This is a genomic window from Oceanotoga sp., assembly GCF_030445905.1.
In the GTDB taxonomy this organism is placed as follows: Bacteria; Thermotogota; Thermotogae; order Petrotogales; family Petrotogaceae; genus Oceanotoga; species Oceanotoga teriensis.
The window spans coordinates 1-50,902 of sequence record NZ_JASUSU010000017.1 but is presented as its reverse complement, the minus strand read 5'-3'; the positions used below and the strand labels follow the sequence as shown (position 1 = coordinate 50,902).

Annotated in this window: 49 protein-coding genes, 2 tRNA genes, 1 other RNA gene and 1 pseudogene; 30 read left to right on the top strand and 23 right to left on the bottom strand. The window is 26.2% G+C overall.

What is annotated here, in order from left to right:
• The 4 genes and pseudogenes from PWP28_RS06835 to PWP28_RS06820 all read right to left on the bottom strand — a co-directional run.
• A pseudogene (locus PWP28_RS06835) lies at nucleotides 1-403 on the bottom strand (hypothetical protein); the annotation flags it as partial.
• 10 nt (nucleotides 404-413) lie between these two features.
• The gene (locus PWP28_RS06830; protein ID WP_109603767.1) at nucleotides 414-1,451 is read right to left on the bottom strand and encodes an ABC transporter permease; all 1,038 of its coding nucleotides are present in this window, start codon (nucleotides 1,449-1,451) and stop codon (nucleotides 414-416) included.
• Nucleotides 1,452-1,524: 73 nt separating this feature from the next.
• Nucleotides 1,525-3,390, bottom strand: coding sequence for an ABC transporter substrate-binding protein (locus tag PWP28_RS06825; protein WP_264149880.1), 1,866 nt, complete (start codon nucleotides 3,388-3,390; stop codon nucleotides 1,525-1,527).
• A 327-nt stretch (nucleotides 3,391-3,717) separates the two neighbouring features.
• On the bottom strand, nucleotides 3,718-4,416 hold the full coding sequence (locus PWP28_RS06820; RefSeq protein ID WP_109603765.1) for a hypothetical protein: 699 nt from the start codon (nucleotides 4,414-4,416) through the stop codon (nucleotides 3,718-3,720).
• Nucleotides 4,417-4,497: 81 nt separating this feature from the next.
• Between PWP28_RS06820 and PWP28_RS06815 the strand changes: the two genes are divergently transcribed.
• The 3 genes from PWP28_RS06815 to PWP28_RS06805 are packed head-to-tail and all read left to right on the top strand — an operon-like array spanning nucleotide 4,498 to nucleotide 7,096.
• A complete protein-coding gene (locus PWP28_RS06815) occupies nucleotides 4,498-5,400 on the top strand; it encodes an RluA family pseudouridine synthase (protein ID WP_109603764.1) in 903 nt (300 codons plus the stop codon).
• A 26-nt stretch (nucleotides 5,401-5,426) separates the two neighbouring features.
• Nucleotides 5,427-6,683 carry a DUF5693 family protein gene (locus PWP28_RS06810; protein WP_308644453.1) on the top strand — a complete coding sequence of 419 codons (1,257 nt, stop codon included), beginning with the start codon at nucleotides 5,427-5,429 and terminating at the stop codon, nucleotides 6,681-6,683.
• Nucleotides 6,684-6,697: 14 nt separating this feature from the next.
• Nucleotides 6,698-7,096, top strand: a complete 399-nt coding sequence (locus tag PWP28_RS06805) for an ATP-binding protein (protein ID WP_109603762.1) — start codon at nucleotides 6,698-6,700, stop codon at nucleotides 7,094-7,096.
• A 25-nt stretch (nucleotides 7,097-7,121) separates the two neighbouring features.
• On the opposite strand, the gene PWP28_RS06800 is transcribed toward PWP28_RS06805, so the two are convergent.
• A complete protein-coding gene (locus tag PWP28_RS06800; protein WP_308644452.1) occupies nucleotides 7,122-8,327 on the bottom strand; it encodes a pyridoxal phosphate-dependent aminotransferase in 1,206 nt (401 codons plus the stop codon).
• Nucleotides 8,328-8,821: 494 nt separating this feature from the next.
• Between PWP28_RS06800 and PWP28_RS06795 the strand changes: the two genes are divergently transcribed.
• From PWP28_RS06795 to PWP28_RS06740, 12 genes are all read left to right on the top strand, one after another.
• The gene (locus tag PWP28_RS06795; RefSeq protein ID WP_264149877.1) at nucleotides 8,822-10,105 is read left to right on the top strand and encodes a PhoH family protein; all 1,284 of its coding nucleotides are present in this window, start codon (nucleotides 8,822-8,824) and stop codon (nucleotides 10,103-10,105) included.
• An 89-nt stretch (nucleotides 10,106-10,194) separates the two neighbouring features.
• Nucleotides 10,195-10,461, top strand: a complete 267-nt coding sequence (locus PWP28_RS06790) for a DUF4911 domain-containing protein (protein ID WP_109603759.1) — start codon at nucleotides 10,195-10,197, stop codon at nucleotides 10,459-10,461.
• Complete coding sequence (locus PWP28_RS06785; RefSeq protein ID WP_305081150.1) at nucleotides 10,436-11,509, top strand: YqeG family HAD IIIA-type phosphatase; 1,074 nt, start codon at nucleotides 10,436-10,438, stop codon at nucleotides 11,507-11,509. The genes PWP28_RS06790 and PWP28_RS06785 overlap by 26 nt, the downstream gene beginning before the upstream one ends.
• Nucleotides 11,506-12,612: a ribosome biogenesis GTPase YqeH gene (gene yqeH, locus PWP28_RS06780; protein ID WP_109603757.1), complete on the top strand. Its 1,107-nt coding sequence runs from the start codon at nucleotides 11,506-11,508 to the stop codon at nucleotides 12,610-12,612. The genes PWP28_RS06785 and yqeH overlap by 4 nt, the downstream gene beginning before the upstream one ends.
• Nucleotides 12,613-12,634: 22 nt before the next feature.
• Complete coding sequence (pduL, locus tag PWP28_RS06775; RefSeq protein ID WP_109603756.1) at nucleotides 12,635-13,225, top strand: phosphate propanoyltransferase; 591 nt, start codon at nucleotides 12,635-12,637, stop codon at nucleotides 13,223-13,225.
• A 94-nt stretch (nucleotides 13,226-13,319) separates the two neighbouring features.
• Nucleotides 13,320-13,396 (top strand) — tRNA-Thr (locus PWP28_RS06770).
• Between the two features lie 3 nt (nucleotides 13,397-13,399).
• A tRNA-Gly gene (locus tag PWP28_RS06765) sits at nucleotides 13,400-13,474 on the top strand.
• 118 nt (nucleotides 13,475-13,592) lie between these two features.
• Nucleotides 13,593-14,225, top strand: coding sequence for a sigma-70 family RNA polymerase sigma factor (locus PWP28_RS06760; RefSeq protein WP_109603755.1), 633 nt, complete (start codon nucleotides 13,593-13,595; stop codon nucleotides 14,223-14,225).
• Nucleotides 14,222-14,833: a hypothetical protein gene (locus PWP28_RS06755; protein WP_109603754.1), complete on the top strand. Its 612-nt coding sequence runs from the start codon at nucleotides 14,222-14,224 to the stop codon at nucleotides 14,831-14,833. The genes PWP28_RS06760 and PWP28_RS06755 overlap by 4 nt, the downstream gene beginning before the upstream one ends.
• A gap of 65 nt (nucleotides 14,834-14,898) precedes the next feature.
• Nucleotides 14,899-17,376 (top strand): leucine--tRNA ligase, encoded by a 2,478-nt coding sequence (gene leuS / locus PWP28_RS06750; RefSeq protein ID WP_308644451.1) that lies wholly within the window; start codon nucleotides 14,899-14,901, stop codon nucleotides 17,374-17,376.
• A gap of 4 nt (nucleotides 17,377-17,380) precedes the next feature.
• The gene (locus PWP28_RS06745) at nucleotides 17,381-18,022 is read left to right on the top strand and encodes a redox-sensing transcriptional repressor Rex (protein WP_109603752.1); all 642 of its coding nucleotides are present in this window, start codon (nucleotides 17,381-17,383) and stop codon (nucleotides 18,020-18,022) included.
• 57 nt (nucleotides 18,023-18,079) lie between these two features.
• The gene (locus PWP28_RS06740; RefSeq protein ID WP_308644450.1) at nucleotides 18,080-18,646 is read left to right on the top strand and encodes a metal-dependent hydrolase; all 567 of its coding nucleotides are present in this window, start codon (nucleotides 18,080-18,082) and stop codon (nucleotides 18,644-18,646) included.
• A gap of 19 nt (nucleotides 18,647-18,665) precedes the next feature.
• Here the strand turns inward: PWP28_RS06740 and PWP28_RS06735 are convergent, their stop codons facing one another.
• The 5 genes from PWP28_RS06735 to PWP28_RS06715 are packed head-to-tail and all read right to left on the bottom strand — an operon-like array spanning nucleotide 18,666 to nucleotide 23,223.
• Complete coding sequence (locus tag PWP28_RS06735) at nucleotides 18,666-19,130, bottom strand: ECF transporter S component (protein ID WP_109603750.1); 465 nt, start codon at nucleotides 19,128-19,130, stop codon at nucleotides 18,666-18,668.
• 24 nt (nucleotides 19,131-19,154) lie between these two features.
• On the bottom strand, nucleotides 19,155-19,829 hold the full coding sequence (locus tag PWP28_RS06730; protein ID WP_308644449.1) for a hypothetical protein: 675 nt from the start codon (nucleotides 19,827-19,829) through the stop codon (nucleotides 19,155-19,157).
• Nucleotides 19,822-21,213 (bottom strand): M48 family metallopeptidase, encoded by a 1,392-nt coding sequence (locus PWP28_RS06725; protein ID WP_264149872.1) that lies wholly within the window; start codon nucleotides 21,211-21,213, stop codon nucleotides 19,822-19,824. Before PWP28_RS06725 ends, PWP28_RS06730 begins: the two co-directional genes overlap by 8 nt.
• Nucleotides 21,214-21,220: 7 nt before the next feature.
• Nucleotides 21,221-22,231, bottom strand: a complete 1,011-nt coding sequence (locus PWP28_RS06720; protein ID WP_308644448.1) for an AI-2E family transporter — start codon at nucleotides 22,229-22,231, stop codon at nucleotides 21,221-21,223.
• 11 nt (nucleotides 22,232-22,242) lie between these two features.
• On the bottom strand, nucleotides 22,243-23,223 hold the full coding sequence (locus PWP28_RS06715; RefSeq protein WP_109603746.1) for an asparaginase: 981 nt from the start codon (nucleotides 23,221-23,223) through the stop codon (nucleotides 22,243-22,245).
• 213 nt (nucleotides 23,224-23,436) lie between these two features.
• Here PWP28_RS06715 and recJ point away from each other — a divergent pair, with 213 nt between their 5' ends.
• The 10 genes from recJ to PWP28_RS06665 are packed head-to-tail and all read left to right on the top strand — an operon-like array spanning nucleotide 23,437 to nucleotide 32,852.
• On the top strand, nucleotides 23,437-26,556 hold the full coding sequence (recJ, locus tag PWP28_RS06710; protein ID WP_308644447.1) for a single-stranded-DNA-specific exonuclease RecJ: 3,120 nt from the start codon (nucleotides 23,437-23,439) through the stop codon (nucleotides 26,554-26,556).
• A gap of 1 nt (nucleotide 26,557) precedes the next feature.
• Nucleotides 26,558-26,827 carry a putative Se/S carrier-like protein gene (locus PWP28_RS06705; RefSeq protein WP_109603744.1) on the top strand — a complete coding sequence of 90 codons (270 nt, stop codon included), beginning with the start codon at nucleotides 26,558-26,560 and terminating at the stop codon, nucleotides 26,825-26,827.
• Nucleotides 26,824-27,483, top strand: a complete 660-nt coding sequence (locus tag PWP28_RS06700; protein ID WP_158274742.1) for a RuvX/YqgF family protein — start codon at nucleotides 26,824-26,826, stop codon at nucleotides 27,481-27,483. The genes PWP28_RS06705 and PWP28_RS06700 overlap by 4 nt, the downstream gene beginning before the upstream one ends.
• Nucleotides 27,484-27,496: 13 nt before the next feature.
• Nucleotides 27,497-28,498 carry a rod shape-determining protein gene (locus PWP28_RS06695; protein ID WP_109603742.1) on the top strand — a complete coding sequence of 334 codons (1,002 nt, stop codon included), beginning with the start codon at nucleotides 27,497-27,499 and terminating at the stop codon, nucleotides 28,496-28,498.
• A 16-nt stretch (nucleotides 28,499-28,514) separates the two neighbouring features.
• On the top strand, nucleotides 28,515-29,228 hold the full coding sequence (locus PWP28_RS06690; RefSeq protein WP_109603741.1) for a flagellar hook-basal body protein: 714 nt from the start codon (nucleotides 28,515-28,517) through the stop codon (nucleotides 29,226-29,228).
• A gap of 15 nt (nucleotides 29,229-29,243) precedes the next feature.
• The gene (gene flgG / locus PWP28_RS06685; RefSeq protein WP_109603740.1) at nucleotides 29,244-30,029 is read left to right on the top strand and encodes a flagellar basal-body rod protein FlgG; all 786 of its coding nucleotides are present in this window, start codon (nucleotides 29,244-29,246) and stop codon (nucleotides 30,027-30,029) included.
• A gap of 12 nt (nucleotides 30,030-30,041) precedes the next feature.
• The gene (flgA, locus tag PWP28_RS06680) at nucleotides 30,042-30,971 is read left to right on the top strand and encodes a flagellar basal body P-ring formation chaperone FlgA (protein ID WP_305081155.1); all 930 of its coding nucleotides are present in this window, start codon (nucleotides 30,042-30,044) and stop codon (nucleotides 30,969-30,971) included.
• Nucleotides 30,968-31,573: a flagellar basal body L-ring protein FlgH gene (locus PWP28_RS06675; RefSeq protein ID WP_109603738.1), complete on the top strand. Its 606-nt coding sequence runs from the start codon at nucleotides 30,968-30,970 to the stop codon at nucleotides 31,571-31,573. The genes flgA and PWP28_RS06675 overlap by 4 nt, the downstream gene beginning before the upstream one ends.
• Nucleotides 31,574-31,587: 14 nt before the next feature.
• Nucleotides 31,588-32,577, top strand: a complete 990-nt coding sequence (locus PWP28_RS06670; protein ID WP_109603737.1) for a flagellar basal body P-ring protein FlgI — start codon at nucleotides 31,588-31,590, stop codon at nucleotides 32,575-32,577.
• Nucleotides 32,578-32,579: 2 nt separating this feature from the next.
• Nucleotides 32,580-32,852 carry a rod-binding protein gene (locus PWP28_RS06665; RefSeq protein ID WP_109603736.1) on the top strand — a complete coding sequence of 91 codons (273 nt, stop codon included), beginning with the start codon at nucleotides 32,580-32,582 and terminating at the stop codon, nucleotides 32,850-32,852.
• Between the two features lie 32 nt (nucleotides 32,853-32,884).
• Here the strand turns inward: PWP28_RS06665 and PWP28_RS06660 are convergent, their stop codons facing one another.
• The 8 genes from PWP28_RS06660 to PWP28_RS06625 form a co-directional block, all read right to left on the bottom strand.
• Entirely contained in the window at nucleotides 32,885-33,607 is a 723-nt protein-coding gene (locus PWP28_RS06660) for a M48 family metallopeptidase (protein WP_305081156.1), read from the bottom strand.
• A gap of 1 nt (nucleotide 33,608) precedes the next feature.
• The gene (miaB, locus tag PWP28_RS06655) at nucleotides 33,609-34,970 is read right to left on the bottom strand and encodes a tRNA (N6-isopentenyl adenosine(37)-C2)-methylthiotransferase MiaB (protein WP_109603734.1); all 1,362 of its coding nucleotides are present in this window, start codon (nucleotides 34,968-34,970) and stop codon (nucleotides 33,609-33,611) included.
• 83 nt (nucleotides 34,971-35,053) lie between these two features.
• A complete protein-coding gene (gene rpsB / locus PWP28_RS06650; RefSeq protein WP_308644446.1) occupies nucleotides 35,054-35,869 on the bottom strand; it encodes a 30S ribosomal protein S2 in 816 nt (271 codons plus the stop codon).
• Between the two features lie 105 nt (nucleotides 35,870-35,974).
• Nucleotides 35,975-36,316 (bottom strand): ribosome silencing factor, encoded by a 342-nt coding sequence (gene rsfS, locus PWP28_RS06645; protein WP_109603732.1) that lies wholly within the window; start codon nucleotides 36,314-36,316, stop codon nucleotides 35,975-35,977.
• Between the two features lie 17 nt (nucleotides 36,317-36,333).
• Nucleotides 36,334-38,160, bottom strand: coding sequence for a glutamine--fructose-6-phosphate transaminase (isomerizing) (glmS, locus tag PWP28_RS06640; protein WP_308644445.1), 1,827 nt, complete (start codon nucleotides 38,158-38,160; stop codon nucleotides 36,334-36,336).
• 18 nt (nucleotides 38,161-38,178) lie between these two features.
• A complete protein-coding gene (gene plsX, locus PWP28_RS06635) occupies nucleotides 38,179-39,159 on the bottom strand; it encodes a phosphate acyltransferase PlsX (RefSeq protein ID WP_109603730.1) in 981 nt (326 codons plus the stop codon).
• A 4-nt stretch (nucleotides 39,160-39,163) separates the two neighbouring features.
• The gene (gene rpmF, locus PWP28_RS06630) at nucleotides 39,164-39,346 is read right to left on the bottom strand and encodes a 50S ribosomal protein L32 (RefSeq protein WP_109603729.1); all 183 of its coding nucleotides are present in this window, start codon (nucleotides 39,344-39,346) and stop codon (nucleotides 39,164-39,166) included.
• 36 nt (nucleotides 39,347-39,382) lie between these two features.
• Complete coding sequence (locus PWP28_RS06625) at nucleotides 39,383-39,949, bottom strand: DUF177 domain-containing protein (RefSeq protein ID WP_308644444.1); 567 nt, start codon at nucleotides 39,947-39,949, stop codon at nucleotides 39,383-39,385.
• A 334-nt stretch (nucleotides 39,950-40,283) separates the two neighbouring features.
• Here PWP28_RS06625 and PWP28_RS06620 point away from each other — a divergent pair, with 334 nt between their 5' ends.
• The 5 genes from PWP28_RS06620 (at nucleotide 40,284) to PWP28_RS06600 (ending at nucleotide 46,128) form a co-directional block, all read left to right on the top strand.
• The gene (locus tag PWP28_RS06620) at nucleotides 40,284-41,615 is read left to right on the top strand and encodes an FAD-dependent oxidoreductase (protein ID WP_109603728.1); all 1,332 of its coding nucleotides are present in this window, start codon (nucleotides 40,284-40,286) and stop codon (nucleotides 41,613-41,615) included.
• Between the two features lie 276 nt (nucleotides 41,616-41,891).
• Nucleotides 41,892-42,962: a peptide chain release factor 1 gene (gene prfA, locus PWP28_RS06615; protein WP_264149860.1), complete on the top strand. Its 1,071-nt coding sequence runs from the start codon at nucleotides 41,892-41,894 to the stop codon at nucleotides 42,960-42,962.
• Nucleotides 42,963-42,978: 16 nt separating this feature from the next.
• Complete coding sequence (locus PWP28_RS06610; protein ID WP_109603726.1) at nucleotides 42,979-43,422, top strand: hypothetical protein; 444 nt, start codon at nucleotides 42,979-42,981, stop codon at nucleotides 43,420-43,422.
• A 1-nt stretch (nucleotide 43,423) separates the two neighbouring features.
• Nucleotides 43,424-45,337 (top strand): threonine--tRNA ligase, encoded by a 1,914-nt coding sequence (gene thrS / locus PWP28_RS06605; protein WP_109603725.1) that lies wholly within the window; start codon nucleotides 43,424-43,426, stop codon nucleotides 45,335-45,337.
• A gap of 233 nt (nucleotides 45,338-45,570) precedes the next feature.
• Entirely contained in the window at nucleotides 45,571-46,128 is a 558-nt protein-coding gene (locus tag PWP28_RS06600) for a manganese efflux pump MntP family protein (RefSeq protein ID WP_109603724.1), read from the top strand.
• Nucleotides 46,129-46,148: 20 nt separating this feature from the next.
• Here the strand turns inward: PWP28_RS06600 and rnpB are convergent.
• The 5 genes from rnpB to PWP28_RS06575 form a co-directional block, all read right to left on the bottom strand.
• An RNA gene (rnpB, locus tag PWP28_RS06595) (RNase P RNA component class A) lies at nucleotides 46,149-46,479 on the bottom strand.
• 12 nt (nucleotides 46,480-46,491) lie between these two features.
• Nucleotides 46,492-47,394, bottom strand: a complete 903-nt coding sequence (locus PWP28_RS06590; protein ID WP_308644443.1) for a TIGR01212 family radical SAM protein — start codon at nucleotides 47,392-47,394, stop codon at nucleotides 46,492-46,494.
• A 16-nt stretch (nucleotides 47,395-47,410) separates the two neighbouring features.
• The gene (locus tag PWP28_RS06585; RefSeq protein WP_109603722.1) at nucleotides 47,411-47,905 is read right to left on the bottom strand and encodes a hypothetical protein; all 495 of its coding nucleotides are present in this window, start codon (nucleotides 47,903-47,905) and stop codon (nucleotides 47,411-47,413) included.
• Nucleotides 47,835-49,133, bottom strand: a complete 1,299-nt coding sequence (locus PWP28_RS06580; protein ID WP_109603721.1) for an amidohydrolase — start codon at nucleotides 49,131-49,133, stop codon at nucleotides 47,835-47,837. Before PWP28_RS06580 ends, PWP28_RS06585 begins: the two co-directional genes overlap by 71 nt.
• Nucleotides 49,134-49,216: 83 nt before the next feature.
• Nucleotides 49,217-50,806, bottom strand: coding sequence for a hypothetical protein (locus PWP28_RS06575; protein ID WP_308644442.1), 1,590 nt, complete (start codon nucleotides 50,804-50,806; stop codon nucleotides 49,217-49,219).
• Nucleotides 50,807-50,902: the final 96 nt, after the last annotated feature.

The window sequence follows — 50,902 nt, the reverse complement described above, 5'->3', positions numbered from 1 at the left end:
TATTTTCTTCTATTAAAGTTGAATAAGAAATATCTATTATATACAAATCTGTTAAATCATTTATTGTACCTTTCAATTCTTCAAAAGAAAGATCACCTTTTTTATATGAATCCATATCATTTTTTAATGATTTTATAGTATCGAAATCCATCATATAAAATCCAAAATAAAGATCTTGAAATCCCTTAAAATTTCCTATTATAGTTTCTCTATTATTTAAATCCCCTTCATCTATTAATTGTTTTATATTGCTTAGATCTGAATCCTGAGGGATATCAGGTGGCTGTATTATTGGAGCTAATATAGCAATAACAATAAAAAATGATACTAATATAAATCCAACTATTGCACCTGTATTGCTAAATAGTTTTTTTAATGTTCTCTTAACTTCTTCTTTATTCACCATCTTCACCTCACTCGAGTCTAATTCTTGGATCTATAACGGCATATAATATATCTATTATAAGATTTCCAACTACAAGAATTAAAGAATAAAATAATAGACTTCCCATTATAGATGAATAATCTAATTGGGTAGCCGCATCGGCAACAAACTTTCCAAGACCTGTTCTGTTAAAAATGGTTTCAACAAACACTGTACCTATAAATAATCCTATTACCATCGACCCAGCTACTGTTGTAACTGGAATTAATGCATTTCTTTTAGCATGTTTGTTTATAACAACCTTCTCAGATAACCCTTTTGCCCTTGCAGTTCTTATATAATCTTTTTTTAGAACTTCAAGCATAGCAGATCTAGTTATTCTAAGTAAAAATGCCCACCAAAGATATGCAAGAGTTATAACAGGAGCAATTATATGTCTTAAAGCATCAACAAATATATCAAATCTTCCATTTATTAATGCATCTATAGATATTAAATTTGTTACATTTTTAAATGAGTCTGATTTTATAACTTCATCAGCCCATTGACTTAGATTTCCTGGTGGAAACCAACCCAATACCCCATAAAATACCATCAATATTATGAGTCCAAATACAAAATCTGGTAATGACCATCCAACTAATGCAAATATTCTTATAAAATTATCTGTAAAAGAATTATGTTTTACAGCAGCTTTAACTCCAAGCCATATTCCTACAAAAATTATAGGTATAATTGCATATAAAGCTAATTCAATTGTATAAGGAATTCTTGATAATATAGCACTTCTAGTTGGTTGTTTACCAACAATAGACCATCCAAGATCTCCTTTTAAAGTATTTCCAAGCCATTTTACATATCTTATTGCTAAAGGATCATTTAGACCATATTTTTCTTTTATATTATCAATTTGTTCATCATTTAATCTATCAAGTTGGGATTGAGGTATATATGCTGCAACTAATTTATCCTCTCCCAATAATTGCATCATAGAAAAAACAATCAAAGTTACCCCCAACATTATTATAGGAAGCATCAAAATTCTTCTTATGATATAGGATGTCAAAAAATTCACCTCCAAAAATAGATTGAGGGGAGAAACGCCAATGCGCCCTCCCCTCTTTTTATTTAATTTTTAATTATTCAGCTTTGTACATTGGGTAGAAGTATTCATTATTTCCTTGCATTGGATTTCTTGACCATCCCTTAAGCCATGTTCTCATAGCTTTTCTGGAATATACTTGATAAGTTGGAATATTTATAGCATTGTCTACAACAAAGTCTGTTATTTTTTCATACATAGCCTGTCTCTTTTCTGTATTTGCTTCTTTTAAAGCCATATCTATATAGTCATTAAGAGATATTCCTCCAAATGCTGCCTGTGGTGTTTTTGCAAATTTGGCATAATCTTCGCCCATAAATGCTCCATAATATCCAGCATCAGAATTATAATATGTTGCAATAAAATTATGTGGATCTGGATAATCTGCTTGCCATGAGAAGAAGTTTATTGGCGCTGTTTTTGATCTTCTTTGTGCAACATAATCAGCCCATTGTACAGCTCTAACTTCTACTTGGAATTTTGGATTTATTTTAGCTAGGTTATCTCTTAAAATTTCCATTGCTGTTTTTCTTGTATCATTACCTGAATTATATGTAAGAGTCATTTTAAATCCTCTGTTCCATAACTGACCTCTATAAGCTCTCTTAAAATAAGATGTTGCTTTATCAAGGTTAAATTCAGGTTTATCAGAATTTTCTGAATATCCTAATAACCCTTTAGGTAATGCAGATGGTATTTGTAAACCCTGTCCTTCAAGAGTCATTTTTATAAAGTTCAAATAATCAAATGATGCTTGAAATCCCTTTCTTACATTAGGTTCAGCAAAGAAATTTATAGGTATTCCTTGTCCATCGAGTTTTCCTGATCCTATATATTTAGAATCTGGATTTATGGTCCATAAAACACCTATTACATCACTCGAAATTGTAGTTAAACCTTCTACTGTAGTTATACCCTCTTTTTCTCTTCCTCTTAATTGAGACATATACTGTTGATCTGGAGTTAATATATCAACATCTCCTGCTTCAAGTGCTGCTTTTGAAGTTGACCATTCTTCCATAACTTGAATGATAACTTTTTCAACCTTTGCAGGTTCTCTCCAATAATTATTAAATCTTTCTAAAACAACTTTTCTTTGTGTTCTATCCCATTCAACGAGTTTGAATGGTCCTGTTCCCATATAATTTGCATAGAAAGTAGCATCTTCTGTTCTTAAATTATGCCATTTCCACCATCCATCAGCTTTACCATCCCATGCACCTTGTTCTTTAGCCCATTTTGCATTGGTTATAGTACTCCAATTTGAATTCTGAGCTAAAACATTTAAAAAAGGACCATAAGGCATAGCTAATTTAAATGTAATCATATCTCCATTAACTTCTACTACTGGATCTATGACTTCTTCATAAAATTTTATGAGCTTATCTTTGTACATAGCTTTTGGTTCATTATTTTCATCAAAAATATCTGCCCAATCAGCTGCACCAACATATGAAGGAACTAAATCTTCTAAGTATTGAACTCCTGTTAATGGTTCAAGTAACATCCACATTGGTCCTCCAAATTGAGAAGCTAAAAGATTTCTTTCAAAAGAATATTCAACATCTTCTGGAGTTAAAGTTTCACCATTGTGGAACTTTACTCCTTTTCTAATTTTGAAAGAATAAGTTAATCCGTCTTCACTCATTAATCCATTTTCAACTGAAGGAACAACAGTTGACAACATAGGAATAAATTTAGTTAAATGTTCACCATCATAAGCTATTAGATTTTCACTTATATTATTTATAACTTCTCCACTTGCATTATCATATGCATATGCTGGATCTAATGTTTCAGGTTCTCCAATAACACTCTTTACTATAACATTAGGATTTTTAACAGCTGCAAAAGATAACACAAGAGCTGTTAGCATTAAAAAAACCAAAAATGTTTTTCTCATTCTTTTCCCCCCTTGAATTGGCTATAAGTTAATATTATATTCTTCTTTATTAATTTTATGCATTTAATTATTAAATATATTTAAACTTTGCTCATATTTATTTTACCATACTATTTCTTAAAATGCAAATATGTTAAAAATAATAGAACATTATTTCTTTTCGATGTACAAAAATATGAAAATATGAACATTGCAAAAAAATTCAATGATATAAACGTTAATGAAAAATAATTCATTTTTAATTATGTTTTTTAATAATAAATTAAATAGTATGTTGATACACTTATGAATAAAAGAATAAAAAAAATGATTATATTTTTAATATAATCATTTTTGTGTATTATTTTTTAAAATATTAAATATAATATCTCTATATTTTTCATTTATTTTGATATATTTTTCATCTTTAAATATTATCTTTTCTTTGCTTAACGGCGAATTTCTTATGCAGGCACTAACCAACGCTGAAACAGATTTAGGACCTTTTAATTTCAATTCTTTTATAATTTCTTTGCTTTCCATACTCCCTTTTTTTGATAAAAGTTTCATAAATTCTATAGTCAAAGGTTTTAATCTTTTTAAATATGCCCTTATTTCATGTTCTTTCCATATTTCTCTTGAATTATCTTTCATAAGATCTTTAATTACTTTTATTCTCTTTTTTATATTTTCATTCAAAATATAAAATAATATTTTAGAATTTATATTAGAATTTTCTATAAAATCTATCATTTCATCGAAATCTTCATAACCTATATTTAGTTTTGTTTTTTCTTCTGCATACTTTAAAATTCCATCTTTATAAGAAAGACTGAACAAAAAAAAGTATCTTTGAAGCATTTTTTCAAAAATATATTCTTTTATTTCTATTTCTTTTAAAGTTATTACATAATTATTAAGTTCTCTGAATTCATCTTTAGTTTTTATGCCTTTTATAACTAACTCATTAAGTTTATCTTTATTTTCTTGAGTTAATATATCTTGTCCTATAAAACTCAAAAGAGTTTCAAGCGTTTTTTTTATCATAAAATTTTCCTCCTGTATAATTTGTTCTGGTATAATTGTACAAGAATATATACAATTATAACATCATATGGAGGAATTCGAATGAAAAAACAAATTATTGTCGATGAAAATAATTACTATAAGAGATTAGATAAGCTGTTAAGGTTTAATTTTCCAAAAATAAAATTAGGTTCAATTTTCAAATCTATAAGAAAAGGTCATGTTTATGTAAATGGTAAGAAAATTAAAAAAAATGATTTTAACATTTCCATAGGAGATTCTGTTGAAATAGAAATTATTGATGATAAAAATATGATCAGACCTTTAAAACCTTCAATGAAAGCAAGACCTTTAGATTTTGAAATAATATATGAAAATGACGATTTTTTAGTTATAAATAAACCTTCTAAAGTTTCAATGCATCCTGGACAAGGAGAACAAATGGTTACAATAATAGAAGGAGTCAAATATCATGCAAACGATTCTTATGATCCTCATTTAGTTCATAGATTAGATAAATTAACTTCTGGAGTCTTAATAATAGCTAAAAATAAAAATACTTCAAGATTATTATCTGAAATAATTCAATCAAGGAAAGCTAAAAAATATTATTTAACTCTTTTAAAAGGCACTTTAAAAAATAAATCAGGAGAATTAAAAAGTTTAGTTGATTCCAAAGAAGCTCATTCAGAATACTCTGTTTTAAAAGAATATGAAACAAATTTAGGATTTTTTTCTCTTGTAAAAGTTTTAATACATACGGGTCGAAAGCATCAAATAAGAGTTCAATTTTCTGAAATAGGTAATCCAGTACTTGGAGATGATCATTATGGAGATAGAGCTTTAAATAGAGAAGTTAAAAACAATTATGGATTAAGAAGATTTTTTCTACATGCCTATAATTTAAAATTCAATTTTAAAAATAAAGATTATGATTTAACAGCAGAACTTGATAAAGATTTAAAAAAGGTTTTATCCAGAATCGAAGAAAATTCTATAAAATAATTTTGTAGATTTATAAAGGTGATTTTATGAATAAAAAATTTAAACGCTATGTTTTTATATTTACATCTTTTATTGTTTCATGGTTTGTAATTTATTCTACTTATTTTGATATGAAAAATATATCAAAATATACTTTTCTGCCCAATCTAAACGAACTTGAACAAATTACAATAGAAGATTATAATTTTTATGAATTCAAAAATACTGCTATTCTTAAAAATGCGTCTAAAAATCCTATAAAAACACTAGAAAAAATTTCAAATTCATTTCAAAAAATTCTTATAATAGAATTTTCTGATTTTGATAAACAATTTACAAATATAAAAGATGATGTAAAAAAAACAAATTTAGATAAAATTAATTATTCTCATTTTATAAAATATGATGAAATAGAAAAATATGATGATGGAATAATTATTCAAAGATTTATAAGAGCTTTAAAAGAAAGAAAAATTAATTATTTTATTTTTCCAAATCATCCTCGAACAGAAACTATAAAAAAAGAATTAATAAGCAAATTAGGCGAGCCATCGAATATCACCTCTATTAAAACTTATACACCTAATAAATATTTTAAATTTTTATCTTTTGGAACTATCATAATCATAATGAGCCTTTATTTACCATTATCAACACCTATATATATAATATTGTACATTTTTTTTCATAATTGGTCTTTTGCATTTGCTGGAATTATATTTTCTATAATCATATATTACAAAATATCTAATAAAAACTTAATAAAAATCCTACCTTATTCTGTTGTTTGGGGAATATTGATCTATATGAGTGGCTATGATCCTTACTTTATTTTTAAATTGAATAATATAAGAGGCATTAAATTATTATTGTTAACACTACCTTTTCTAATTTTTATAAAAAATATAAAAAATATTTCATTTGATAAATTAAAAAAAAGTGATATAATTTTATTGTTATTAATATTTTTTTCTGGAATAATATATTTATTAAGAAGTTCTAATTTTGGTTTTGTGATGAATACTGAAAGAAAGATAAGAGATTTTTTAGAAAAAACGTTGATTGCAAGGCCAAGAACTAAAGAGTTCATATCTTATTTTTTCTTTTTTGCTCCTTCAATAAAAGGAAGAGAAATAGTCTGGGAACTATCAAGATCTTTATTGATTGTTTCTGTCATAGACACTTTTTTGCATATTCATACTCCAGTATATCTAGGAATAATAAGAACTTTTAATGGTTTTTTTATTTCTGTATTAATCTTAACCATATTCAATGCATTAAACCAGGCTAAAAAGAAAATTTAGCGGGGGATAATATTATGGATTTATCATTAGATTTTAAATCAAAGCAAGATATCAATATTAATTTGAAAAAATTAAAAAAAAACATATCAAATATTTCTCATAATGTTTATTTTATATTAGATTTAACTCTTAATGAACTCGGAAGTAATACCTTCAAACATGGTTTTGATGGTAAAGCACGATTAGTATGTGAGGGAAATAGATATTTGCTTGAGTTTGAAAATGTTGGAGAAAAAATTCCAGATAATTTTTTAAAATTTGAAGATGGCGATTTTCAAATAAACAATTGTTTAAAAAATGGTAATGGTTTAGGGTTATTTATAATAAAAAATTTAGTGGATAATTTTGAATATGAACATAAAGATGGTAAAAATTATATAAGAGTATTAATAAAAGAAGAATCATATAAATAAAAAATTGGAGTTAAACTCCAATTTTTTATTTTGCATATATTTTATTATATTCATTTACTCCTTCTTTTAATATATAACATGCTTTTTTTAACTTTTCTTTTTCAAGAACATATGCTATTCTTATTTCTTTTTTTCCTGCTCCTTCAGTATTATAAAATCCATCTAAAGGAGCAACCATAACAGTTTCTCCATCTATATCAAAATCTTTTAACATCCATTTTATAAATTTTTCAGAATCGTCTATAGGTAATTCAACTGATACATAAAAAGAACCATGAGGTTTCTTAAAAACTGCACCTTCTATTTTTGAGAGTTCTTCATAAACTATATCTCTTCTTTGCGTATATTCATTTATCATATCTTCCATATATTTATCATTTACATTTTTTAATAATCCTATTGTACCATACTGAGCAATTAAAGGTGAACATAACCTAGATTGTGCAAATTTCATAGCTTGTGAATAAAGTTTTTTATTTTTAGTTGCAAAAACACCTATTCTTGCACCACAAGCAGAATATCTTTTTGATATGCTATCTACAATTATATATTTGTCATAATCATCAAAATTCATTATAGAAATATGTTTTTTTCCATCAAATGTAAATTCTTTATAAACTTCATCAGATATTATATATAAATCATGTTCCTTTGCAATTTCATTAATAATAGAAATCTCTTCTTCAGTATAAACAGCTCCAGTTGGATTTGATGGATTTGAAAATATTATAGCTTTAGTATTTTTAGTTATTACATTTTCAAACATTTCTTTATTAGGAACAGCATATCCCGTTTCTGGAGTTGCCCTTACTGGCACAAGTTTAAGATTTAACATTTCTGAAAAACCTCTATAATTTGCATAAAAAGGTTCTATTACTATTATTTCATCTCCAGGGTCTGCAACACTTCCAAGTGCAAAAATTATTGCTTCACTTCCACCCGTAGTTATTATTATTTCTTCTTTTTCTAAAGGTATATTCCATTTCTTGTAATAATCAGAAAAAGCTTCTCTTAGCTCCATTAAACCTGCTGAATGAGAATATGAAACAATATCATTTTTTTCAGTTTTATCTTTTATTGCATCAAAAAAAGCCTCAGGTGTTTTTAAATCAGGTTGACCTATATTGAGATGATAAACTTTTTTTCCTTTTTGTTTTGCTTCATCTGAATACGGTATTAATTTTCTAATTGGAGATTCCTGCATATTTAATACTCTCTTTGAAAAATTCATAAAACCACTCCTCAAACTGTGAAATTTTTTTCATATAAATATTACAACAAAAAAACTTTAATTTCAATTGTGTGAATTAAACTAATATTATCAAAAATTGAAGATAATTTTTGATTAAGTTGAAAAATTATCTTCTTTTACATAATTAATAATAAATAATATTGTTAATATTTGCACATTCATAATTACTAATTACTATTTGTATTAATATTGACAAAAATACTTTTAATCTTCATTTAATTATATATATGATATAATTTTATAAACCCTTATCATAAATTAAACAACAAATAAAATCAAATATCACTTTATTAATAAATAATTTTTAAAAACTTAAATTCAAATTATTGTTTGAAACATTAAAACAACATTATCCAAATTAATTATATTTTTTTATAATTTATATTTTTTTATATTATAATAATTTTACAATTATTAAATATTGTATTTCTAATCAAATACTATAAAATCACATTATGGATGGAGGGAATAATATGAAAAAGAACTATGTATTAGATACTAATGTTTTAATTCATGATCCAGAATCTATTTACAAGTTTGAAGATAATAATGTTATAATTCCTTTTCCTGTACTCGAAGAAATCGATGGATTAAAAAATCGAAATGATAAAGTAGCAAAATCTGCAAGAGAGGTTAATAGAATCTTAGATAATATTAGAAAAAAAGGCAATTTACAAAAAGGTATTAAACTAAAAAATGGTGGAATTTTAAAGATTCTGGCTCTCACTTCTAAAGAGTTAAAAGCAAATATACCTGATTTTTTAGGAAATTCAAAAGATGATTTTATAATATATTATGCTTTAAATTTAAAAAATTCTATTAAAGATATTGAAACTATTTTTGTGAGTAAAGATTTAAATTTAAGAATTAAATCAGAATCCATTGGAATAAAAAGCGAAGATTATTTAAATGATAAAATTGATATGAAATTTATGTATGATGGATATATTTCTAAGAAAGATTTGGATTTAAATTCTGATACATTTAATTTATCTCAAGCATCTTTGAACAAAGATGAAATATATCCCAATATTTATTTAGAAACTCAAAATAATAATTACAAATTAAATGCTGAAAAAAGTAATTTCGAAAAAATAAATATAACTTTTAATACCGAAATTTTAAACATTAAACCAAGAAATATAGAACAGTTATTTGCTTTAGATGCTTTATTAGATGATTCTATTCCTTTTGTAACATTAATAGGCATGGCTGGTACTGGAAAAACACTTCTGGCACTTGCTGCAGGAATCTTTATGACTTTAGAATTAAAAAAATATAGCAAATTATTGATCTCAAAACCTGTAATACCCATGGGGAAAGATATAGGTTATTTACCTGGAAGCATAGAAGAAAAAATGAAACCTTGGTTACAACCAATTTATGATAATATGGATTATCTTTTTTCTGGAAAAGGAAAATCTCCAGAAGAATATTTAACAAAAAAACAGCTAATAGAAATAGAAGTTTTGTCATATATAAGAGGTCGTTCTATACCAAATCAATATATCATAATAGACGAAGCTCAAAATTTAACTCCAGCAGAAGTAAAAACCATTTTAACGAGAGTCGGCGAAAATACAAAAATAGTTCTTACAGGAGACCCTTATCAAATAGATAATCCTTATCTTGATGAATCTTCTAATGGATTAGTTTATGCAGCTTCTAAATTTAAATATATCGATATTTCAAGTAATATAATAATGAAAAAAGGAGAAAGATCTAAATTAGCTTCTTATTCTGCAAAAATTTTATAATTATTAACTTGATATTGTAAATCTTTATTTTAAGTATTTTAAAGTTTTTCATTTATAATTAAATAAAGTAATGTAATTGGGAGGAAATAATGCATAAAAATATTAATGAAGATGATAATTTTCAAGAATATGATATATTTATAGATGTGGATAAAAATGATATCCATTTAATAACTTATCTTCTTGAAGCGGAACCACATATGATGAATATAAGGAATAGGCAAGAAAATGGATATTTAAAAATAATAGTTCCTTCATATTTTTTGAACGATTCTTTAACCCTTATAGACTCTCTTAAAACTCAAGCCTTTCACATGGAGGTTGTTAAAGTTGAGCCACACAACGGGGTTGTTTAAATATATACCAATACCTCGAGAGCATAAACCAGATATATATTCAATAGATTATAAAAAAATGAAAAAATGGGGTATAACTACTATTTTATTCGATTATGATTTTACAGTAACTGTATGGAAAGAAAAAAAAATCACGAATAAGACGCTCGAACTTTTCGAGCGTCTTTTAGATGATGGTTTTAAAGTAGCAATTGTTACAAATGCAAAAAGAGAACGGGCTATACATATTGAAGAAAGAACAAAAGGTAAAGTTAGAGTTTTTTCAAATATGAAAAAACCCGGCATAAAAAAACTCAAAGATGTTCTAAATATTTTAAATTCACAAAACTCCAAAACAATGATGATCGGAGATCTATTTATAACTGATGTCTTCGCTGGTAATAAACTTGGTTTATATACTATTCTTATAAATCCATATACTTACCAGATAGACAGTAAATTTAAAAAATTCATGGCAAATTTTTCAAAATTTGTATATTTCATATTCTTTTATACGATAGGGTGGTTTTTTAGATTGATGGATTTAGCTGTACCTAATGAATTTAAAGATAATATTTTTGGAATCGATTATGATCATTTAAAAAAGACAAATCATAAACTTATAATTTTTGATTTTGATAACACTTTAGTTGCTTGGCATTCAAAAAACTTAAATTCAAAATCAAAAGATTTATTTGCTAAACTAAAAGGAATGGGGTTTGAAATCCTTATAGCTACAAATGGAAGGGATAGTAGATTTGATTCTGTTAAATCTGAAATATCTGAATTTGATATAAAAATTCAAACCCTTTCTTTAAAGCCTTTTAATTTTAAACTCAAAAAAAAGGTTAAATTACTTGGATATAAACCAAGAGAATGTGTTTTGATTGGAGACCAACTTTTTACTGATATTACAGCAGGTAATTCATCAGGATTTTATACCATAAAAGTAAATCCAATAAGTAAAAAAGAAGGTAAATGGACAAAATTTATAAGAAATTTTGAAAAATTGAGTATAAAAATGATGCGAAAAAAACCAACTCTTTTTAAAGGAGAGGATGAAATATGAAATGTGAAGGTTGTGGCATAAAAATTCAATCTATAGATGAAAATAAAAGTGGTTATTTGCCACAAAATGTACTAGACGAAAAAATAATAAATAATGAAAAAATACTATGTCAAAGATGTTTCAAATTAAAAAATTATAATCAATTAATGCCTTTAGATATAAATTCTGATTTCTATCCACAACTCGACAAAGTTTTAAAAGACTTCAAAACTGTTATATGGGTAATTGATATAATAGATTTTGATGGTACTTTTAGAAAAGATTTAGCTGAAAAGTTAAAAAATAAAAATGTTATTTTAATTGTAAATAAAATAGATTTACTTCCAAAAAGTTCTGCACTTTCAGAAATTAAAGAATGGTTATTTAAAAAAGTTAGAAAATATCTAAATATTAAAAAAGATAATATCAGAATGGTTTCTTCTAAAAAAGGTTTTGGTTTACAACGTGTTAGAAAATTAATAACTATGACAGAAAAAGAAAAAGTTTTAATTATGGGTGTCACTAATGTTGGAAAATCTTCTTTATTGAATAAACTTATAAATAAAGATATAACTGTAAGTTCTTATCCTGGAACAACATTAAATGTAATTAAAACTAAATTAGATCAAAGTAACATTGAAATATATGATACTCCTGGAATTGAACCAAATGATAGATTTTGTGATATTTTAGATATACATTCACAAGTTAAAATGATTCCAAATAAAGAAATAACTATACAAACATTAAAAGCAGATCCTGATAAATATGTTTTTTTAAGTGGATTGGCTTATTTTAAAATACTTGAACATGGAGATTATGATTTAAGACCTATATTTTCTATATTTATGTCTCAAAATATAGGTATTCATATAACAAAAGAAGAAAAAGTTGAAGATATTTTAAAAAATAGGAAAGTCGCCTTCCCACCATATAATGAAGAATTTGATTATAAAAAACTCAAATTTAATGAATATGAATTAAATATAAAAGAAGGTTATGATCTTTCATTACCCGGATTGGGATGGGTTTCTGTAAAAAGAGGGCCATTAAATATTAAACTATTTATACCAGAAAAAATGAGCTATATTATAAGAAAATCTATGATAAAACCAAAAATATAATTTTTTTACGGAGGTGTAAAAATTGAAATTAAAAGAAAAAGGTATAAAAGTTGGAGTATCAAATAAACATATTCATTTGTCAAGAAAAGACTTAGATATTTTATTTGGTGATGGTTATGAATTAACCCCAATTAAAGACTTAGGTCAACCTGGACAATATGCCGCAGATGAAGTAGTAGATATAGTAGGTCCAAAAGGAACTATTCCAAGAGTGAGAGTTTTAGGACCTGTTAGAAAAGATACTCAATTAGAAGTATCAAAAACAGATGCGTTTAAATTGGGTGTTAATCCTCCAGTAAGAGATTCAGGAGATATTTCTGGATCTGAAGGTATAAAAATAGTAGGACCTAAAGGCGAAGTAGAAATTAAAGAAGGTGTAATATTAGCAAAAAGACATATACATATGCATACTGATGATGCAGCTTTCTATAACTTAAAAGATAAAGATATTGTATCTGTTTTATCAAAAACAGATGGAAGAAATTTAATATTTCAAGATGTTTTAATAAGAGTAAGTGATAAATATGCTTTAGAATTTCATGTCGACACCGATGAAGCAAATGCCGCATTGTTAAGAAATAATGATTTAATATATATTATTGAAGAATTTTAATGTGAGTCGATAGACTCACATTTTAAAATTTTATGATACTTTATTTAAAATCTTGACTAAAGATAAAACTTATAGTATAATATCTTTGGTTTAAGCAGGAGTAGCTACAGTCGGTAGAGCGCCGCCTTGGTAAGGCGGAGGTCGTGAGTTCAAGTCTCATCTCCTGCTCCATATGCGGAAATAGCTCAGCGGTAGAGCACTTGCTTGCCAAGCAAGGGGTCGCGGGTTCAAATCCCGTTTTCCGCTCCATAATCCCCTTTTATAGGGGATTTTTTCTTATATTTATGTTTTAATATTTAATTTTATAATAAAAAAATGATAAAATATTATTAATTTAAATTAAATTATTATTAGGGGCTTGAAAATCATGAATAGAAATATTTATATTCTCAGAAGATTGAATACTAATCGTCTTGTGAAATTATCTCAAGTAGGAGATAAAGAAGCGATGGGGATAATTTTGGAAAAATTCGAACCAATGATTAAATCTGTTGTTTCTAAGTATTATGGCGCATGGGCTGATTTTGAAGATTTTGTACAAATTGGTTTTGTAGGATTAATGCAAGCTGTATTTAATTATGATGAAAATTCAAATTCTAAATTTTCAACTTTTGCTTATTTAAATATATCCTCTGAAGTTAAATCTTTTGTTACTTATTTAAATAGACAAAAAAACAAAGTGCTTACAGAAGCTATAAGCATAGAAAATACTTATGATGATTTTAATGAAGGATTTGAATATTATTTAAAAGATCCAGAGAATCAAACTAAAAATCTCTTATTAAATTATGTAATAGACAGTGCTTTAATAGAATTAAACGAAGATGAAACAGATATAGTAAATTTATGGTTTGATGGTTTTTCTTATAAAGAAATTTCAAAAAAATTAATTGTAAAACAAAAAAAAGTTGATAATACTATACAAAAATTAAAAAAAATTTTGCAAACAAAAAAAGATTTGTATCAAAATTTGATGTTTTTTATTGGAGGTGAAGAATGAAATCAAAAATAATTCTTATTTTTATAAGTGTTTTAGCATTAATCTTGTCTATAATTACGGAAATAAGAATGGTTAATTTTAAAAATTACTCTCAAAAACAAATAAACAGATTATCAAATGAATTAAATCAAAAAAATTCTCAATTAGAAAAAGATATAAATCAAATGAACTCTTATTTTAAACCCAATGGTTTAGTAGAAAAATATATAGTTTCTAATAGTCTTTTAAAAAAACAAATGGATGATTTAGATAAAATATTGACTCAATTGCAATCAGAAGATAGAACTGGATATATTCAAATATATATAATAGGTTCAAAAGATGTTTGGAGTTCTTTCAAAGATAATAATGGAAAATATTTGTTTCAAGGTAATTTAACACCAGGTTTAAACCCTTATAAATTTTATTTTTTTAAATCTCCAAATATAAAAACAGATTATACCTATATAATCCCTTATAATAGCTCATTTAAAAGCGGAGACCCATCAAAAGTATTTTTTTTAATACAAGAACCTGGACAATCAAGACTTTTAAAACATCCAGATATAAATATTCAAAACATATCTAAAGATCTTAACTTATATATACCCACAATAACAGGTAATTAGTAATTGTGAAAAAGTGCTTATATGTGGTATAATTAACAATATAAAAATAAATGGAGGTTATATAAATGGAAAGAGAGTATAATCCTGTTGAATTTGAAAAAAAATGGCAAAAAGTTTGGGAAGAAAAAAAAGCTTTTCAAACTCCTCAGAATTCAGAAAAACCAAAATTCTATAATCTAATAATGTTTCCATATCCCTCAGGAACTCTCCATGTAGGACATGTTAAAAATTATACTATTGGAGATGTTGTAGCAAGATATAGAAAAATGACAGGTTATAATGTTTTACATCCATTTGGATATGATTCTTTTGGTTTACCTGCTGAAAATGCGGCAATAAAACAAGGTAACATACATCCGGAAAAATGGACTTTAAAAAATATAGATATAATAAGAAATCAAATAAAAAAAATGGGTATTTCTTATGATTGGAGTAGAGAAATAATGACTTCTTCAGAAGAATACTATAAATGGACTCAATGGATATTTATAAAAATGTATGAAAAAGGACTTGTTTATAAGAAAAAAGCAGCAGTTAATTGGTGTGATGATTGTAAAACAGTTCTTGCAAATGAACAAGTTGTAAATGGCTCTTGTGAAAGATGTGGTCATGAAGTTGAAATAAAACATTTAGAACAATGGTATTTCAAAATAACTGATTATGCAGAAAGACTTTTAAATGATATAGACAAACTTGATGAATGGCCTGAAAATGTTAAAATAATGCAAAAAAATTGGATAGGTAAAAGTGTTGGTGCTGAAGTTGAATTTAAAATTGATGGTAAAGATGAAACTATAAATGTTTTTACTACAAGACCTGATACATTATGGGGAGTAACTTTTATGGCTTTAGCTCCAGAATCTCCATTAGTTGACATTTTGACTACTGATGAAAATAAAAAAGATGTATCTGATTTTCTAAAAAAGGTTGGATTAGAAGATAGATTTAAAAGAACAGCAGAAGGAGCAAAGAAAGATGGGGCTTTCACTGGAAGTTATGCTATTAATCCTGTAAACAATGAAAAGATCCCAATATATGTTGCAAATTATATTCTTTATGAATATGGAACTGGTGCTATCATGGCTGTTCCAGCTCATGATCAAAGAGATTATGAATTTGCAAAGGTTTTCGATTTAAATATCAGACAAGTAATAGATGGTGAAAATGCTGATATATCTGAAAAAGCTTTTACAGAAGACGGAGTTATGATAAATTCAGAAAATTTTAATGGTAAGAAAAATAGAATAGCTTTAAAAGAAATTTTAAATTGGCTTGAAGAAGAAAAAATTGGAAAACAAAAAACACAATATAAATTAAGAGATTGGTTAATATCAAGGCAAAGATATTGGGGCGCACCTATTCCTATAATTTATTGTGATAAATGTGGTACAGTTCCTGTACCAGAAAAAGATCTACCAGTAAAATTACCAAGAGATGTAAAATTCGAAACAACTGGAAAGAGCCCTCTTGTTGATAATAACGATTTCAAAGAAACTAAATGTCCAATATGTGGTGGAACAGCACATAGAGAAGTTGATACTATGGATACCTTTGTTGATTCATCATGGTATTATTTGAGATATGTAAACCCACATAAAAATGATATAATATTTGACTCAGAAGATGTAAACAATTGGTTACCTGTAGATCAATATATAGGCGGAGTAGAACATGCTATACTTCATCTTTTATATTCAAGATTTATAACCAAAGTACTTCATGATATGAATTTAATAAATTTTGAAGAACCTTTTAAAAATCTTTATACTCAAGGAATGATCTATAAAGATGGAGCTAAAATGTCTAAATCAAAAGGAAATGTAGTATCTCCAGAAGATATTATAAATAAGTTTGGAACTGATTCGTTGAGAACTTATATATTATTTATGGGACCACCAGAAAAAGATACGGAATGGAATGATTCTGGTGTGGAAGGTGTTTATAGATTTTTAAATAAAGTTTGGAACTCATATATGAAATTTATTGATGAAGTAAAAGATATAAAATTTGATAAATCTAAATTAAATTTAAAAAACAAAGAAGAAAAAGCATTGAGAAGAAAATTACATCAAATAATTAAAAAAGCCACTAACGATATAGAAGGTAATTTTCAATTTAATACCGCTATAAGTGCTATGATGGAACTTTCTAATGAATTAAATAATTATTTAAAAAACAGTGAAAATAATTTAAATTACATGCTTTTAAGAGAAATTGCTGATAATTTTGCTTTGATGTTATCACCAATTGCACCTCATATATCTGAAGAGTTATGGCATCTTTTAAATCATGAATCATTAGTAATTGATTCTAATTGGCCAACTGTAGACGAAGAAGCATTGAAAGTAGATGAATTAACAATAGTTATTCAAGTAAATGGTAAATTAAGATCTCAATTAAATGTATCAGTAGAAGAAGATTCTGAAATAATTAAAAAATTAGCTTTAGAAGATGAAAAAATATTAAAACATATAGAAGGTAAAAGTATTGTAAAAGTCATATATGTACCGAAAAAATTAGTTAATATTGTTGTGAAGGGGTGAGAAAATGAGAGCTCCTAAAATACCAAAACCAACGGTAAGGAGACTGGCAATCTATTATAGATGTCTTAATAAATTGAAAGAAAATGGTATCGAAAAAACCTCTTCCAAAGAAATGGCCGATTTATTGGGAATAAAGGCTTCTCAAGTTAGGAAAGATCTATCTTATTTCGGTGAATTTGGAAAAAGAGGAGTAGGTTATAATGTTGACAAACTTTCTTTTAAATTAAAAGAAATCCTTGGATTGAAGAAAAACTGGAATGTTGCAATAGTTGGTGCAGGTAATCTTGGTTATGCTATAGCTAATTATTCAGGTTTAGAAAAAAATGGGTTCAAAGTTGTTACCGCTTTTGATAATGATGAAAAAAAGATTGGTAATATGATAGTCCCTGGTGTAAAAATAGAAAGAATACAGGATATCGAAAAAATAATAAAAACATATAATGTGGAAATAGCAGTTCTTTCCGTTCCTGTAAATGCAGCTCAAGAAGTTGTAGATATACTTCTTGAAGCAGGAATTAAAGGTATTCTAAATTTCACTCCTACATCTTTATCTGTTCCAGAAAATATATCTGTAGAAGATGTAGACTTTGTAATATCTTTAAAATCATTAACCTTTGAAATAGCTTCGGCCGAAAATGAATTATAACATTAGTGGGGAAAATCCCCACTTTCTTTTACAAAAAATATATAATAAGGTGATTAAATGCCAAATTTTAGAACTCATATAATCTCAGGAATAATAGGATTTCCTATTTTTTTCTTTGTATTCAATATAATAAGTTATTTATTTACTAAAAATTTTTATTCTTTTTCAGCTTCTGAAATAACAATATCTTATGCTCTTTTTATACTTGGGAGTGATTTCCCAGATGTAGATCATCAAAAATCTTTAATAAATAGATTTTTCAGAATATTATTAATACTTGTTTCTGTATATTATTTTTTTGAATATGACTATATTTTTAAGCATTATATCCCATTTAAAGGACCTTTTTATTATCTTTTGATAATTTTTGTAGGAATATCTGTTGGAACTTTGTTTGGCATAATTTTCAATAATACTACTAAACATAGAGGTGCATGGCATTCTATTTTAACAGCTGTTCTATTATCTGTAATACTATTTTTACTAAATACTAAATATTACATATTAATAAAAATTTTTTATAGTTTTAGTTTATTCATAGGTTATATAACTCATTTATCTTTAGATACAATAAACACAAATCTTAAAAAAAAGAAAAGAATCAAAATAAAAAATAAAAAATAAAAAACTTCGATGAAGTTTTTTATTTTTTTATTATATTATATTTTTTTAGCATTGAGTATATAATAACTGCTAATAAAATATTCACAATACTTGCTACTATCAACATAGGCATTATTCCCAAAACCCCTTTAAAAGTAATAATTTTTACAACTATAAAAGGAGATACAATACCATTTAAAATTACACCTATTAAAATAGATATAATCTTATTTTTTTGATATAATTTACCAAAAATATAAGTTATCGCAAACATTGCTAAAGCAAGAGGTATATGATAAAGTTGAAAATAAAAACCAGAATTCCATGATGTAAAAAAATGTCCCAGTAAAGATGCAATTCCTCCGTATAAAGGATTTATAATACTCAACAAAAATCCTGGCATAGAATCAAGTGCTATACTTCCAACTGGTGATGGAAATTTTAAAAATGATAATATAAAAGCTAAAGCAGTAAAAATACCTATTAATGAAATTTTTTTTGACATGTTTAAACTCCTTTGAATATTTATTTAATCCCAATTTTTTTTATCTAATGTTTTACCTGTAATCTTTTCAAAATTTTCCACAGCTAAAGGTTTTTGAAGATATAAAGGTTTTAGATTGTTAATATCAACACTTTTAGAGATTTTTTCTATATCAATAAAAACATCCCTATCAAAAAATATTTCTCTATGATCATTTTTTAAATCATATTTATTCTTAAAATACAAAGCCTCTTCACCTAAAAGAGTATATCCATTCAAATAACTTTTAAAATCTGAAAAATTAACCATTTCAGGTTCATTTATACGCATTTCATTTTCATATAAAGCTATATAAGCAGCATCTTCTCTCGCCCTTTTCAATACAGCTCTTTTAACAACTTTTTTATCTTTTAAACAGAGATTAACAATATCAGTAAAATAAAATTTTCTAATTGAAAAATCTTCAAAAGGCATTAATAAACCTTGCAAGGTAACGATTGATATTCTAATCCCTGTAAAAGAACCAGGACCTATATCTATAAAATAATTTTTTATATCTTTTAATTTGAGTTTATTTTCTTTTAAAAGTTGATCTATTTTTATTATTATTTGAGATCCAGAATTTCTACCAGTTGCTGTTTTTATCAAAATATTATTTTCATTTTTGAGACCAATATAAACTTCTTTCGAAGATGATGATATTATCAAAGAATTATTCATTAAAATCTCCTCTTTCTTTAATTTTCATAGCATGTTTATAAGTACTTATAGATTCATTATATTTATCCATTTTTTCATAAACTTTAGCAAGAAATATATAATATTTAAAATTGTTTGGCTCTTTTAAAAGAAGTTTATTAATTATCCTAAAAGAGAAAATGGGTAATCCCATTTTAACAAAGAATTCTGCTATACGTATATTTGGAAATACCTCTATTATCATTACAAAAAGTATAAAAATAATTAATATTGGAATTATTATGAATAAATAATTATATTTTTTATCTTTGTCTGATGATTCATTTTTATTTTGTTCTAAATTTTTTATCGTCTCAGTGCTAGAATTTGTTTTTTTATCAATATCTAAAATTTTCATTTTATTTATACTTTCAATTTGATCATATAAAATATCTATTTCTTTATTTATTTCAGCATTTATATTCAATTTATCTCTTGAAAAATCTAATACCATTTTTTCTTTTAAATTTCCAACTTTTATATTTAAAGTTTTTAATAAACTTAAAATTAAATCATCTATCAAATCGTGTTTTATACTCAAACCTTGAGACTTATATATATAACTCAAAGAATCTTCTATAAAATCATTTAAATCTGTTTTCTCTACAAAATAAACACTGTTATTTAAAGATGTAAGTTTTTGTTTTATATCAAAATAAGAATTTAAGAGTATATAAGTTTCAAGATTTTTTTCATTTATAGAATTAATATCTTTCATAAATCCCAATAATTTATATGCCCCTATATAATCCTTTTCTTCAATAGAAAAAGATTCATTTGAAATTATATCATCAATTTTTTTCAAATACACAACAGGAACATACTTTACTATGAATGCTTTTTGACTTTCATCTAAAAATGTAGAATTATTTATAGATTTTTTTATTAAATAATTAATATATATATCATACTGGGTTATATTTATTCTTTTTTCAAATTTTTCAATTCTATATAGATATTTGACATAATTTTTAGATTCATCTGGATTTATCAAATAATCTTCAACCCTTTCAACCATGTTTGGAAAAACTATTATTAATTTTTCAATATCATCTTCAGAAAAATTGAAATTTGGAGGTATTAAACTCAAATTAGTTGCAAATGCTCTAAAATCTTCTGTAATTATACTTTTAACAAAATTATATTTTGAATATTTTTCATATAAAAAACGTTTTGCAGATATTATTCTTCCTGCATTTTCTATTTCTTCACTATATCCAAACTCACTTAAATATTTTAAAAATTCATCCCATGAAAGTTCTAAAGTATTTTCATTCTTAGATAAATTTAGTATATCTTCTACACTAATAGCAAAAGAAGTTAAAAATGATAGCAAAATCATTAATATTATTATATATCTTTTCAAAAATATTTCAGCTCCTTTCAAAAGTAGGAGATATAAAATGTTTCCAAAAAACTTTAATCGATATTCCTATTGGAACAGCTATTATAGGACCTACAAATCCAAATATATATCCAAATATCAAAATTGAAATTATTACTGCCACTGGATTTATTCTGGCACTACCTTTCATGACATACAAGAAGAATATAAAAGCAGATGTATGTAATATGATCATTATTAAAAGCAATATTAGCATTTTAGTCAATCCACTTGATATACCAACTAATATTAAAGGAATAAACTCAAAAATAACTCCAACGATGGGAATAAAATTTGTTAATGCCGCCCAAAAACTCATCAATAAAGAATATTTAACTCCTAATATATTCATTATTATAAAAGCTCCAATCCCAACAAAAAGAGCCGCAAATAAAGTAGAGATAACAAAACTTTTTAAGTTAACATATAAATCTTTTAGAAATGATATAGATGTGTTTCTTATAGATTTAGGAAATAAATTTCCTGCTTTTAATTTAAAAGAATCAAAGTAAAAACTTCCATATATAGTTATTAAAACTAAGTAAAAGATAAAAGAACCTATTTTCCCACCTAAATTCGGCATTTGTATTAAAGCATCGTTTATGAAGGATATTATTTTAGGTCTCAAAGTTATCAAAAATTCAGTTACATTTTTTTCTATATCATCAAATTTTTCTGGGAATAATTCTCTCCATTCTTGCTTTTCAAAGATTCCATTTAAAAAATTTATAAAATTAGAAACCTCACCAATCACGGTAGGTATTAAAAAAACCAATAAAAATATAAGACTTATAAATATTATTAATATAGATATTAAAATTGCAAATTTTTTAGGCATTTTTAAAAATTTTATAAAAAATTTAGAAAATAATTCTACAACAAATATAACCCCAAGAGAAAAAACCAGAATAGAAAAAACCTGCATAGAAAGCGCTGCTATAGAAAAAAATATTATTAAATATATTGAATTAAATATAGCCGCTTTTTGGTTTTTAGTCACAAAATTCCACCTCATTTATTTTGATATTCAAAATAAGATCTTATAATCTCCATATCATTAGTTTTTCCAAGAACTACCATCAATTTTATTCTTGCTTTAGGACCAGAAACTTCTTGACCCATTATAATTCCTCTATTTTTGAGGTCTGCTCCTCCTCCCTTATATCCATACACTCCAAGAACTCTACCTTTAAAGCATCTCGATACTAATACCACTGGTATTTTTTTATTTATTAATTCTTCAATAGCATCAGCTACGGGTTCTGGAACATTTCCTCTTCCAAATCCCTCGATAACAACACCTTTATATCCAAGATCTGGAAGTTCTTTTATTATTCTTCCATCATCTCCAGTATAAGTTTTTATTAAAGCCACTTTATCTTCTATTTTATCGGTATTTATATGCATTCTTAATAAAGATCTTCTAAAAAAAATAACAGTATCTTCATCAACCATACCAAGTGGACCATATCCAAGTGAATCAAAAGTCGCTACATTACTTGTATAAGTTTTTGTAACTTCTCTCGCAGCATGTATCTCATCATTTAAACAAACTAAAACTCCTTCTTCTATTGAATGTAATGCACAAGCTACTCTTACTGAAGCTATTAAATTTCTTGGTCCATCTGTAGCTGGTTCATTCCAATCTCTCATCGCAGCTGTCATAACTACAGGTTTTACAGTATCAAGCAATAAATCTAAAAAATATGCCGTTTCTTCAAGTGTATCTGTTCCATGGGTTATAACTATACCATCTATATCTTTCCTATTCAATATTTTTCTCACAAATTTAGAAAGATCAAACATTTTATCAGGAGTCATGTGTGGACTTGGTATATTTGAAAATTCAAAAAGTTCTGTTTCTGCCATATCTCTCAAATAAGGAATATCATTCAAAGATTTGTTTAGTTCATCAGATGGAATAACTCCGAGAATTGGATCATGTCTCATTGCAATAGTTCCACCAGTAGTTATTATAGCTATTTTTTTCATTATTTAAGAACCCCCAAGCTTATTAATTTTTTCATTTAAATTATACCATGTATATTTAACACTTTAAATCATAACTATAATAAAAAAACAAAAAATAATGAATTAACAGTATTTTAAATTTGTCCTACATCATTTCTTATTGTTATTTACAGATAATTTTTGTATAATATAAGAAAAGAAGAAATAAAAATAAATAAGAAAGGGGAACAAAAAATGAATAATAATTGGAGAGTCTTTTGGGACCCCAATGACCCTGACTATGAGGCAAATATAAAAATTGCCCGTGGTCTTTCTAATGATATAGGAATTTCTGAATTCCTTGGAAAACTTCTAGTAAGTAGGGGTCTAAAAGATAAAAATGAAGCTGTTGAATTTTTAAATCCCTCTAAAAATCAAGTAATAGATCCTTTTTACTTAAAAGATATGGATAAAGCTGTATTTTTACTCAAAGAAATAAAACAAAAAGAAGAAAAAATCGTCGTATTTGGAGATTATGATGTTGATGGAGTAACTGCAGCTGCAACATTATATATGGGTTTGAAAGATCTTGGTTTTAATGTTGATGCTTATATTCCTTCGAGAATGGATGAAGGTTATAGTCTGAATATGGATGCAATATCTGATTTTAATAAAAATGGATTCAAAAACATAATAACCGTAGATTGTGGAATAACTTCAATTGAAGAAATAAGCTTTGCAAAAAAACTTGGGATGAAAGTAATAGTAACAGATCATCATGAACAGCAAGAAAACCTTCCACCAGCTGATGCCGTTGTAAACCCAAAGAGAAAAGATAATAATTATCCTTTTAAGGGACTTGCTGGAGTTGGAGTTGCTTTTAAAGTTTTATTGGCTTTATCTAAAGAAATAAATCCTTCTTTTGATCCATATAATTATATAGACTTAGTAGCTATAGGAACTATTGCTGACATAGTACCTCTTTTATCAGAAAACAGATATTTTGTAAAAAGAGGTTTAGATAAAATAAGAAAAAATCCTTTAAAAGGAGTAGAAGCTCTTCTAAAAGAATTGAAAATAGTTCCTTCAGAAATAAAATCACATATAATAGCTTATAAAGTTGCACCTAAAATTAATGCTGCCGGAAGAATGGCCGATGCTTTTACAGCGTTTAAACTTTTGACATCAAAAAATGATTCAGAAATACAAAAAAATGTAAGTGCTTTAATAAAACTCAACAGCAAAAGACAAGCAAAAGAAAAAGAAATTTACCTCTTTGCTTTAAGTCAAATGGATGTAAACCCAGAATATAAAAAAGATAAAGTAATAGTATTGAGTGGAGATAACTGGCATCTTGGTGTTCTTGGCATAGTTGCTTCAAAACTTTCTTCTCAATTCAATAAACCCGTACTGATGATTTCAAAAGAAGAAACTTTTGGAAAGGGTTCGGCAAGAAGTCCTCAAGGAATTAACTTAATGGATTTGTTTAAAAATTCTTCTAAAGAAGATTTATTTCAAGAATTTGGAGGCCATGAATTAGCAGCTGGATTTTCCGTCCCAAATGATAATTTGGATTTATTAAGAACTAAGGTGAATGAATCATATTTTGATTTATATGGAGAGAAAAAGCCTATTTCAGAAGTTTCAATAGATATGGAAATAGAAAAAATTTGGCCTACATTCTTCGATGAAATAGAAAAATTAGAACCATATGGTTATAAAAATCCGGAGCCTGTATTCTTAATGAAAAATGTTAAAGCGGAAAACATGAAATTCTTTGGTAATGCAGTAGAAAGTTTTGCAGGTAAAATAAGAAATAAAAAAGATTTAATAATGGACATAATTGGATATGGATTAGCTCCAAATTTAAAAGAAGCGAGATATAATAATCCAACAAGCATATATTTAGATATAGTTGGTAATTTTAGACAAGAAAATTCATATAATTTAAAACATAAATTTTTAAAATTTTATTTGAAAGATTTAAATTTAAAAAGCAATGAGCAGTTAAATAAAGATATAAGTTCTTTAGACATAAATAGCATCTTAAAAGAAGAAACTTATAAAGTATCAAAAATAGATGTTATAAAAGATAATATTTCAGAAAACAAAATTGCCATGTTTTTGCCAAGTAGAATTAAATATGCCGCAATGTTAAAAAAAATATTTGATTCTATTAACAATAATAAAAAAGTTGTTATAATAGGTGCTTCTAATATAGTTTTAAAACATACTTATAATATAATTTCATCTTATATATCTTCATCTAATATGTATTTTAATAAAAAATCAAGAATAAATAATAAAACTATATTAAATCAAAAAATTATATTTATAACAGTACCAGCATTTTTTCATAATTTAAAAATGTTTAGTTCTGATATATTTGAAATTATAATTGATGAACCATTTTATTCTATGGCACATCCAGCTATAAAAAACATAAAAGAATATACAGAATTCAGAAAATATATAATTTTCAAAAAAAATAATATATCTTCTTTTGGAACATTATTTCATACAAGCTTAAAAGAATATTTTAAAAGAGCTGGATTTAAAGTTTTGGTATCAAATGTAAGCCCATCAAACTATGAAATTATAAGAGAAAAGAAAAAATTATCTGAAATATTAAATGATTATATAAATGAAAATATAAATAAAGTAATAATGCTAAATGATGAAACAAAACAAACAAAACTTTCTAAAATAATATCAGATCAATTCAATATTTTAGAAGACTCTATAAAAGTTTTTAACAATTCGATGGAATTTACATATAAATTATTAGTAAAAGAAAATTTCAAAAAAAATAATTCAAACATACTAATATCTTCATATTCAAATAATGGATTATCGATGGAATTAAAAGGCAAGAATCCTATATTTATAATATTAGATGTTCCAAAAACAAGACTTGAATTAATAGATATCGTAGCTTCTTGGTCATCAAAAAAAGGAGTTATAAAGTTTGTTCTTGCTTATGATGAAAAGTTTAGAGCAAGATTATCATATGATTTTGCACGTATGTATCCATCGAGTAATGTATTAAAACAAACATATGATTTTATAAAAAATAATCCTTCACAAAAAGAAAATGAAATAATAAATAAAATGTTTAAAGGTGATATTGAATTTGGTAAAGTTGTCTTAGATGAATTAACTGATACAGGATTAATTATTAACTTATCAAACAAATATGAAATTTTTGAAGATTTTAACTTAAAATTACTTCATAACTCAGTGAAAAATAAAGAAAGTATATTAGATGGTTGGCTTATAAAAGATAGTATACATTTTTTTGAAGATATTGATAGTAAAAAATTTATGGAACTTTTCAAAACAAATATAACAGATTTTAAGTTTAAAGGAGTTTAAAATGACAGAATTAAGAACTACTCTCGATATAAATATGGTGATTTTAATAAAAAATTATGAAATAATTTATGTCAAGGATCTTTTAAAAAATAATAATATATTTTCTAAAATATTTCCTGCTCCAAAAACAGTTCTTGAAGTTTGTGCACCAGTTTTAACCGCAAGCAGTAAAGATGAAAAAATAATAAAAAATATTTTGGAAGAAAATGGTATTATATTTGAAATTAAAAAACTAAATAAAGATATTATATGGGAGCTATTAAAAAGATGAAAATTTATGGAATAGATCATGGAGACAAAAGATGTGGTATATCAAGCGCAAATGAAATTTTAAGAATATCAGTTCCTAAAGATACTGTAGAAAAAGAAAATTTATTAAATTATTTACAAAATGAAAAAATAAACTCTTCAGATACTTTAGTTTTTGGTATGCCTTTATCTATGTCTGGTAGATACTCTACCCAAACGTACAATGTTATAAATGAAGCTTTAAAAATCAAAGATATCTTAAAATGTAAAGTCTTCTTAGTAGATGAAAGACTTACATCAAAGATATTATTTAATCAAGTAAAAGGAAAAGTGAATAGTAAAAAAGTAAAAAATAAAAAAGATCAAAATTCAAGTTCTTTAATTCTTTCAACTTATTTATCTAATCCAAATTCAGGAATAGAATTAATAAATAAAGAAGTATATAAAATAGAACTCAAAGATCAGAACATATTGATATATGATATTGCAATCGAAAATTTATCAACTGAATGCGATCTTTTCATAAATGATCCTTGGATATTTTGGTATTATTTCAATAAAGGGTTTAAAAGCACAAATAAATTAGAAGATATAAAGGTTGAATACAATACAATAGTAAAAAACTCAAATATAGAATTGCTTAATGAATTAAAAGCTAAGTCTATAATTAATTTATAATGGAGGTAACAAAATGGCTAAACATGATCTTGGAATAGACCTTGGAACTGCTACTTTTGTTGTTTATCAAAGAGGAGTAGGAATAATAATAGAAGAACCATCTGTTGTTGCTATAGATGCAAAAAAGAAAAAAATAATAGCTATAGGTACTCAAGCTAAGGAAATGATAGGAAAAACCCCAGAACAAATAAAGATTATAAGACCTGTTCAAGATGGAGTAATAACAAATCCTGAAGTTATAGAAGAAGTTTTGAGATATTTTTTAAAAAATGCGAAAAAAGGGTTATCATTTTCAAAACCAAAATTGATAATTGGTATACCAGCATTAACTACTGATGTTGAAAGAAGAGCCGTAAAAGAAGCTGCTGAAAGAGTTGGAGCTTCTCAAGTATTTTTAGTTTCTGAACCTTTAGCAGCTGCAATAGGAAGTGAAATAGATATAACAAAACCTAATGGACATATGGTAATAGACATAGGCGGAGGCACAACGGATATTGCAGTAATTAGTTTAGGCGGAACAGTGGAAAGTGAATCGATAAAAGTAGCCGGAGAAGCGATGGATGATGAAATAGTTAAATATATCAAAAAAAGTTATAGATTTTCTATAGGAACTTCTACTGCCGAAAGAATAAAAAAAGAAATAGCAAAAGCTTATAAAGATGAAGAAACAATAGAAATAGAAGTTAAAGGGCAGGATATAAAAACTGGTCTTCCTTCATCTATAAAAATAAATTCAGATGATATTTTTGAAGCTATAAAACCTGTTTTAAATGAAATAATAATAAAAGCAAAAAATGTTTTAGAAAAAACCCCCCCTGAACTTGCAGCTGATGTAATGAACAATGGCATAATATTAGTTGGTGGAGTTTCAAGAATACGTGGACTTGATAAATTACTCAAAGAAAAGACCGGCGTTAACACAATAGTTACAGAAGATCCTCACTTAACTTGTGCAAAAGGTACAGGAATTTTATTAGAAGATATAGAACTATTAAGTAGTGTCCATGTAGAATAAACTGAGGAGGATTTTTATGAGGGGAATTTATAATTCAGCAATGGGTATGTTAAACTCTTTTGCCGAAGTAAATAAAATATCCAATAATCTTGCCAATGCTAATACAACTGGTTATAAAAAAGATATAAATACTTTCAAAAGTATTCTTGAAAAAGAAATACATGCTTATTCAAAAGAAAATAAAAAAGGCGAATTAATTGGAAACGTCTATTCAGGAGTTGTTTTAGACAAAGTTTATCCAATAATAACTCAAGGTGTTTTAGAAGAAACATCAAATAATCTTGATTTTGCAATTGAAGGTAATGGTTTTTTCAAAGTACTTTCTGGTGATAATTATTTTTATACCAGAAATGGAGAATTTAAAGTAAACAATGATGGCTTTCTTGTAAATAATTCTGGAGATTATATTTTAGATGAATTCAATCAACCTATAATTATTCAAGATTCATTTCAAGTAGATGAAAATGGAAATATACAAGAAAACAATGTTGCTTTTTATAATACTGAATTAGAAAATATTTACAAAGTTGGAAATAATTATTTTTCAGGCGATGAAATTAACTTACAAAGTTCCAAAATAAAACAAGGGTTTATAGAAAAATCTAATGTTAATACTCTTGAAGAAATGGTAAATTTAATAAATGCAAATAGACAATTTGATATACTTCAAAGAGCAGTAACTACCAATGATTCATTGAATACAAAATTAATAGAAATCTCATCAAGATAATGAGGGGGTCATGAGATGCTAGTATCTTTATACAGTGCTGCAACTGGAATGAATGCAGAACAAAGAAAATTAGACATAATTTCAAATAACTTATCAAATGTTGAAACAACTGGTTTTAAAAGACAAAGAGCTGAATTTCAGGACTTATTGTATCAAGCTGTAAGAGAAGCAGGAACTCCTACAGCTCAAGATTCTTCATTACCAACCGGTCTATATGTTGGTCATGGAACAACTTTATCTGCAACAAATAGAATATTTTCTATTGGAAATCCTGAAGAAACAGGTGGATCTACAGATATAGCTATAATGGGGGATGGATTTTTACAAGTTCAACTTCAAGATGGAAGAATAGCTTATACAAGAGATGGTTCTTTAAAAAGAGATGGTGAAGGAAGATTAACAACATCTAATGGCCTTTTAGTAGTTCCAAATATAGTTATACCTGCAAATTCTCAAGAAATTTCTATTTCTCCTGATGGTATAGTAAGTGTTAAATTTGCAGATGATACAATACAAAATCTTGGTAATATGACACTTGTAAGATTTGTTAATCCAGCTGGATTAAAACCTATTGGAAATAATCTATATACACAAACTCCAGCATCTGGTGATCCAGTTGAAGGAATTCCTAATCAAGACGGATTTGGACCATTACAACAAGGTTATCTTGAAAAATCAAATGTAGATGTTGTAAAAGAAATGGTTAACATGATAGTAGCTCAAAGAGCTTATGACATAAATTCAAAAACAATAACAACCTCAGATGAGATGTTAAGAACTGTATCAAATCTTAAAAGATAATAGGATTTTTTTATGAAAAAATTAGTTTTAATGTTATTACTGATGTTATTTTCAATATCTCAAGTCTATTCTTTAAAAACTTTTTATATTCCAAAAGAAGTTTATTCAGATGATGAAATTTTATCTTTGAATGATTTAATACCAGAATTAAATATAAATCGCGTAATAGGTTATTTAAATTCAGAAAAAACTATATTTAATTCAAATAATCTCGAAAAAACTATGTATGGAATATTAAAAAGTTATTACAATGATTTTGAATTGAAATTTGAATCTGAAACTGTGATAATCATAAGAATCGATAAAAAAAATAAAGTTGAAGACTTTTTTGATCTAGAAAAATATTTAAAAAATTATTTTTATGATAACTTTCCAAATTTGAGTTTAGTAGAACTTCCTGATATAAAAGAAAAATTAAATGTTGAAAATATTGAAATAACACGTAATTTCTTAAATAAAGATAAACTTTATATTTATGCAAATATAAAGACTAAAGATGGTGCTAATTTATTCAGAAATTATATCCTAACAGTTGCTGATTTCAAAAAAGTATTATTCTATAATGATGATTTGAACAGAAACGAAAAAATAATGAAAAATAATACTTATGAAGCTACTACAAATATATTAACTTTAAACCATAAAATCTTAACATCTGAAAATTTTGAATTTGGAAAATATATAACAAATAAATACGTAAAAAAAGATGAAATATTGAATCCTATTTATTTAAAAAGAATCCCAGATATAAAAAGAAATGATATAGTAACAATAGTAGTAAATTTTTCTGGTATATCTGTGAATTCTTGGGGAAAAGCTTTAAATGATGGTTTTATAGGTGAATCTTTAACTGTTGTGAATACAGTTACAAATAAAAAAATAACAGGAATATTAAAAGAAGGTCCCATTTTATATATTGGGAATGGAGGTGATACTCCTTGAAGAAATTTTATATTATAATTTCTATATTACTTACTTGTTCCTTTATATTTGCAACTTCATTATGGAATGAAAATAATGCACCTATCTACTCCTATCAAAAGGAATATGATATTGGTGATATAATAACAATATCTGTTTCAGAAAACCCAACTTTTTCTCTTTCTGATGATATGGCAGACTATAAAGGTGCTACTGTTGACTCTTTAGGTTCTGTTTTTAAAAGTATAGGTGGAGTTGATTTGAAAAATTTTTTACCTTTAAATACAACAGATACAGCTGATGTAAAAGTAAATAATAAACAAAATTCATCATCTTCTCAAGCTTCTGTTAAGGTATATATTTCAGGAATAATAAGTGAAAAAAATGGAAATCTTTATAAAATTAGAGGAGAAAAAGAAATAAAAGTTGGAAAACAAAGAAAAAAAATAATAGTTGAAGGATATGTAGATAACAGTTCTATAAGTAAAAGTGGTCTTATAGAATCATCTAAAATTGCTAATTCTAAAATATGGTATGATGGTGATGTAATATTCCAACAAGATCCAAATGAACCTTCTTGGACTTCTTCACTTTTATCTGGAATTGCAAATATATTCTTTTAATGGAGGTGTAAAAGATGAGTAAAAAACTCCTCATAGTTTCAATAATAATTTTTTCATTCGCCATTTCATTTTCTGCGGTTAGAATAAAAGATATATCAGAATTTAGGGGTGCAAGAGATAATCAACTATTTGGTATAGGTCTTGTTACTGGTTTAAATGGATCTGGAGATTCAGGAAATATTTCTTCTGAAATGCTATCCAATATGATGGCTAATCTTGGTCTTGAAACAGATTCAAAATTAAATTCAAAAAATACAGCTGTTGTAATGGTATTTGCCAATATACCGGCCTTTTATAAACCTGGAATGAAATTAGATGTTACAGTAACGGCAGTTGGAGATGCAAAATCTATAGAAAATGGATATTTAATACAAACTCCTCTTCAAGGTGCTGATAAAAGGGTATATGCTGTAGCTCAGGGTAGTGTTATTACAGGAGGAACAGATGTAAAAACAAGCTCAAATCAACAAAAAAAATATAAAATTTCTGGTTCTATCCCGCAAGGAGCTATAGTGGAAAATGAAATTCCAACACAATTAGTGAATGAAGATACAGTGACAATAAATCTTAAAAACCCTGATCTTTCAACAGCATCTAGAGTTTCTAGAGCTATAAATGTTACTTTTTCAAATAAAATTTCAAAAGCAATAGATGCTTCATCGATAAAAATAAATGTTCCAGCCGTATTCGAAGATGACCTTATTTCTTTTCTTGCAATGATAGAAGATGTAGAAGTTCAGCCGGATAATAAAGCTAAAATTATTATCAATGAAAAAACAGGTTCTATAATATTTGGAGGAAATGTAAAAGTTGCCGATACAACAACGAGTTATGGAAACTTTGTGCTATCTATTAAAAATGGTCAAGTAAATGGAAGTCCAGCAACGATTGATAATGTAATATCTGCTTTAAAAGCTGCTGGTGCTGTTCCTCAAGATTTAATAGCTATAATTCAAAATCTCTCTGCTGGAAACTTCATATATGCAGATTTAGTGGTGATGTAATTATGATTGGTCCTGTTTATAATACAAGTATTAATAGTTCTAATACAACTATGAAAGAAGCTTCAGAAGAAATAGTTAGTAGCTTATTTTCAAATGTTTTGAATTCAATGTATAATTCCGAACTCTTTTCTGATAATACTTTAATAAAAAAATCTACTACAGAAAAATGGTTTAGAGAAATGTTAAACGCAGAATATGCCAAAACAGCTACAAAAAAAGAGTTAAAACCTTTAGTTGACCAGATACTTAAATCTTTTAATAGTATAGAAAGATAAAACACAGATATCAAAATGATATCTGTGTTTTTTTAAAATACAATTTTATATGAATTCTCTTTAAGCCATTTTTCTTTTTCCTTATAATCTGGCATTATATTAGAAACTAAAATCCAAAAATCTTTTGAGTGATTCTTATACTTCATATGACACATTTCATGTATGACTATATAATCTATTACATCAATTTTCATCATAATAATTTTCCAATTAAACAATAAATCATCTTTATAAGTACAACTACCCCATCTTTTGTTTTGTTCCTTTACTTTTATATCTCTTGGATTATAATCAAAATATTTCTTATAATGATTAATTCTTTTATTTATGATATTTAAACTTTCTTTTTTATACCAAATTTTCAAATTATTCTTTATAGAATCTGGATCATTTTTCCTATAAGTATATATTAAAAAATTCTTTTCTAAATATATACTTTTATTTATTACTCCTTTTCCATTTAAAAATTTTAAAATATACTCATCACCCAAAAATAAAAATCTTTCTCCTTCTTCAAACTTTTTATTTAATTCTACATAACCTATCTTTTCAAAAAAAATTATTTTATTTTTTATCCAATTAGATTTTTTATTTAATATATATATTATTTCTTCTATTTTTAATGTATAAGGAGCATTTACTTTTATTTTTTTCTGATTTTCAATTTTTATTTGAATAGTTTTTCTTTTAGTTGAGAACAATTGAACTTCTAAGATTCTATTGTCCAAATAAAAATTAAATTTATGTTCTTTCATATCAATCAAAAATTTTCAATGTCGGATCTTCTTTTTTAAAATCGACTTGAGTTTCATCTGCTATTTTTTGACCATAAAGTGGTCCTGCTGAAACTCTTCTAATTTTAACATCAACATATTTTCCATTATATTCATCGATAGAGTCAAACATAACTACTTTATTATTAATAGTTCTTCCAAAATGCATGCCATGTTTAGTTTTACCTTCTTGAATAACTCTAATAATTTTTTCAGCATATTTTTCATTTTCTTCTCTACCTATATTTTTTTCAATCTCAACAATTTCCATCAATCTTTTATTTTTTTCTTCTTTACTAACATTATCTTCTTTAAATTTTGCTGCTATTGTTCCTTCTCTTGGAGAATATTCAGCAATATTTACCTTTTCAAACCTTATATCCTTAATCAACTGTAAAGTTTCAAGATAATCTTCATGAGTCTCTCCAGGAAATCCTACTATAATATCTGTACTTAAAGTAACTCCTTTAACCTTACTTCTGACTCTATGAACAAGTTTATAAAATTGTTCTTTAGTATATTTTCTATTCATCGCTTCAAGCATATTATTACTACCAGCTTGAACGGGTAAATGAAAATAATTAGCTGCTTTCGGTTCTTTTGCTATTGTATCAATAAGCTCATCTGTAATATCAGAAGGATAAGAAGTCATAAACCATATTCTCTCTATTCCTTCAACTTTTGCAGCTTCTTTTATTAATTTATCAAGTTTTGGTTTTCCATCTCCAAAGTCTTTTCCATATGAATCAACATTTTGACCAAGGAAAGTTATTTCTCTATATCCTTTTTTAGCATAATCTTTAACTTCATTTATTATATCTTCAAAATCTCTACTTTTTTCAAATCCTCTTGTATAAGGAACTATACAATATGAACAATATTTATTACATCCATATTGGATTGTAACCCAAGCATGATGTAAACTGTTTGGCATCTTTGGTAAGTCATGACTCATATCTGATAATTTATCAGAAAAATCAGAAAATTTTTCTCCTCTTTTTGCTCTATTTACCATATTAACTATATCTACTACATTTCTTGTTCCAAATATAAAATTGACTTTTTTATGTCTTTTTAATATTTCATCTCTTTCTTTTTCTGATGAACATCCACCAACAGCAAGTATTAAATCTTTATTTTTATTCTTAAACCTACCATATTCACCTATGGCTCCATGCATTTTATTCTCTGCTTTTTCACGAACAGCACAAGTATTTAAGATTATAAGATTGGCATTTTCTGGATTTTCAGTCCATTCATAACCTTCTCGAGTTAGGAGACCACTCATAATCTCAGATTCATTAACATTCATCTGACATCCAAATGTTTTAATATAAAACTTCACAAATATTCCTCCCAATATAATTTATTTTTTCAAAAAAACTCCGACCGAATTTACAGGTCGGAGTTAATTTGGAGTTTTAATTATTAGTTTTCTTCTTCTTCATCTTCCAATTCATTTGCTATATCTGAATATTTATCTTCTGCATTTAATTTTTCTATTATCTCATTTTCTTCTTCGCTTGTTGATCCTTTATTTCCTTCTGGTAAAGTATCAACTCTACCTTCTCTTCCTTCTATAACAGCATCAGCCATTTTTGAAGCGATCAACATTATAGCTCTTATAGCATCATCATTGGCAGGTATAACAAAATCTATTAAATCAGGATCACAATTTGTATCAACCATTGAAATTGTTGGAATTCCTAATTTATTTGCTTCTTGAATACCTATTTCTTCTTTTCTTGGATCTACAAAGAAAATAACATCTGGAGCTTTATTTAAACCTCTTAATCCACCAAGGTTCTTTTCTAATTTATCAAGAACTCTTTTCGTTCTTGATTGTTCTTTTTTAGGTAATTTTGCAAATTCTTCTGTTTCAACATATTCTGTTAATTCTTCAAGTCTTGTAATTCTTTTTTTAATAGTTTTGAAGTTTGTTAATAATCCTCCCAACCATCTGTTGTTTACATAATATCCGCCACATCTTTTTGCTTCATCAGCAACTATTTGTTGTGCTTGTTTCTTTGTACCAACAAATAAAACTTCTGCACCTTCTGTTGATTTGTCTCTTAAAAAATTATAAGCTTCTTCAATAGACTGCAATGTTTTTTGAAGGTCTATGATGTGTATTCCTTTTCTTTCTGTGAATATATATGGATCCATTTTTGGATTCCATCTTCTTGTCCTATGCCCAAAATGAGCACCAGCTTCTAATAATTGTTTCATGCTTACTACTGACATTAAAAAAACACCTCCGATTTGGTTTTCCCGCCAGAAATCAAAACTTACCGGCCAACATATAGTTTAAGATGGCACCGAGGTAAGAATAATATTTCTGTGAGTGATTTATTTTAATAAATATTTTGACCATAAAGAATCTAAGTCATAAAATTCTCTTCCATCTCTGGAAAATATATGAACTATTATATTACCTGTATCAACAACTAACCAATCTGATCCTCTTGTTTTATCATGATAAGTTAATTTTATTTCATTTTCCTTTAAGTATTTTACCACATAGTCTCTTAACGCATTCATATGTGTATCTGAATTTCCTGTAACAATAACAAAATAATCCACCAATAATGATGATTTTTCCATATCAAATATTTTTATATCTTCGGCGTCATATTTTTCCATAATTTCTTTGATTTCATCAACATTTTTCTTAACTTCTTCTTTTAACAAATAATACACCTCCTGTATTATTCAACGGTTACGCTTTTTGCTAAATTTCTTGGCTTATCAGGATCAAGATGTCTCAATATAGAGATATTATAAGAAAATAATTGAGTTATAGGCGCAACTGCCAAAGGAAGTAAAGCTTCTTCTATATTAGGAACTAATATATAATCATCTACTATCTCTTTTATCCTTTCATCTTCACTGGATGTTAAAGCTATAACTCTTGCTTTTCTTGCTTTTATTTCCATTATATTACTTATCATCTTTTCTTTTAATCCATTAAATGGTATAATAGCAAACACAGGAAAAGCTTCATCTAAAAGTGCTATAGGTCCATGCTTTAATTCTCCAGCTTGATAAGCTGTTGCATTTATATAACTAATTTCTTTTAATTTTAAAGCTCCTTCGAGTGCCGCTGTATATCCAAATCCTCTTCCAACATACATCATATTCTTATAATTAACATATTGTCTTGATATTTCTTTTATATGTTCCTTAGTAGTGAGAACCTCTTCAAAAATTTCATCTATTTTTTCAAGTTTACTCACAATATTCTTTATCTCAGTACTATATTGTTCTCTATAAAAAAGTATCTGTGCTGAAATCAAATAAAGTATAGCTATTTGTGCTGTATAAGTTTTAGTTGCAGCAACACCAATTTCTGGACCAGTATTCATATAAACAACTGAATTAGATTCTCTTGGAATTGTTGATCCAACAACATTACTCATAGAAAGTATATGTGCACCTTTTTCTTTAGCTATTCTTATACCTTCGAGTGTATCTATTGTTTCACCAGATTGACTAACAGCAATAACAAGTGTATTTTTATCTACATGAGGATTCATATATCTAAACTCAGAAGCAACTTCTATATTTATATCTAAATCTGAATATGCATTTAATAGATAAACCATAGAAAGTCCAGCATGATAACTCGTCCCACAAGCAACTATATATATTTTTTTTAGATCATTTTTTATAAAGTTTTTTATATTTTCAAGTTCTACGAGATTTGGTACATTATTTTTTATTCTTCCACTTAAAGCAGATTTTATGGATTGAGGTTGTTCATTTATTTCTTTTTCCATAAAATGATCATATCCTGACTTTTCTGCTAAAGTTTCATCCCAGGTTATATGGATTTCATTTCTTTTTATTATCTGTTTATTACCATCATATATGGTATAACCTTCTGAATTTAATTCAGCAATTTCATCATCCTCAAGAAAATTTACATACTTAGTGTATTTAATTAAAGGAGTTATATCAGAAGCAAGCATTGTAAAGTCTTTTGAATTAGCAAGAACTAATGGAGATCCTTTTCTGGCAACTATTATTTTATTGGGTTCAAGTCGATGTATGACAGCTAAAGCATAAGTTCCTTCAAGTCTTCTTTTAGTTTCATAAACAGCTTCAAATAAATTTCCGGAATAATTTTCAGATATCAAATGTGCTATAACTTCAGTATCAGTTTGTGAAAAAAATTCATGTCCTTTTTCTATTAATTCTTTTTTTAATATTTGAAAATTTTCTATTATACCATTATGTACGATAGCTATGTCTTTTTTTTGATCTGTATGAGGATGAGAATTTTCATCAGAAACTCCTCCATGAGTAGCCCATCTGGTATGAGCTATACCATTTTGAATATCCTTTTCCAAAATAGATTCTACATACTCTTTTAAATTTTTTATCTTACCTTCTTTTTTATAAATACTTATATTATTATCTTCTATAAAAGATAACCCAGCTGAATCATATCCCCTATATTCAAGTTTTTCAAGTCCGTTTATTAAATGTTTTATTTTAACATTTTTTCCAATAAATCCAACTATTCCACACATTTATAAACCCCCTGGAAATCAAATAAGTATATTAGACAATAAATCTTCTTTTGAAGCTTTGTAAGCAACATATAATGCATTTGCTATAGCTTCTGAATCCGAAGAACCATGAGCTTTAACTAAATGTCCATTCACTCCAAGAAAAAATGTTCCTCCATACTGTCTATAATCAATTTTACCTTTCAAAGAATATAAAGAACCTTTCATCATTAAAGCTCCAAGTTTTGTAAATAATCCTCCAGACTTTATAGATGATTTTAATTCATTCAATATATAATATGCAGTACCTTCAATAGTTTTTAATATGTTATTTCCAGTAAAGCCATCTGTTAAAAGCACATCGAATCTGTCATCAAAAATTTCTCTGGCTTCAACAAAACCTATATAATTTATATTATTTTCTTTTAAAACTTCAGCTGCTTCCTTTACCAATTGTGGCCCTTTTTCTTCTTCAGTACCAATATTTATTATTCCAACTCTTGGATTTTCAATACCCAAAAATTTTGCATATGCAATCCCTTCTCTTGCAAAATCAAAGTAATGCTCTGCTTTTACTTCCGCATTAGCACCAGCATCTACTAATATTCTTGGTTTTCCATTTTTACCTGGTAAAGCCAATGCAAGGGCAGGTCTCTTTATTCCTTTTAATCTTCCAGCTACAAAAGTTCCAGCAGTTAAAAGTGCTCCAGTATTACCAGCACTAACAAAGGCATTTAAATTGGAATTTTTCATATTCTGACATCCAATATATATAGATGATTCTTTTAATTTTAAAATTTGTGTCGGTTTAGTAGTATTATCTACTAAATTCTTCCCTTCAAGATAACTCACATTATATTTTTGTAGTTTTTTCTTATCCTCTTCAGTTGTTTCTCCAACTATAACAAGTTCTGCATCTTCCAAAAATTTATTTTCAAATGCAAAAATTGCGCCCTGAATCGTAGATTCGGGCGCATTATCGCCGCCATATAAGTCTAATCCAATACGGATTTTTGACATTGAATTATTCTCCTATTTCAAGTATCTGTTTGTCACCGTAAGTACCACAGTTCAAACATACTCTATGAGGGAGTTTAGGTTCTCCACATTTAGGACAAGTAACTACATTTACTTTTATTGCTGAATAAAATTTTGCTTTTCTTCTGTGAGTTCTTGTTCTTGATGGTTTTTGTTTAGGTGTAGCCATAGGTTTATACCTCCTCTAAATATATCAAATTATTTATTATTTTGAATCTTTATCTTCTTTTAATAAATTTAATAAACTTGCAAATCTTGGATCTACATATTCTTCTTCACAATTATGGTTTGGATTTTCATTTAAATCTATTCCACAATTTGGGCATAATCCCTTACAATCTTCTTTACACAAAGGTAATTCCGGAACCTTTAATATTATAGCCTCTATAATTCTTTCTGTCAAATCTATATTAATTCCATCATAATATATAGTATTATCTAATGAATTTAAATGTTCTATCTTAGACAAACTCTTTTCAAAATCTTTGCTTATATAATAGGCTTCAAAATCAGATTCAATATTATAATTAAATTCATTCAAACATCTTGAACAACTCAATTTTAACTCAGTATTAATTCTCCCATTAGCTATGAAACCATTGCTAACCTTTTCTACTTTAAAATCAACTTTTATCGGAGACAATATCTCTGATTCTTCATTTAATAATTGAATTGTTTTCCAATCACTAATTATAACACTTTTTTCTATTTTTTTTTCAAATCTCTCAGTATTAATTATCAAATTTTTATCACTTAAATTTTCATTAAGCAATTTATATCACCTCGGCCAATATATTTTACTGGTTTTTTTTTTAAAAGATAGTAATATAATGTAAAATTTATGAGAACATTTAAAGTCTCATAATGCTTATAATATAGTCTTTTAATTATACTATATATACAATTTTTTTAGAATACTTTTTATATTATATTTTAGTTATTTTATTAAATGTATTTTTAATTTATGTAATTTTTTATAACTTTACAAAATATTACATTGACTTTTTTTACTTAAAAATGTAAAATTTAATTGAGATAATTTTAATCGGCTTTTATATGATTTAAAAAAGTTATATTTTTCACTTATATTTTAAGGAGGCGTTTTTATGAAATTAGTGGTAATTGGATGTACTCATTCAGGAACGGCGGCTATAAAAAAGTCTAAGGAACTTTATTCTGATATTGATATAACTGTATATGAAAAAAATGATAATATATCTTTTTTATCTTGTGGCATAGCTCTATATATTGAAAAAACAGTTGAAGATCCACAAGGTCTTTTTTATTCTTCTCCAGATGAATTAAAGAGTATGGGAGTTAATACAAAAATGCTTCATGAAATATTAAATGTAGATTTTGATAAAAAAGTTTTAAAAGTTAAAAATCTCAAAACAAATGAAATTTTCGAAGATTCATATGATAAACTTTTGATTTCAACAGGCTCATGGCCAATAATACCCGATATAGAGGGTATTGATTCAAAAAATATTCTTCTATCAAAAAATTTTAATCATTCTAATGAAATCATAAATAAATCAAAAAATTCAGAAAATATTACAGTTATTGGAGCTGGATATATAGGAGTTGAACTTGCAGAAGCTTTTGAAAAACTTGGTAAAAAAGTGACTTTAATAGATACTCAAAAAAGAATATTAAATAAATACCTAGATGAAGAAATTACAGGTATAGCTGAAGAATCTATGATAAATAAGGGTATAAATCTTAGGCTTGATGAAACTGTTATGAAATTTGAAGAGGATGATAAAGGCTCTGTAAAAAAAGTGATAACAGACAAAAATTCTTATGACTCAGATATGGTCATTTTATGTATAGGGTTTAAACCTAATACAAACCTTTTTAAAAATAAATTAAAAATGATGGAAAATGGAGCTATAATAGTAGATGAATATATGCATACAAATGTTAAAGATGTTTATGCAGCAGGAGATGCTTGTGCTGTTAAATATAATCCTACAAATACTTATGAATATATTCCATTAGCAACAAATGCTGTAAGAATGGGTACTTTAGTTGCTTTTAATCTTTTTGAAGATAAAATAATTTACAAAGGAACACAAGGTACTTCTGGTATTAAAATTTATGATAATAAAATTGCTTCAACTGGATTAAATGAAAGTATGGCAAAAATAAAAGGTATTGATATTGAAACTACCATAATAAAAGAAAATAACAGACCTGAATTTATGCCAACTTATTCTAAACTTCTGTTAAAGTTGATATATGATAAAAAATCTAAAATTATTCTTGGAGCTCAAATAATTTCTAAAGAAGATTTAACTCAATCGATTAATACAATATCAGTTTTTATACAAAATAAAATGAAAGTTGATGACTTAGCTTTTATTGATTTTTTCTTTCAACCCAATTTCAATAAACCTTGGAATTTTTTGAATAGTGCTGGATTGAATTCTATTTGACATGTTAATTAATGAATGTTATAATCTATATATTATGATGATGAGGTGGTTTTTATGTATAAAATGTTTATAAAAAAATTTAATACCACTACCAGATTTCAGCGCCCTTACAATGACGCTGTATGTCTGTCATTGTAAAATTATTTGATAATTATCAAGGCGCTGAATAGACTTCAGCGCCTTTTATTTTTTATATTTACAATATTCTTTCAAAAGAATATATTTTATTAAAAATTAATATGATATAATTATAAAAAACAGACTGGAGGGAGTGTTTTGGACTTATTAAGCTTCAAAAATAGTATTTTAGAAAAACTTAAAGAACTTGAAATTAAACTCGCTGATCCAGATATAATAACTGATCCAGAGAGTTTACAAAAATATGGTATGGAACATACAAGACTAAATCAGCTAAAAGAACTTTATAATGATCTTGAAACTGTTAATGAAGATATATCTGCTTTATCTGAAATGTACAATTCTCATGAGCTCGATGAAGAAGAGTATAATTCTATGAGTCAAGATTTACAATATAATAAAGATTCTTTAGAAAAAGAACTCATTAAATTATTAGTACCTTCTGATAAATATGATGAAAGAAATATTTTAATGGAACTTAGAGCTGGTGCTGGTGGAGATGAAGCAGGTTTATTTGCTTCTGAGTTGATGAGATTGTATATAAGATATGCCGAAAGAAATAATTGGAAATATGAGACTATGGATGTAAATGATAATGGAATTGGTGGACTCAAATATGCCATAATAAAAATCAAAGGAAAAAATGTATATGGGAAACTAAAATATGAGAGTGGCGTTCATAGAGTACAAAGAGTTCCACAAACAGAATCTTCTGGAAGAGTTCATACTTCTACGGCAACAGTAGCTGTATTACCAGAAGTTACGAGTATAGATGTGAATATAAATGATAATGATTTGAGAATAGATACTTATAGAGCTGGAGGTGCTGGTGGTCAACATGTTAATAAAACTGATTCTGCAGTTAGAATTACACATGAACCAACAGGTATAGTTGTTCAATATCAAAGTGAAAGATCTCAACATCAAAATAAAGAAGCCGCTATGAATATTTTAAGAGCAAAATTATTTGAAAAACAGTTAGAAGAACAACAGAAAGAAATTTCTTCTGAAAGACGTCATCAAATAGGTACAGGCGATAGATCTGAAAAAATAAGAACTTATAATTTTCCTCAAAATAGAGTAACTGATCATAGAATTAATTATACTACTTATAGAATTGAAAGTATAATGGATGGAGAAATAGATGAAATACTTGACAAACTTATAGAACATGATTTAATGATTAAATTAGAAAATCTTTCTATTTAATTTATGGGGGTGTTGTATGAAAGGAATAAATTTATTATTTAGCTCATTTTTTATTTTAGCTTTATTGTCTGGGTTCGTTGATAGTACTTTAAGTGGCAATTTTTCTATTTTAAGCATTATACTTTTTACCTTAACTCAATTTATTTTTCTGTTTGGTATTTATTCTTTTGAAAAAAATTTAAAAAAAGATGATGATATTAAATCTAATATATTTTTAATAATTTATTCAGTAATAAGTATTGCTTTACTTTTTGTTGCAAGTTTTATTTATATAAATATTTTTTATTTTTTATTATTTGTTATAATTTTTATTTATATAAACTCTATTTTATTGAAAAATTTTTTATTGGAAAACGAATTATATATACCCTATAAAAATATTTTTTATCATTTTTTTATAATGGATATTTTTATTTTTTTAAACAAAAAAATTTCTGAAGATCAGTATAGAGGTGATTAATATGGTTAAAATAAAACTGCCAGATGGAAGCATTAAAGAGTTTGAAATCGGAATAAAAGCTTCTGAAATAGCTAAATCGATTTCTGAAGGCCTTTTTAGAAATTCTATTGGTGCAAAAATAAATGGTGAATTAAAAGATTTGGATACTGCTATTGAAGAAGATTCTGAAGTCAGTATAATAACGCTCAAAGATGATGATGCGCCAAAAATATACAGACATACTGTTGCTCACATAATGGCACAAGCTGTTATGAGAATATATGATAATGTAAAAGTTGCCATTGGACCTACTATTGAAAATGGTTTCTATTATGACTTTGATCTTGAAGAAAAGATAAGTGAAGATGATTTTGAAAAAATTGAAAGCGAAATGAAAAAAATAGTTAAAGAAGATATCCCCATAAAAAGAAGTATCGTTTCAAAAGACTCCGCAAAGGAACTTTTTAAAGATCAACCTTATAAACTTGAATTAATAGATTCTATAAATGATGAAAATGTTTCTATATATAAACAAGGAGATTTTATAGATCTATGTAGAGGCCCTCATATGCCTTCTACAAAATTTATAAAACATTTTAAACTTTTATCGGTTTCTGGTGCTTACTGGAAAGGTGATGAAAATAATAAAATGTTACAGAGAATTTATGCAACAGCCTTTACTAAAAAAAATGAATTGGATGAGCATTTACATTTACTTGAAGAAGCAAAGAAAAGAGATCATAGAAAACTTGGACCTCAATTAGGTCTATTTACAATAGATACAGATGTTGCCCCAGGCATGCCTTTTTTCTTAGAAAGAGGAACTATAGCTTTAAATGAAATGAAACAAGTTTCAAGAGAAATACATGAAAAGTATGGATATTTTGAAGTTGAAACTCCTCAAATAATGAATGTAAATCTTTGGCATCAATCAGGTCATTGGGATCATTATCAAGATAATATGTTTTTTACAGAAAAAGAAGATACTGAAATGGCCGTTAAACCAATGAATTGTCCAGGACATATAGTTATTTACAATAAAGATATAAAAAGCTATAGAGATCTTCCTATTAGAATGTTTGAATTTGGTAAAGTTCATAGATATGAAAGAAGTGGAGTTTTACACGGACTTTTTAGAGTCAGAGTTTTTACTCAAGATGATGCTCATATCTTTTGTACTAAAGATCAAATTCAAGATGAATTAATAGGTGTTATGGATTTAATCGATGAATTATATTCTGTTTTTGGATTTGAATATGAAGCTAAATTGTCTACCATGCCAGAAGATCATATGGGTGATGTTGAAACTTGGGATTTAGCCATTAGCGCACTTAGAACAGCACTTGAAAAATCTAATACTAAATTTCAAATAAATGAAGGCGATGGTGCTTTTTATGGTCCTAAAATAGATTTTTATGTCACAGATTCTTTAGGAAGAAAATGGCAATGTGCTACTTTACAATTAGATTTTCAAATGCCTGAAAGATTTAATATGACTTATGTAAATCCAGACAATGAAGAGATTAGACCTGTTATGTTACATAGAGCTATATTTGGTTCTATTGAAAGATTTTTTGGTATTTTAATCGAAAGTTTTGCCGGCGCATTTCCTACATGGATGTCTCCTGAACAAGTTTCAATAATTTCTGTATCAGAAAAATATAATGATGGTGCTACAAAATTTGCCAAAGAATTAAAAAAACATGGTATAAGGGTTAGCCTTAATATATCTGATTCAACTGTTGGATATAAAATAAGAGAAGAACAAATGAAAAAAATACCATATATGATTGTTTTTGGAGAAAAAGAACTTTCAAGTGATTTTATAAATATAAGAACAAGAGAAAATAATAATGTAGATAATATAAAAGTTGAAGATTTTATAAATACACTAAAAGATGAAATTAAAAGTAGAAAATTAAAGTTAAGTTATTAAAAGACTCCTTAAAGGAGTCTTTTTTATTCAGATAAAAATTATCTGTTAATTTTTATGATTTTTAATGTTATAATACATTTGTTGAAAGGGAGTAGCTGCCTTTTAAGGAGATAAAATCAACATAATGGCTTAATTGCCTGGTTTTATCATATATTTTTTAATATATTGCGAGACTTTTGATAGGTTTTTACCTGTCAAAAGTCTTTTTTTATTAGACAGGAGGAGATTTTTTAATGGACTTTTTTTTCATTCCAACCGCACTTGCAATGGATGCTTTTGCTGTTTCTATTAGTTTAGGCATTTCAATTTTGAATGTCACAAAAAAACAAGCTTTAAAAGTTAGTTTTATGTTTGGTTTTTTTCAATTTATTATGCCTATTGCAGGATATCTTTTAGCGAGTCTATTTAGCAAATATATTCAAGCTTTTGATCATTGGATTGCTTTTTCTTTGCTCATATACTTGGGAGTAAATATGATAGTTGAATCTTTTAATAAAGATTCTTTTAATAAAAACCTCAAAGATCCAACTAAAGGCAAAAATATATTTCTTCTTTCAATAGCAACAAGTATAGATGCTATGGCAATTGGTGTTGCTTTTGCAGTACTAAAAAAATCTATAATAATCACATCAATTTCAACAGGAATAATAACTTCATTATTATCCTTATTTGGAATTAAATGTGGTTGTTTTTTTGGTAAAAAATTTGGAAAAATTATGGAAGTTTTTGGTGGATTTATTTTAATATTTATAGGTTCAAAAATTTTAATCGAACATTTGTTTTTTAATTAAAAAACTCCCCGTAGGGAGTTTTTTCAAGTAAAACTATAAGCCAGATTCTGTAATAGATGATCATCTATCTAAGCGATCTACCTGAAAAGCAGTATAATTAAATACTTAGCGGGCAACTTTAACTTTTCTGTTTGATCTTGCTCAAGGTGGGGGTTACCGAGCTATCAGGTTACCCTGACACTGGTGAGCTCTTACCTCGCCTTTCCATCCTTACCTTTTAAAAAAAGGTGGTTTCTTTTCTATGGCCCTATTCCAAGGATTTCTCCTTCCAGTATTTAAACTGGCACCCTGCCCTTAGAGTCTGGACTTTCCTCAAATGATTTATTCATCTGCGATCATCCGTTTTACTTAATTTATAATATTTTATTTAAAATTTTTACCTTGATATGAATCTCTTTTTTTCATTTCATTCTCTATGATACTCAAAACTTTTGATTTTGATAATCCCCAATTTCCATGTATTGTTCCAACAATAGGCGGTTCTGCCACTAATCTATGAATTACAATTTCTGGATTTAATTCTTCCAAAAATATTATAACTCTATTAACATATTCTTCAATAGTTAAAGGAGTTATATCTCCATTTTTATACATTTCTGCTAATTTTGTATTTTCTGTTATATATAAAGAATGTAATTTAACACCATCTATTTTTAATTCATTACATATTTTTGCCATGTTTTTTATATCTTCAACACTATCTTTGGGAAAATCCATTATATAATGATGTATGACTTCTATTTTTCTTTCTTTTGCCATATTTGTTGCTTTATAAACATCATTTAAATTATGTCCTCTATTCATAAATTTAAGAGTTTTTTCATTAGAACTTTCTACCCCGTATTCTATCATTACATCTACTTTTTGCTTGTATGAAGCTATCAAGTCTAATTTTTCTTCATCTACACAATCTGGTCTTGTTGATATATCAAGTATTATTATTCTGTCATCTATAAAAGCTTGATCATACTTTTTTTTCAATACTTTAATAGAAGCATAAGTATTAGTATTAGATTGAAAATAAGCCATATATTTGTTTGCTCTACCATCATATCTTTTGATCATAGCTTTTATTTGTTCTTCTATACTTTTTTCTGGAACTAAAGATGCAAAACCTGATCCAGAAGAATCACAATATATACAACCGCCTCTACCTTTTTCACCTGTTTTATTTGGACATGTAAAACCTCCATTAATAGGTAATCTTTGAACTCTCTCTCCATATTTTCCCTTTAAATATCGGCTTAATCTGTTGTATAACTTCATATTTTTACACCTAATTTCATTTAAAATTATTAATTCTATATTTTAAATCATCTACTACTGATTTTGTAGGTCCATAAACTGTATAAAATATTTTATCAACACCAACAAACCAGGACATTAAAATATCTTCTTTATATAAAGAATTATATTTCCCATATAATAATGGTACGGCTGAAATAACAGTGTTTATACCGTCGTCATCATAGTCTTCTACAAAATCATACCAGAATTTCGTTAAATTAGTTAGTGTATTAAATTTAACAATATGTATTGTATATATTTCTTTATTATAATAAAGTTCAATTTTCAAATGATCCTGTTCATCATCTATATTTGTTTCAAGAACTTTTCCACCTTTTGTTATTTCTCTTGATTTAGTTTGATATTTAGATGGTGAAAATTTTATTAAATCTTCAAATTTTTCTGAAAACATGATGATGTTAGTCATTACTAATATTATTATTAATAAAGTCTTTTTCGAGTTTTTTATGCCATTTAGCAAAATTTTCATATATTTTTTCCTCCTCTAATTTTATATTTATCAATTTTTTATTATAATATTTCCATTCACCATTGATCATAGTCCCCCATATATTAGAATTATTGGCTGAATATATAAGATGAGATTTTATTTTTTTATCTTCTAAAGGTTGAAATTCTATATTCTTTAAATCTAATACGGCTATGTCAGCTTTATAACCACTTTCTATTCTGCCAATTTTTTCTTCAAAAGCATATGCTGAATTCTCCCACATCATTCTTAATATTTGATTAATTTTAATTTTTTCAGGTCCATATTTGCTTTTTTGTAAAAGTGAAGCTATATAACCTTCTTTCATAATATCAAGAGAATTATTACTTGCCGATCCATCTGTTCCAAGAGTAATATTTATATTTTTTTCAAATAATTTTGTTAATGGACATATACCATTTCCAAGTTTTAAATTAGATGATGGATTATGAGAAACTGTTACATTATTTCTTGATAAAACATGCATATCATCATCATCAATATAAACACAATGTGCAGCGATAGTAGGATTATCAAATAATCCTGTTTCTTCTATTTTTTTAAGGTTATATTCTTTTCTTTCCCATTCTGATTCGAGTAAATGTATTTGTATATGAGTTTTATATTTTTTTGCTAATTGAGAAACTTCTTTGAGTTTTTCATGGTTAACAGTATAAGGAGCATGTGGCCCAAAACCTATTTTTATTCTTCCAAAATAATTATTATATTTTTTATAAGTTTCTATATTTTCGTCTATTCTTTTTTGCCAACCTTTTTCATTATCATATGAAAGACCTCTACTTATAAAAGCCCTCATTCCAGTTTTTAATGCAGCTTGAGCTATTTGATCTGTAAACATATACATATCTGCAAAGGATGTTATTCCATTTTTTATCATTTCTAATTGAGAAATATATGATCCATAATATGCCATTTCTGGTGTCAACAGTTCTTCTCTTGGTAACATATTTTCAAATAACCATTCTTTAAAACTCATATCATCTGCATTTCCTTTAAAATAACTCATAATAGTATGAGAATGTGAATTTATAAAACCAGGAACTATTAATTTATTTTCTAAATCAAAAACTTCAAAATTTTTTTCATCTTCTATTTCACCATTTAAATATATATTTTCAATCTTATCTTCGTTTATAACTATATCTTTATTTTCAATTGATCCATCGGCACTTTTTAAAATTTTTGCATTTTTTAATAATTTTTTCATTTTATCACCTCTTTTTTATTATAACATTTATATCATTTTTTTAGAATATAAAAATAAATTGCAGACTAATTCTGCAATTTATTTTACTCCCAATTTATCATATTTGTTTTTATTTTCCTTTTTTCTGAAATTATCATAAATACATTTATAATCATTATAATTATTGGTATTCCTATTAAAAGAAATTTATTTAATATATCTGGCATATTTTTAAATATCCAAAAAGGATTCATAGTATATAGTTTATACATGAATATAGGTATGAAAATTCCTGCTGATAATGTCATGGTTATAGTCTCTATTTTTAATACTTCTCTTCCAGTTAAAACATTTTTATTTTTCATATCTCTTTTAGGATTCTCAACATAAAGTCTCGTTCCAAGTATTGTAGAATAATATATAAGAATTATAACTGGAATTATTAAAAATAAATATATCAAAGATATTTTTAATACAAAAAAAGACATTATCGTTACTAATATATATTCTAATGAAAATATTATTATTGGAACTCTTGCTTTAAATTCTATTAATTTTTGAGTATCAATAGGATATAATTTTGGCAAAGGCCATATTTTTCCTTCTTCAACTAATAAAGAAACATTTAAAAAAGCTGCATAATATGAAGCTATAAAGATAAAAACCATTGTTATTATTTCAAATATTTGTTGCCCCGTAAAAAAGAATATTATTGGAAGTATTATAGGATATAATATTAAAAATAATGATTGTGAATCTCTCATTAAAAATTTTGTATCTTTTCTTAAAAATGGGTTTCTTATATTCTTTATTTTTATATTTTGTTGTTTTTTTGATTTTTTAGACTTTGATATTAATTCTGAACTATTTATAATTTTATAATTTATATATATCAATATAATGCTAAGAAAAACAATAATTCCAAAGGGTATTATATTACCATACATTGAATCAATAAATAATTTATGAGGCCATAAATTATTTAAAAAAAAGTTGCCAGCATTTTCAAAATTTTGAGCTATTTGTTGAATATTCTCTGTATTAAATTTTTGAGGACTAAAAAAATTACTTGCAAAAACAAATAAAAATATTCCTAAAAAATATGTCATCATATATACTCTATTTGCAGTTGTTTTTCCCATTATTTTTGACATAAATATACCTATTAAAAAAGATATAGATAACAATAATAATATATAAAATATCATAGAAATAATGGCCATAAAGATGTTTACTTTTGATATCATCGAATAAGTAATTACCATGGGAATAAAAAGTCCTATTGGCATTCCTGCCATTAATAAACTATCTATTGCATAAGAATAAAATATACTTGTTCTTTTTATTGGCATGGTTAATAATACAGAAGTAAATTCACTTCCAAATAAATTAATAATTATAGCTGGAGCAAAATTAATTATAAATAAAAGGCTTAAACTCATAAAAGTCATAGAATAAATCAAATCCGTAAATGTATAATCTATATTTATTCCCAGTGTAGACAAAGGTATATTTAAATCTTTAAATGTTATATAAAATAAAGGTGCTATTATTATTCCAAATATTATCGGTGGAAGAAGATAACTCAATAATGTTCCAGTAACTCCTTGTTTCTTGTATTCTCCTTTTTTATTTTTTCTTGGTCTTATTTTACTTTTTAATGAATATTTTAGTATATATAATATATCAGACATCAATCACACCTCACAGTTCATCAATGATTTCTTCAAATTCGTCTCCACCAGTGAGCTCAAGAAATATATCTTCAAGACTTTGATTTTCTTTTGAAG

Bases quoted from the DNA above. Each gene is read 5' to 3' on its own strand.
- PWP28_RS06825 (WP_264149880.1), bottom strand. From the start codon at position 3,390: ATGAGAAAAACATTTTTGGTTTTTTTAATGCTAACAGCTCTTGTGTTA.
- PWP28_RS06820 (WP_109603765.1), bottom strand. From the start codon at position 4,416: ATGATAAAAAAAACGCTTGAAACTCTTTTGAGTTTTATAGGACAAGAT.
- PWP28_RS06815 (WP_109603764.1), top strand. From the start codon at position 4,498: ATGAAAAAACAAATTATTGTCGATGAAAATAATTACTATAAGAGATTA.
- PWP28_RS06810 (WP_308644453.1), top strand. From the start codon at position 5,427: ATGAATAAAAAATTTAAACGCTATGTTTTTATATTTACATCTTTTATT.
- PWP28_RS06805 (WP_109603762.1), top strand. From the start codon at position 6,698: ATGGATTTATCATTAGATTTTAAATCAAAGCAAGATATCAATATTAAT.
- PWP28_RS06800 (WP_308644452.1), bottom strand. From the start codon at position 8,327: ATGAATTTTTCAAAGAGAGTATTAAATATGCAGGAATCTCCAATTAGA.
- PWP28_RS06795 (WP_264149877.1), top strand. From the start codon at position 8,822: ATGAAAAAGAACTATGTATTAGATACTAATGTTTTAATTCATGATCCA.
- PWP28_RS06790 (WP_109603759.1), top strand. From the start codon at position 10,195: ATGCATAAAAATATTAATGAAGATGATAATTTTCAAGAATATGATATA.
- yqeH (WP_109603757.1), top strand. From the start codon at position 11,506: ATGAAATGTGAAGGTTGTGGCATAAAAATTCAATCTATAGATGAAAAT.
- PWP28_RS06760 (WP_109603755.1), top strand. From the start codon at position 13,593: ATGAATAGAAATATTTATATTCTCAGAAGATTGAATACTAATCGTCTT.
- PWP28_RS06755 (WP_109603754.1), top strand. From the start codon at position 14,222: ATGAAATCAAAAATAATTCTTATTTTTATAAGTGTTTTAGCATTAATC.
- leuS (WP_308644451.1), top strand. From the start codon at position 14,899: ATGGAAAGAGAGTATAATCCTGTTGAATTTGAAAAAAAATGGCAAAAA.
- PWP28_RS06745 (WP_109603752.1), top strand. From the start codon at position 17,381: ATGAGAGCTCCTAAAATACCAAAACCAACGGTAAGGAGACTGGCAATC.
- PWP28_RS06740 (WP_308644450.1), top strand. From the start codon at position 18,080: ATGCCAAATTTTAGAACTCATATAATCTCAGGAATAATAGGATTTCCT.
- PWP28_RS06735 (WP_109603750.1), bottom strand. From the start codon at position 19,130: ATGTCAAAAAAAATTTCATTAATAGGTATTTTTACTGCTTTAGCTTTT.
- PWP28_RS06730 (WP_308644449.1), bottom strand. From the start codon at position 19,829: ATGAATAATTCTTTGATAATATCATCATCTTCGAAAGAAGTTTATATT.
- PWP28_RS06715 (WP_109603746.1), bottom strand. From the start codon at position 23,223: ATGAAAAAAATAGCTATAATAACTACTGGTGGAACTATTGCAATGAGA.
- recJ (WP_308644447.1), top strand. From the start codon at position 23,437: ATGAATAATAATTGGAGAGTCTTTTGGGACCCCAATGACCCTGACTAT.
- PWP28_RS06705 (WP_109603744.1), top strand. From the start codon at position 26,558: ATGACAGAATTAAGAACTACTCTCGATATAAATATGGTGATTTTAATA.
- PWP28_RS06700 (WP_158274742.1), top strand. From the start codon at position 26,824: ATGAAAATTTATGGAATAGATCATGGAGACAAAAGATGTGGTATATCA.
- PWP28_RS06695 (WP_109603742.1), top strand. From the start codon at position 27,497: ATGGCTAAACATGATCTTGGAATAGACCTTGGAACTGCTACTTTTGTT.
- PWP28_RS06690 (WP_109603741.1), top strand. From the start codon at position 28,515: ATGAGGGGAATTTATAATTCAGCAATGGGTATGTTAAACTCTTTTGCC.
- flgG (WP_109603740.1), top strand. From the start codon at position 29,244: ATGCTAGTATCTTTATACAGTGCTGCAACTGGAATGAATGCAGAACAA.
- flgA (WP_305081155.1), top strand. From the start codon at position 30,042: ATGAAAAAATTAGTTTTAATGTTATTACTGATGTTATTTTCAATATCT.
- PWP28_RS06670 (WP_109603737.1), top strand. From the start codon at position 31,588: ATGAGTAAAAAACTCCTCATAGTTTCAATAATAATTTTTTCATTCGCC.
- PWP28_RS06665 (WP_109603736.1), top strand. From the start codon at position 32,580: ATGATTGGTCCTGTTTATAATACAAGTATTAATAGTTCTAATACAACT.
- PWP28_RS06660 (WP_305081156.1), bottom strand. From the start codon at position 33,607: ATGAAAGAACATAAATTTAATTTTTATTTGGACAATAGAATCTTAGAA.
- rpsB (WP_308644446.1), bottom strand. From the start codon at position 35,869: ATGTCAGTAGTAAGCATGAAACAATTATTAGAAGCTGGTGCTCATTTT.
- glmS (WP_308644445.1), bottom strand. From the start codon at position 38,160: ATGTGTGGAATAGTTGGATTTATTGGAAAAAATGTTAAAATAAAACAT.
- plsX (WP_109603730.1), bottom strand. From the start codon at position 39,159: ATGTCAAAAATCCGTATTGGATTAGACTTATATGGCGGCGATAATGCG.
- rpmF (WP_109603729.1), bottom strand. From the start codon at position 39,346: ATGGCTACACCTAAACAAAAACCATCAAGAACAAGAACTCACAGAAGA.
- PWP28_RS06620 (WP_109603728.1), top strand. From the start codon at position 40,284: ATGAAATTAGTGGTAATTGGATGTACTCATTCAGGAACGGCGGCTATA.
- PWP28_RS06610 (WP_109603726.1), top strand. From the start codon at position 42,979: ATGAAAGGAATAAATTTATTATTTAGCTCATTTTTTATTTTAGCTTTA.
- thrS (WP_109603725.1), top strand. From the start codon at position 43,424: ATGGTTAAAATAAAACTGCCAGATGGAAGCATTAAAGAGTTTGAAATC.
- PWP28_RS06600 (WP_109603724.1), top strand. From the start codon at position 45,571: ATGGACTTTTTTTTCATTCCAACCGCACTTGCAATGGATGCTTTTGCT.
- PWP28_RS06590 (WP_308644443.1), bottom strand. From the start codon at position 47,394: ATGAAGTTATACAACAGATTAAGCCGATATTTAAAGGGAAAATATGGA.
- PWP28_RS06585 (WP_109603722.1), bottom strand. From the start codon at position 47,905: ATGAAAATTTTGCTAAATGGCATAAAAAACTCGAAAAAGACTTTATTA.
- PWP28_RS06580 (WP_109603721.1), bottom strand. From the start codon at position 49,133: ATGAAAAAATTATTAAAAAATGCAAAAATTTTAAAAAGTGCCGATGGA.
- PWP28_RS06575 (WP_308644442.1), bottom strand. From the start codon at position 50,806: ATGTCTGATATATTATATATACTAAAATATTCATTAAAAAGTAAAATA.